We start from the raw sequence: 51,983 nt of genomic DNA on the forward strand, positions 1-51,983 counted from the left end.
GTATTGCTGAGTGGCTGTGCGACGACCGCCAACCCGAAAGACCCGTTCGAGAAGTTCAACCGGGCCATGTTCAGCTTCAACGACACGGTCGACCGCGTCGCCCTGAAGCCGGCCGCCACCGCCTACAAGAACGTCACGCCGACCTTCGTGCAAACGGGCGTGAACAATTTCTTCGGTAACTTGACCGATTTGTGGAGCTCGCTGAACAATTTTGCCCAGCTGAAAGGGCAAGACGGCTTGAACGATTTCATGCGTTTTGCCGTGAACTCCACGCTGGGTCTCGCCGGCGTGCTGGACATCGCCACCCCGGCCGGCATGCGCAAGCATAACGAGGACTTCGGCCAGACCCTCGGATATTGGGGCGTGCCGAGCGGTCCCTACTTGATGTTGCCGCTGCTGGGCCCATCTACGATCCGTGACACCGCGACCTTGCCCGCCGACTGGTGGGGCGATGCGTGGACCCACGTGAACGATGTGCCGTGGCGCACCAGTGGCATCGTCCTGCGCGCGGTCGACCAGCGTGCCAGCGTGCTGGACGCGTCGAACCTGCTGGAAGACGCCGCCCTCGACCGTTACGAATTCATCCGTGACGGCTACATGCAGCGTCGCAACAGCAAGGTGCTCGACACGGACAAGGCGCAGGAACGCGCCGACAAGGTCCACGAAAAACTGGAAAAGGTCCAGGAAAAGGTCGAATCGAAGCTGGGCGTGAAACTGGGCCCGAAACCGGTGCCCGAAGATGGCGCGGAAGAGCCCGCAGCGGCGCCCGTGTCATCCGAACCGGCCAGCAAATAGTTAACGACGGTACAGCCAGGCCGTCCGCGCAGCACGCGGGACCGCTTGGCCAGACCCAACCAAATTAAAGGAAGCGTATGAAGCCCATCGCAAAACTGATCGTGACCGCCGCCGCCGTGGCCATGTCCACCGCCGTTCTCGTCGCGCCGGCCCGCGCCGCCGTCGAGGCACCGGATGCCCTCGTGAAACGCGTCTCCACCGACGTCATCGATAGCGTCAAGGCCGACAAGGACATCCAGGCCGGCAACAGCAGGAAAATCATGGATCTGGTCAACAGCAAGATCCTGCCGTACGTCGATTCCGACAAGATGACGGCCCAGGCCGCCGGCCGCTTCTGGCGCCAGGCGACGCCGGAGCAGCAAAAGCAGCTGGCGGCCGAGTTCCGCACGCTGCTCGTGTACACCTATGCCGGTGCGCTGTCGCAGATCAAGAACGAAACCATCGAGTTCAAGCCGTTCCGCGCCGACCCGGCCGACACGGAAGTCGAGGTGAAATCGCAGGTCAACCTGACCCGCGGCGAGCCGATCACCCTGAACTACCGCCTGGCCAAGGGCCCGCAGGGCTGGAAGATCTTCGACCTGAACGTGCTGGGCGCGTGGCTGGTGGAAACCTACAAGAGCACCTTCGCGTCGGAAATCGGCAAGAACGGCATCGACGGCCTGATCAAGAAGCTGCACGACCGCAACGAGCAGCTGGCCAACAAGCCGCTGACCAAGTCCGCGCAGAAGTAAGCATGGCGGAAGCGAATCCCATGCTCTCGCTGGAAGCCCTGACGTTCGACAACGCGCAAGCGGCGTTGGCGCGGGGCTGTGCGGCCGTGTCCGCCGGCGAAACCGAGTTCGACCTCGGCGGCGTCAAGGCCGCCGACTCCTCGGCCCTGGCCCTGATGCTGGCCTGGCAGCGCCGCGCGCAGGGACTGGGGCGCAGCCTGAAGTTCATCAATGTGCCGGCCAACGTCGATGCGTTGGCAAAGTTATACGGCGTCGACGGGTTGTTGGGCCGCGCGTAACTTTGTAGACACGTGATTGATGCCCCCGGCATCAATCACGTGCCCACCCTCGAAAACGCCACGGCCCGGAACGCCGTGGCGTTTTCTTCTATAATGGCTCGTTTCACCCGCACGGTTCCGGTCCCTCGGATCCCCAACGCATGACAGCAGCCATCCAGATCGACAGCGTCGAGAAAAGCTACAAGGGCTTCAAGGCCCTCAAGGGCGTTTCACTGAACATCGAACAAGGCGAATTCTTCGGCCTCCTCGGCCCGAATGGCGCCGGCAAGACGACCCTGATTTCGACCATCGCCGGCCTCATTCGTCCGGACGTCGGCAGCGTGCGCATCCACGGCCACGACGTCGTGAAGGATTTCCGCGAGGCGCGCATGAAGCTGGGCGTCGTGCCGCAGGAACTCGTGTTCGACCCGTTCTTCACCGTGCGCGAGACCCTGCGCCTGCAATCGGGCTATTTCGGCCTGAAGAACAACGATCCATGGATCGACGAGGTCATGGAAAACCTCGACCTCACGCCCAAGGCCGACGTCAACATGCGCGCGCTGTCCGGCGGCATGAAGCGCCGCGTGCTCGTCGCCCAGGCCCTCGTCCATAAACCGCCCGTGATCGTGCTGGACGAACCGACGGCCGGTGTCGACGTCGAACTGCGCCAGACGCTGTGGAAGTTCATCGCGCGCCTGAACCGCGAGGGTCATACGGTCGTCCTGACGACGCACTACCTGGAAGAAGCGCAGGCCATGTGCCAGCGCGTGGCCATGCTCAAGACGGGCAACGTCGTCGCGCTGGACACCATGTCGCAGCTGCTGCGCCGCGTGTCCGGCTCGTCGCTTGTCGTGCACCTGAAGCACGGCGGTCTGCCGGAAGGCCTGCGCCACCTCGTCGCCCATGACGAACATAACGGCGGCAACAAATACACCCTGCGCGTCAACGAGTACAGCGAAGTGGAGGGCATCCTCGCGCGCCTGCGCGAATCGGGTGCCGAGATCGACGAGATGCAGTTGCAGCAGGCCGACCTGGAAGACATTTTTATCCAGATCATGGAAGGGAGCCCGGTACGATGAACGCGTTTTCCGTGGGTTTCCGCACCCTGTTTTATAAAGAAATCCTGCGCTTCTGGAAGGTTGCCACGCAAACCATCGCCGCGCCCGTCGTCAGCGCGATGCTGTATCTGCTGATCTTCGGCCACGTGCTCGACGGCCGCGTCGAGATGCTCGATGGCGTCAGCTACACGTCGTTCCTCGTGCCCGGCCTCGTGATGATGAGCGTGCTGCAGAACGCGTTCGCCAACTCGTCGTCGTCGCTGATCCAGTCGAAAATCACGGGCAACCTCGTGTTCATCCTGCTGCCGCCGCTGTCGCACGTGGAGATCCTGTCCGCATATGTGACGGCGTCCGTCGTGCGCGGGCTGGCCGTCGGCCTGGGCGTGTTCGTCATCACGGCGTGGTTCGCGCATCTGTCGTTCGTGGCGCCGCTGTGGATCATCGTGTTCGCGCTGCTGGGCGCCGGCATCCTGGGCACGCTGGGCGTCATCGCCGGCATCTGGGCGGAAAAATTCGACCAGCTGGCCGCTTTCCAGAACTTTTTGATCACGCCTGCAACATTTTTGGCCGGTGTGTTCTATTCCATTAAGAAACTTCCGCCGTTCTGGCTCGCAGTCTCGCATTTCAACCCGTTCTTTTATATGATTGACGGGTTCCGCTATGGTTTCTTTGGCCAGTCCGACGTGTCGCCGTGGACCAGCCTGGCAATCGTCGCCGTCTTCTTCGTGGCCTTGGCCGCTATCGCAATCAATCTGCTTCGCCGCGGCTACAAGCTGCGTCACTGAAAAAACATGGTTACTACACCCGAACTCATCCACGGCTACATCCAAAAAGGCCTGGAATGCACCCACCTGGAAGTGGAGGGCGATGGCCAGCATTTCAGCGCCGTCATCGTCTCGCCTGCATTCGCCGGCAAGAGCCGCATCCAGCGCCACCAGATCGTCTATGCCGCCCTGGGCGACCGCATGCGTGAAGAAATCCACGCGCTGTCGATGAAGACGCTGACCCCGGACGAGTATCAAGGATAATCAATGGACAAGCTCCAGATCGTCGGCGGCAAGCGCCTGAACGGTGACATCCCCATCTCGGGCGCCAAGAACGCGGCGCTCCCGATCCTGTGCGCGGGCCTGCTGACGGCCGGCGACCTTGCCCTGTCGAACGTGCCGCGCCTGCACGACGTGCGCACGATGCTGCGCCTGCTCGAACAGACCGGCCTGAAGGTCACGCAGGACGACGAGAACGTCGTGCTGAACGGTTCCGCCATCAACACCCTCGTCGCACCGTACGAGCTGGTGAAGACGATGCGCGCATCGATCCTCGTGCTGGGCCCGATGCTGGCGCGCTTCGGCGAAGCCAAGGTGTCGCTGCCGGGCGGCTGCGCGATCGGTTCGCGTCCCGTCGACCAGCACATCAAGGGCCTGCGCCAGATGGGCGCCGACATCACGATCGAGGGCGGCTACATCTACGCGAAGGCATCGCGCCTGAAGGGCGCCCGCATCCACACGGACATGATCACCGTGACGGGCACCGAGAACCTGCTGATGGCCGCCACGCTGGCCGACGGCGAGACGATCCTGGAAAACGCCGCGCGCGAACCGGAAGTGACGGACCTCGCGAACATGCTCGTGGCGATGGGCGCGAAGATCGATGGCATCGGCACCGACCGCCTCGTGATCCAGGGCGTCGACAGCCTGCACGGCACCGAACATGGCGTCATCTCCGACCGCATCGAAGCGGCCACGTTCCTGTGCGCCGTCGCGGCGACGGGCGGCGACATCCGCATCACCCGCACCCGCACCGACATCTTCGACGTGGCCATCGACAAGCTGCGCGAGATGGGCGTCCAGCTGACCGTGGAAGGCGACAGCATCCGCGCGCGCATGGACGGCCGTCCGCAGCCGGTGTCGTTCCGTACCACGGAATACCCGGGCTTCCCGACCGACATGCAGGCCCAGTTCATGGCCGTGAACACGATCGCGAACGGCTCGAGCCGTGTCACCGAAACCATCTTCGAAAACCGCTTCATGCACGTGCAGGAAATGAACCGCCTGGGCGCGCAGATCTCCACCGAGGGCAACATGGCCTTCATCAAGGGCGTCGACCGCCTCGTCGGCGCGCCCGTGATGGCGACCGACCTGCGCGCATCGGCGTCCCTCGTGATCGCCGGCCTGGCCGCCGAGGGCACGACCCTCGTCGACCGCATCTATCACCTCGATCGCGGGTATGACCGGATGGAGGCGAAGTTGTCGGCGGTGGGCGCGGATATCGTACGGATCAAATAAAGACAAAGCGTCATTCCCGCGCAGGCGGGAATCCATGCTGAGCTTCCGATGGAAGCCAACGAAGATTTACCGAATCAGCTGCCGGAGCTTCAGTATGGGTTCCCGCTTTCGCGGGAACGACGGCACAAACCAAAACTAGTCACATGAACGACACCACTCGGGACAGCTCGCAGCTGATCCTCGCCCTCTCGAAGGGCCGCATCTTCGAAGATACGCTGCCGCTGCTGTCCGCGGCCGGCATCGAGGTACTGGAAAATCCGGAAACCTCGCGCAAGCTGATCCTCGCCACCAACGATCCCGGCATCCGTGTGCTGATCGTGCGCGCCAGCGACGTGCCGACCTATGTCCAGCATGGCGCCGCCGACTTTGGCGTGGCCGGCAAGGACGTGCTGCTCGAGCATGGCGGCGAAGGGCTGTATCAACCGATCGACCTGCGCATCGCCTGCTGCCGCATGTCCGTGGCCGCCAACGCCGGCTTCGACTACGACAACGCCGTGCGCCAGGGCGCGCGCCTGCGCGTGGCCACCAAGTTCGTGCACACGGCGCGCGAGCACTTCGCGAAGAAGGGCGTGCACGTCGACCTGATCAAACTGTATGGCTCGATGGAGCTGGCGCCGCTGGTCGGCCTGTCCGACGCCATCGTCGACGTCGTGTCGACGGGCGGCACGCTGCGCGCCAACAACCTGGTCGAAGTGGAAAAGATCATGGAGATCTCGTCGCGCCTCGTCGTCAACCAGGCCGCGCTGAAACTCAAGCGCGAGCGCCTGCAACCGATCATCGACGCGTTCGAACGCGCGTCCAAGCAGCAGCAATGCTAACGACCATGTCCATCACGATCCGCAAACTCGATTCCACCGCCGCCGATTTCCAGCAGACCCTGAACACGCTGCTCGCGTTCGAAGCGGAGACCGACGACGCCATCGAAACCGCCGTGGCGAACATCCTCGCCGACGTGAAGGCGCGCGGCGATGCCGCCGTGCTGGAATACACGAACAAGTTCGACCGGCTCCCGAACGGCGGCGCCACCAGCATGACCGCGCTCGACGTCACGCAGGAAGAGCTGCAGGAAGCGTTGAATGCGCTGCCGGAAGCCCAGCGCGCCGCGTTGCGCACGGCGGCAGAGCGCATCCGCGTCTTCCACGAGCGCCAGAAGCAGGAACTGAACGGCTTTACGTACACGGAGCCGGACGGCACGGTGCTGGGCCAGCGCGTCACGCCGCTGGACCGCGTGGGCATCTACGTCCCGGGCGGCAAGGCCGCGTATCCGTCGTCCGTGCTGATGAACGCGATCCCGGCGCAGGTCGCGGGCGTGAAGGAAATCGTGATGGTCGTGCCGACGCCGGACGGCGTCAAGAACCGCATGGTGCTGGCCGCCGCGGCGATCGCCGGCGTCACGCGCGTGATCACGATCGGCGGCGCACAGGCCGTCGGCGCGCTCGCGTACGGCACGGCGACCATCCCGCCGGTCGATAAAATCGTCGGCCCGGGCAATGCCTATGTCGCCGCCGCCAAGCGCCGCGTGTTCGGCACGGTGGGCATCGACATGATCGCGGGCCCGTCGGAAATCCTCGTGCTGTGCGACGGCACCACGGATCCGGACTGGGTCGCGATGGACCTGTTCTCGCAGGCCGAGCACGACGAGCTGGCGCAGGCGATCCTGCTGTGCCCCGACGCGGACTATATCGCCAAAGTGGAAGCGAGCATCCACAAGCTGCTGCCGACGATGCCGCGCAAGGACACCATCGCCACGTCGATGACGGACCGCGGCGCGCTGATCCGCGTGCGCGACATGGATGAAGCGTGCGCCATCGCGAACGCCATCGCGGCCGAGCACCTGGAGATCTCCGCCGAGGAGCCGCAGCAGTGGGCCGATAAAATCCGTCACGCGGGCGCGATGTTCCTGGGCCGCTTCTCGTCCGAATCGCTGGGCGACTATTGCTGCGGCCCGAACCACGTGCTGCCGACGTCGCGCACGGCGCGCTTCTCGTCGCCGCTGGGCGTGTACGATTTCCAGAAGCGCTCGTCGATCCTGTTCGTGTCGCAGGCCGGCGCGCAAACGCTGGGCAAGGTCGCGGCCGAACTCGCGTACGGCGAGGGCCTGCAGGCGCACGCGCGCAGCGCAGAATTACGGATCGAATCGGGATCATGACGGCCTGGCTCGATCAGGTCTTCTGCGAGGATGCGCTCGAAGGCATGGCGCGCATTCCCGATCGCAGCATCGACCTGATCCTGACGGACCCGCCGTACAATCTCGGCAAGGATTACGGCAACGGCTCGGACCAGCAGAGCGTGGAGGATTACCTCGCGTGGACCGAGCGCTGGATCGATTGTGCGCTGCCGAAATTGAAAGACAACGGCAGCCTGTACATCTTTCTCACGTGGCGCTTCGCGCCCGAGATCTTCGTCATGCTCAAGCGGCGCATGACGATGATGAACGAGATCATCTGGGACCGCCGCGTCCCCTCGATGGGGGGCAGCACCAGGAGCTTTTCCTCGGTGCACGACACCATCGGCTTCTTCGTGAAGCGCAAGGATTATTATTTCGACTTGGACTCCGTGCGTATCCCGTACGACGCCGAGACGAAGAAGGCGCGATCGCGCTCGATCTTCGTGGGCGCCAAGTGGCTGGAAGTGGGTTACAACCCGAAGGACCTGTGGAGCGTGTCGCGCCTGCATCGCGAACATGCGGAACGGGTCGACCATCCGACCCAGAAACCGCTCGAGATCATCGAGCGCATGGTCAAGGCGTCGTGCCCGCCGGGCGGCGTCGTGCTCGACCCGTTCATGGGCAGCGGCACGACGGCTCTGGCTGCAAAACGCCTCGGCCGGCATTTCACCGGTTTCGAGCTGAACCCCGCCTACTGCGCGACCATCGCGGAACGTTTGTCCGCTCCCGCGCAGCCGGCCACCAAGAAACGCAAGGGCGTCCGCGTGGACGCCGCCACCGAAGGAGTAGACCAAGCATGACCAGCATCGACAAGCTCATCGCCAACACGATCCGCGAGGACGTCCGTGCCGGCCATATCTACAACGTGCCGGATTCGAGCGGCTACATCAAGCTGGACGCGATGGAAAACCCGTACCAGCTGCCGGATGCGCTGCGTGCCGAGCTGGCCCAGCGCCTGGCGGACGCCGTCCTGAACCGCTATCCGGTGCCGTCGTATTCCGGCATCAAGGAACGCATCCGCGCCAAGCTGGGCGTGCCGGCCGGGTTCGACGTCATCCTCGGCAACGGCTCCGACGAGATCATCTCGATCCTGTGCACCGCCACCGCGCGTCAAGACAAACGCGCGGTCGTGCTGGCCCCGATCCCCGCGTTCGTGATGTTCCAGCGCTCCGCCCAGTTTGCGGGCATGGACTTCGTCGGCGTGCCGTTGAAAGCCGACTTCTCGCTGGACCGCGCCGCCATGCTGGCCGCGATCGCCGAGCACAAGCCGAGCCTCGTGTTCCTCGCCTACCCGAACAACCCGACCGGCAACCTGTACGACGAGGCCGACATGGTCGCCATCATCGAAGCGCTGGGCGAGAATGGCATCGTCGTGGCCGACGAGGCGTATCACCCGTTCGCCCGCACGAGCTTCATGGACAAGCTGCCGCAGTATCCGAACCTCGTCGTGATGCGCACGCTGTCGAAGCTGGGCCTGGCCGGCATCCGCCTGGGCTACCTCGCTGCCGCACCGGCGCTGCTGGAACAGTTCGACAAGGTGCGGCCGCCGTACAATGTCAACGTATTGACGCAGGTGGTGGCCGAATTCGCGCTCGACCACGTCGAGGTGCTGGACGAGCAGGCCGCCCGTTTGAACGAGGCGCGCACGGAACTGGCCGCCGCCATGGCCGCGCTGCCGGGCGTGACGGTGTTCCCGTCGAGTGCCAATTTCATCACCTTGCGCGTGCCGGACGCAGAAAAGACCTGCGCTAAACTGTTCGCAGAACGGGTACTGATTAAAAATTTGAGTAGAATGCATGAATTGCTGGCCAATTGCATCCGTGTTACGGTCAGCACCCCGGAAGAAAACTCCGTATTCCTGAATGCCCTGAAGGCTTCGCTGCAAGCCTGAACACCGCCGAGCACCTAGCAATGACCCGCACCGCAGAAATCACGCGCAACACGAGCGAAACGCAGATCCGCGTCGCGCTCAACCTGGACGGCACCGGCCGCCAGAAACTCAATACCGGGGTGCCGTTCCTCGACCACATGCTGGACCAGATCGCGCGCCACGGCCTGATCGACCTGGAAGTCGAGGCCGTCGGCGACCTGCACATCGACGACCACCACACCGTCGAGGACACGGGCATCACGCTGGGCATGGCGGTCGCCATGGCCATCGGCGACAAGAAGGGCATCCGCCGCTACGGCCATGCCTACGTCCCGCTGGACGAGGCGCTGTCGCGCGTCGTGATCGACTTTTCCGGCCGCCCGGGCCTGGAATGGCACGTGCCGTTCACCCGCGCGACCATCGGCCGCTTCGACGTCGATCTGACCATCGAGTTCTTCCGCGGCTTCGTCAACCACGCCGGCGTGACGCTGCACGTGGATAACCTGCGCGGCGTGAACGCGCACCACCAGTGCGAGACCGTCTTCAAAGCGTTCGGCCGCGCGCTGCGCATGGCGTCCGAGCTGGATGCGCGCGCCGCGGGCACGATCCCGTCCACCAAGGGCAGCCTGTAAAGAGAATCATGAACAAGATTGTTGTTGTCGACTACGGCATGGGCAACCTGCGTTCGGTTGCGCAGGCCCTGCGCGCCGTCGCGCCCGAAGCCGACGTCCAGATTTCCGGCGACGCGGCCGCCATCGACGCGGCCGATCGCATCGTCCTGCCTGGCCAGGGCGCCATGCGCGACTGCATGCGCAGCCTGCGTGAATCCGGCGTCGAGGACGCCCTGCTGCGCGCAGCGAAAACCCGGCCGATGATGGGCGTGTGCGTGGGCGAGCAGATGCTGTTCGATTCGAGCGACGAGAACGGCGGCGTGCCCGGCCTGGGCCTGCTGCCCGGTAAAGTCGTGCGCTTCGAACTCGATGGCAAGCTGCAGGCCGACGGCTCGCGCTTCAAGGTGCCGCAGATGGGCTGGAACCGCGTGCACCAGAAGCGCGCCCACCCGCTGTGGGAAGGCGTCGCCCCGGACAGCTATTTCTATTTCGTGCACAGCTATTACGCGAAGCCCGCCGAGGCGCAGGACGCCATCGGCGAGACCGACTACGGCGGACAATTCTGCTGCGCGGTCGCGCGCGACAACATCGTCGCCACCCAGTTCCACCCCGAGAAAAGCGCGGCCGCCGGCCTGCGCCTGTATCGCAATTTCGTCCACTGGAATCCCTGAGTTACCTAATCAACCGACTACGACCATGCTGCTGATCCCCGCCATCGACCTGAAAGACGGTCACTGCGTTCGCCTGAAACAGGGCGACATGGACCTCGCCACCGTGTTCTCCGAAGATCCCGCCGAGATGGCGCTGCACTGGCTCAAGAAGGGTGCGCGCCGTCTGCACCTGGTCGACCTGAACGGTGCGTTCGCGGGCAAACCGAAGAACGAAGAGGCGATCAAATCGATCCTGCAAGTCGTGCAGGAGTACGCCGAAGACAACGACCTGGACGAGATCCCGGTCCAACTGGGTGGCGGCATCCGCGACCTGGACACCATCGAGCGCTACCTGGACGACGGCATCACCTACATCATCGTGGGCACCGCGGCCGTCAAGAACCCGGGCTTCCTGCACGATGCCTGCGGCGCCTTCCCGGGCAGCATCATCGTCGGCCTGGACGCCAAGGACGGCAAGGTCGCGACCGACGGCTGGAGCAAGATGTCCGGCCACGAAGTCATCGACCTGGCCCAGAAATTCGAAGGCTACGGCGTGGAATCGATCATCTACACCGACATCGGCCGCGACGGCATGATGGGCGGCGTGAACATCGAAGCGACCGTGCGCCTGGCGCAGGCCGTCAAGATCCCGATCATCGCTTCGGGCGGCCTGCACAACCTGGCCGACGTGGAAGCCCTGTGCGCCGTGCAGGACGAGGGCATCGAAGGCGTGATCTGCGGCCGCTCGATCTACGAAGGCACGCTCGACCTGACCAGCGCGCAGGAGCGCGCGGATGAACTCACCGAGGGCGCGCAGGCGTAATTCGCCCCTCAACCCGTCGTTCCCGCGAAAGCGGGAACCCATGCCGAGTGCGATAACGCCACGTCAGCATGGATCCCCGCCTGCGCGGGGAGTCGGTTCCGGCAATGCCGGGACCGACGAATGAATACCACTAGATAAATTTTATGCTCGCAAAACGCATCATCCCCTGCCTGGACGTCACCGGCGGCCGCGTCGTCAAGGGCGTCAACTTCACCGAACTGCGCGATGCCGGCGACCCCGTCGAGATCGCGCGCCGTTACAACGAGCAGGGCGCCGACGAGATCACCTTCCTCGACATCACCGCCTCGAGCGACGGCCGCGACCTGATCCTGCCGATCATCGAAGCGGTCGCGTCGTCCGTGTTCATTCCGCTGACCGTGGGCGGCGGCGTGCGCAAGGTCGAGGACGTGCGCCGCCTGCTGAACGCCGGCGCGGACAAGGTGTCGATGAACACCTCGGCCGTGACCAACCCGCAACTCGTGTACGACGCGTCGCAAAAACACGGCGCCCAGTGCATCGTCGTCGCCATCGACGCCAAGCAGGTCGCGCCCGGCAAGTGGGAAGTCTTTACCCACGGCGGCCGCAACGCGACCGGCATCGATGCCATCGAATGGGCCCGCAAGATGGAAAGCCTGGGCGCCGGTGAACTGTTGCTGACCAGCATGGACCGCGACGGCACCAAGTCCGGCTTCGACCTGGGCCTGACGCGCGCCGTGTCGGACGCCGTCGGCATCCCCGTGATCGCCTCGGGCGGCGTGGGCGGCCTGAAGGATCTCGCCGATGGCGTGCAGGAAGGGCATGCCGACGCCGTGCTGGCCGCGAGCATCTTCCACTACGGGCAGCACACGGTCGGCGAAGCGAAGCGCTTCATGGCGGACCGTGGCATCCCGATGCGCCTCGACTGATTGATGGAACCGACGACCATGGTGACCCCGCCCACCCCCCCGACGATCCCGGCCCAGCCCTGGCTCAAGAAAGTCCAATGGGACGAGCACGGCCTCGTGCCGGTGATCGCCCAGGAAGCCGCCACCGGCGACATCCTGATGTTCGCCTGGATGAACCGCGAAGCCCTGGCCAAGACCGTGGAGCTTGGCGAGGCCGTGTACTGGAGCCGCTCGCGCAAGAAACTGTGGCACAAGGGCGAAGAGTCCGGCCACGTGCAGAAAGTGCTGGAAATCCGCCTCGACTGCGACGAAGACGTGGTGCTGCTGAAGGTCGAGCAGGCCGGCGGCATCGCCTGCCACACCGGCCGCCATTCCTGCTTCTTCCAGAAGTTCGAGGACGGCGACTGGAACAGCGTCGAGCCCGTGCTGCAGGACCCGGATACCATCTACACCAACCAGAAGAAGAAATAGCGCACACATGAGCACGCAACTGGAACGCCTCGCGGCCGTCATCGAATCCCGCAAGCCGGCCAACGGCGGCGACCCGACGGCCTCGTACGTCGCGAAACTGTTCGCCAAGGGCGACGACGCCATCCTGAAAAAGATCGGCGAGGAAGCCGTCGAGACCGTGATGGCCGCGAAGGACGTGCGCGCCGGCGCGGATGTGTCGAAGCTGCTGTACGAGACGGCCGACCTGTGGTTCCATTCGATCGTCCTGCTGGCGCAGTTCGGCCTCACGCCGCAGCAGGTGCTGGACGAACTGGCGCGGCGCGAAGGCATTTCCGGCATCGAGGAAAAAGCGTCGCGTCCGAAAGACTGAGCCCGGCTGTCACGCCGGCGTCATCCCGTATCCGTAGAATGTGAGACAACATGGACAACTGCATCTTTTGCAAGATCATCGCCAAGCAGATCCCGGCCAGCGTGGTGTACGAGGACGACGAGCTGCTCGCGTTCAAGGACATCAACCCGGCCGCGCCCGTCCACCTGCTGGTGATCCCGAAGCAGCACGTGGCCAGCCTGTCCGACTGCACCGATGCGCACGCGCCCGTGCTGGGCAAGATGCTGGCGCTGGCGCCGAAGCTGGCGGCCGAACACGGCATCGCAGTGAAGACCGGTCCGGACGGCGAACGCAGCGGCGGCTACAAGACGCTGTTCAATGTCGGTCCGGACGGCGGGCAGGAGGTGTATCACCTGCACCTGCACGTGTACGGCGGCCCGCGTCCGTGGCGTGGCCTGGGAACGTAATTCCCTAAGGAAAAAGGGCATTCCGGCCCTAAACCGCTTATACTGGCGTAGCTTTAGCTTACGCTGATCGGGTTATCGCCCGGCAAGGAGAAAACAATGGGTTCGATGAGTCTCTGGCACTGGTTGATCGTGCTGGTCGTGGTGGTGGTGGTGTTCGGTACGGGCAAGCTGCGCAATGCGGGCTCGGACCTGGGCAAGGCCGTCAAGGGTTTCAAGGATGGCATGAAGGGTGATGAAGACGGCAAGACGCCCGCCAGCCAGACGGCGCAACAGACCGCGCAACAGGTGGCCGACAAGTCGACCATCGACGTCGACGCGCGCGAAAAGACCCGTCATTAAGCCGGTGCTTGACCCCGCATGATCGATCTCGGTCTTACCAAACTCGCCATCATCGGCGCGGTGGCGCTGGTCGTGATTGGCCCCGAGAAACTGCCTAAGGTGGCGCGCATGGCCGGCACCCTGTACGGCCGCGCCCAGCGCTACCTGCACGACGTGAAGTCGGAGGTCTCGCGCGAGATCGAAATGGAAGAATTGCGCAATCTGCACAAGGATATCCAGGACAGCGCGCAAAGCTTCAAGTCCGAGGTCGAGACGTTCAAGTCCGAGGTCGAGAACACCGTCTCGACCCACATGGACGAGGTCGAGTCCGCCTGGCGCGGCGACACGGCCGTGATGCCCACGACGGCCTCGACGGACGACATCGAGCGCAAGGCGCGCGACTTCCGCCGCAAGAAGCTGGCGAAGACGTCGAGCATGCCGGCCTGGTACAAGAACCGCCAGGGCACGCGCCAGCATGTGCTGTCCGGCGCCGCCCGCGTGCGCAAGTTCCGTCCCGGCGCCACTTCCAACACCAAATTTTTCTGATGACGGCCGCCGTTGGGCGCCGCCTCCTAGCGCCAGATGACTGAAGAAACCGCGGGCGAAGAAACCTTCATCTCCCACCTGGTCGAGCTGCGCGACCGCCTGATCAAGGCAACGTACGGCATCGTCCTCGCGTGCATCGTGCTGATGCTGTGGCCGGGCCCGGCGCGCATCTACGATTTCCTCGCCGCCCCGATGCTGGCCTCGCTGCCGGTCGGCGCCAAGATGATCGCCACGGGCGTCGTCGCGCCGTTCCTCGTGCCGATGAAGGTGACCCTGCTGATCGCCTTCATCCTCGCGCTGCCGTGGGTGTTCTACCAGGTGTGGGCGTTCGTCGCGCCCGGGCTGTACGCGCACGAAAAGCGGCTCGTGCTGCCGCTTGTGATCTCGTCGTCGTTCCTGTTCATCGCGGGCGTCGCGTTCTGCTATTTCTTCGTGTTCGGCCGCGTGTTCCACTTCATCAGCAACTTCTCGCCGAATTCCATCGCCGTGATGCCGGACATCGAGAACTACCTCGACTTCGTGATGTCCATGTGCCTCGCGTTCGGCGCCACGTTCGAGGTGCCGGTCGTCGTCGTGATCCTCGTCCGGATGGGCATCGTCAGCGTCGAGAAGCTGCGCTCGATCCGTCCGTACGCCATCGTCGGGGCGTTCGTCATCGCCGCCATCGTCACGCCGCCGGACGCCGTCAGCCAGCTGGCGCTGGCCATTCCGATGTGCCTGCTGTTCGAGCTCGGGCTGCTGATGGCGCCGATCTTCGTCAAGGCGACGCAGGCGCCGCAGGAACAGTCCTGATCCGAACAAACGGCGCCCGCGAGGCGCCGTTTTCGTCATGACCAAGCGCGAATTTCTTCGTGGCCCGTCGTCCCGTGATAGCAAATCGATGCGCAAGAAACTGCTGGCCATCGGCGGGGCGATCGTAATGTCGTGGCTTGCGCTCGTCGTGAATGCCGTTACGTCACCGGTCGTCTTCCTGCATTACTCCGCCGACGCCGTCGCGCCCGTGACCTACTTTTTTAACGAAGACAACGACATCGTCAAGGATCACCTGGGGCCGGGCGCAAGCATCGAGTTCCGTACCGCGCGCCGTCTTCGAATAAGCGCTTATTCCACCGTGATCGGCAGGTCGCGCCCCTCCAGCGCCACCTGTCCCGCGAAATCCGCCGCGTAGATCCGCAGCACGTAATCGCCCGGCTCCAGGCCATCCACCTTCCACGTGCCGGGCAGCGCCACGCCATCGTGCAGCGTGTTGTTGACGGCGTAGGCGAACACGGTGGCCTTGCTGCCGTAGACCGTGATGCCGCTATTTTCCGCATACAGCAGCTTCACCGCTTCGCGCTCGCGCGGCAGGCGGTTGTAGACCTGCGTGATGCGCGGCGTCTCGAATCCGGCGACGGGGCTGCCGTCCGCATGGAGCAGCTGGTAGCCCAGCTTGTACAGTCCGAGGCGGCGGCGCGCCAGATTGTCGTCCATCTGGTCGTAGGCGGCGGCGACGATCGTCAACGCGCCGAGCGTGCGCGCCACGTGCAGGCGCTGGCCCTTCTTGCGCGGGAGGCGCTGGCCGCCCGCATCGTACAGCGCGATGCTCTGGATGCGGGGCGGCACCGTGTCGCGCAGGCCGGTGAACGGCAGGGCCAGCGCGTTGACGGCGACGCCGCCGGGGTAGTACTCCATGTGCACGTGCGCCATCGGATTGATGGTGCCGAGCGGGTCGCCGACGGCGAACCGCGTGCCGCGCCGCACGCGCACGCGTGCCGGCTTGCCGTTCGGGCCGGCCAGCACCTGGAAGCGCGGATCGAGCGGCTTGCCCGAGGCGTCGCGGCCCACGCGCATGTGGATGTACGACAGCGGCCCGATGCTCATGCCTTCGCCCAGCTGGCCGAACGTCCAGTTGGGATACGGATCGCTCACCGTTGCCGGCAGCACCGCCAGCACGCGCGCGCCGACGTCGGCCCGGATGTCGAGGCCCGCGTGGAAGTGGTCGCGGTTTTCGCCGTCGTAGCTGCCGCGCACCTCGCCCAGCACGCCGACGACTTCGTGCGGTTCCGTTTGCGGGCCCACGGGCCAGGGCATCGATGCCACCGCGGGCAGTACCTGCGGCCGCGCCTGCGGGGGCGGCGTGCCGGGTTGGGGCGGGGCCAGCACGAACATCTGCTGCGCCTGGCCATCGGCCACCACCAGCGCACCGTCGCGTTTCACGGCGATGCCGCGCGGCGCATACAGCCGCACGCTGCCGTCGCTGGCATAGCTCGCGCCTTCGGGACGGTCGGCGTCCGGCAGGGCGTGATACTGCCCGCTCGGGTCGAACTGGAGGATGCGTCCACCCGCGCCGCTCGCGTACAGGTAGCCGTCATGCGTCAGCGCCAGCGCGACGGGGCGGCGCAGCAGCGGACGCCGCTCGTCCTCGGGTGCGCGCGCGAGCGTCGTCACTGCGCCATTCCTGTCGATGCGCCGGATCGCGTTGTTGCCCGTGTCGGCGACGAACAGCACGCCGTGCTTGTCGACGGCGAGGGCGCTCGGCGTATCGAAGGCGGCCGCGGTGCCCGTGCCGTCGAGGTAATCGGGCGTGCCGCTGCCGGCCACCGTCGTCACCGCGCCATCCTTGCCGATGCGGCCAATGCGGTCGTTGTAGGTGTCGGCCACATACACGTTGCCGTCGCGGTCGACGGCCACGCCGACCGGCCCATCGAAGCCGGCGGCGCTGCCCGCCAGCGTGCTCACGCCGCCGTCGGGCGCCACCTTGCGGATCGCGTTGTTGTGCGTGTCGGCGACGTACAGGTTGCCGAGGCGGTCGATCGCCAGCGCCGACGGCGTGTCGAATGCCGCGGCGGCGCCGACACCGTCCGCGTAGCCCGCGTGCCCACCGGCGAAGATGGTCACTTGTCCGTCGGGTGCGATGCGGCGGATGCAGCTGCAGTCGCCGCCGTCCGCGACGAACACGTTGCCGTGGCCATCGACGACGGTCCCGAACGGATCGCCGAAGCGGTCCGGCAGCGGCGTCACGCGTGCGGACCATGCAGGTCTGGTCGGCGCGTCGGCGGGACGCCAGAACGCGCGTCCCGGCGTCGCGTCCTGGCGCGCGTTGAAGACGTACAGGGCCGCGCCGCCAGCCAGCACGGCGACGCCCGCGAGCGCCGCGACGATCGTGATGCGCTTCACGCGTTACTGCATCAGCTGGCCGATGATCTTCACCGGCGCATTTCCGTAACCGAGGAACTGGTCGTGGAATTGCTTGAGGTTGAAGCGCTCGCCCAGCTGTTCCTTGCGGCGCTCGCGCAGTTCCATGATGTCGCTGTAGCCGCTGAAATAACTGGAGAGCTGCACGGACGACAGCTGCGCGCGTTTCCACTTCTCGGCCGCTTCCTGCGGGGTCTGGAACGCCTGGCGCACGAGCAGGTCGATCGCCTGTTCGCGCGTCATGCCCAGCACGTGCACGCTGTAGTCGAGGATCGTGTTGGAGACGCTGCGCAAATTCCACTTGCACCACATCAGCCACAGCTCCGGCGCATTGTCGCCATAGCCCGATTCCAGCATCATGCGCTCGCCGTACACGGCCCAGCCTTCGACCATCGCGCCGTTGCCGAACAACGCCTTCACGAGCGACGGCGAACGGTTCGCGTTCATCAGCTGTGTGTAGTGGCCGGGGATCGCCTCGTGGATGTTCAGGATTTGCAGCATCCAGTTGTTGTACTCGCGCAGGCTGCTTTCGGCCTGCTCGGGCGTGAGGCCATCCAGCGGCGTCACGTTGTAATAGGTTTTATCCTTCGGACGGTACGGCCCCGGCGCGTCGATGCTGGCGCCGGCCACGCCGCGCTGGTACAGCGGCGTCTCGCGCACGACGAGCGGCTTGCTCGGATCGATCGTCACGAGGTTGTTCTTGATGACGTACTCCTGCAGCTGCGGGATCTGGCGGCGGATCTCGGGCAGGAAATCGGCGGCCGTCGTGTGCTGCAGCGAGAGCTTGTCGATCACCATGCCGATTTTTTGATAACGGTCCGCCGGCTTGGCAGCGGCGCCCATCGTCTTGTCCCACAGCTGGTCGGCGAGGCCGTCCATGCGCGTGAGGAGTTCGTCGCGCGCGGCCAGGGCTTTGCGGTAGGTCTGCTCGCCCGTGCTGGCGGACTGGATCTCGAACGCGAATTTTTGCTCGTACAGGTCCTTACCGATGCGGAACGAGCGCGCGCGCTGCATCTGCGCCTGCGACTTGTCGAGGTCCGTCAGGAAGTCGACCCACGCCACCACCGCCGTGCCGGCGTTCGCGATGCGCTGCGCGAAGATCGCCTTCTCCTGCGGCGTCAGGATCGATTCCTGCGCGGCCTTGCCGAGGTCCGCCAGCACGACGAGCGTGCCCGGCGCCTGCTGGATCGCGAGCTGCGTGTGTTCGTGCGTCGGGTTGACGATGGACGCTTGCGCGGCCTGGTAGTACGCCGGCACGTCGGCCAGGCGTTTCAGGATCGTGCGCAGGCGCTGGGCCTTCGCGGCGTATTCCGTCGTCAGGATCAGGTCGAACGTCTGCGCGACGTTGTACTCGGCCGGGTTCCATTCGAACTCGCGGAACGTGGTCAGCTGCCAGCGCTCGTATTTCAGCTTGTTGAGGAGGACGGCGAGGTCGGTGCGCTGGTTCGGCGACAGTTTGTCGGCGTTCAGCTTGCCGAACTTGTCGAGCCACTCGTCGATGAACGCGAGCTTTTTCGCGCGCGTGGCGGCGTCGGGAATCGTCAGCTTCGCGGCGGCGTCGAACTTGCCGACGTAGATGCCGTCTTCCGGATCGATGCGCCACAGCGCGGTCACGAATTGCATGGACAGCGAGTCCATGTAGCGGTCGTTGCGGTTCTGCGGCGTGGCGGCGGCGACGTGCGCGGCGGCCTTCTGTACCGGCTGGGCGGCGGCCTTGGCCTTCGGCTTGCTCTTGGCTTTGGCCGTGCTGGCCGCCTTGTGATGCGTCTTGGGACGCGCACTCGCCGGCGCCAGTGCGACACTGGTCAGCAGGACGGCCAGTGCGATTTTCGATTTCATCATGTTCTATCTGCCTGGTTTATGGATGGGCCAGATGGGGGGCGCCAGATTAGCATCATTTGGCGCTTTTGCGGGCATCTGAAACAATACGTCACGCACGCGTCGTGACGTGATCCGCCGCCAACGCGCCCGCAACGGCATGCATCCTCACCCGGTTTGCCACTCTTCGACGGACGCCGGACGCGGGCCCGACGACCCGGCGAGCCCCGCCTGCAGCATGGCCAGCATGTCCGCCGGCGACAGGCGCGCGGCGACGTCCGTCCCTTCCAGCAGGCTGTCGGCGAGGTCGCGCTTGTGGCGGTGCAGGTCGACGATGCCTTCCTCGATCGTGTGGCGCGCAACGAGCCGGTAGATCGTGACGGGCCGCTGCTGGCCCATGCGGTGCGCGCGGTCGCTGGCCTGGTCTTCCACGGCCGGATTCCACCACGGGTCCATGTGGATCACGTAGTCGGCCGCCGTCAGGTTGATGCCGACGCCGCCCGCCTTCAGCGAGATCAGGAACAGGTCGCCGTCGCCCGCCTGGAACGCGTCCACGCGGCGCTTCCGCTCCTGCATGGGCGTCGATCCGTCGAGGTACTGGTAGCGGATGCCGCGTTCGTCGAGATGCTTGCGGATCAAGGTGAGGTGGTCGACGAACTGGCTGAACACGAGCGCCTTGTGGCGGTTCTCCAGCAGTTCATCCGCGAGGCGCGCGAACGTCTCCAGCTTGCTGCTGCGGATGCCGCTCTCCGGCGCGACGAGGGCGGGATTGCAGCATGCGCGGCGCAGCTTCATCATCTCCGCGAGGATCTGGATCTGTTTTTGCGACTGCGGTGCCTCCAGCGCGGCGATGCGTTCCAGCGCTTCACGGCGCAGCGATTCGTACAGCGCCGTCTCTTCTTCCGACAGCTGCACCGGTAGCACGATCTCCGTGCGCGGCGGCAGTTCGGACAGCACCTGCGCTTTTGTCCTGCGCAGGATGAACGGCTGCGTGAGGCGGCGCAGGCGCGTGCGCGCCGCCAGTTCCGCGCGTTTGTCGGAGGCCTTTTCGATCGGTCCCGCGAAGCGCAATTGGAACTGGTCGCTCGTCCCGAGCAGCCCCGGATTGATGAAGCGGAACAGGTTCCACAACTCGCCCAGGTGATTTTCCAGCGGCGTGCCGGTGGCCACCATTTTGAAATCGCCCGTCAGCGCCATCACGGCGGCCGAGCGGCGCGTGTACGCGTTCTTGATGGCCTGCGCCTCGTCCAGCACGATGGTGTGCCAGCGGATGCCGTCGAACAGCGCGGACTCCAGCTGCAGCAGGCCGTAGCTGGCGACGATCACGTCGAACGGTCCGGCATCCTTCAGCATCGCGGCGCGGTCGCCGGGCCCGAACAGCTTCACGTTCAGCGTGGGCGCGAAGCGCTCCGCTTCCGCCAGCCAGTTGGTCGCGACGGACGTCGGCGCCACGACGAGCGTCGGCCCGCCCGGTGCGCGCGACAGGATCAGCGCGAGCGCCTGCAAGGTCTTGCCGAGTCCCATGTCGTCCGCGAGGCAGGCGCCGACGCCCCAGTGCGCGAGGCGCGCCAGCCACTCGAAGCCCTCGACCTGGTAATCGCGCAGCTCCGCCTGCAGGGTGTTCGGCAACTGCGGCCGGTATTCCGCATTCGCCTGCATGTGCTTCAGGTGCGCGCGCCACGCCTTATCGGCATCGACGCCGCCCGCTTCCAGCGCCATCTCTTCCAGCGCGAAGCTGGCGAGCGGGTGGAAGCGCAGCGCTTCCTGGTCCGCGTCGCTGTAGGCGGAGAGGTCCATCAGGCGGCGGTGCAGCTCGTGCGTCAGTGCCAAAAACTGGTTGTCGCCGAGCGCGATGAAGCGGTCTTCGCGCACGCGCGCGAGCAGTTCGCGCAAGTCCATCACCTTGTTCTCGTCGACCTGCACTTCGCCGTTCGCCGCGAACCAGTCCTTGTCGCGCCGGATCTGCAGGCGCACGGACTTCGACGTGATCTTCTTCGATACGCGGAACGATTCGCCCTCCGGCCACGCGACGACGACCTTCGCCGCATCCAGGTCCTGCAGCTGGACGACGAGTTCCAGGCAGTGGATCGGCGCCGCGAGCAGCCATTCGCCATGTTCGTCTTCCGCGTGCTCCAGCGCCGGCAGGTCGGCCAGCAGCTGGCGCTCGGCCTCGCGCTCCGCATTCAGGTCGCGGCGCGCTTCCGTACGCACGCCGCCCACGTCCGCGATGACACTTTCCGTGCCGTCGCCCGGGCGGAAGTAGGGACCGGCATCTGGCAACGGCCGCACCATCACCTGGATGCGCAGGCCCTGCTGGTAAGGCAGCAGGTTGATGTGGAGGCGCGGGTCGGCCGTCACTTGCTCGATGTCCGCCGCGCTGCCGCCGATGTCCGACTGCACGGTGACGATGGACGAGATGGCGCTGATCGCCTGCAGCACGCGCTTTTCCGCTTCGAGCGGCACGTCGAGCCCGTCGCCGACGATGGCGCCGATGCGCCGGTGCTCGTCTTTTACCCGCACGATGCGCAATCGCGTCGGCGTCTCCTTCGTGACGACGACTTCGCCCTGCTGCTCGCGCAGGGGCGGCACCAGCGTGATCATGACCTTGCCGCCACCGGCGCGCACGACCAGTTGCGGCTCGCCCGGCAGCAGTTCGACGCGCGTGCCCGGCGCATCCATCCAGAACAGCAGCGGATGGCCGGCCAGCGCGGCCACGGCCTTGTCCAGGTCGAATTCGTAGCGCGTGCCGGTGCCGCTGTAGTAGCGGTAGGCGCCGATGCTGCTTGCGACCTGCACGTCCTGCGCGGTCAGGAAGTCCAGCTCCGCCGCCTCTTCCGCGAGACGCTTGAGGCCCAGCGGACGGCCGCGCGTCCAGCCGCCCTGCACGTCGCGCTTCTGTTCCCTCGGTTCGATGGCGCGGATGCCGAGGTGCGCGTCCCAGCTCACGAGCCACGCGAGACGCGATTCCTTCACCACCTCCACGTTCACGGCGGGCTGCAGGTTGATGAGGGCATTCAGCTGGCGTTCCCACGGCTGCTCGCGCTCGAACCACAGCGCGAGGTCGACGAAGCGGTGCTGCTGGCGCAGCGCGATCGCCTGCTGGTCGATGCCGACCATGCCCAGCTGCCCCAGCACCGAGGCGATCTGCGCCGCGATGAAGTCGAACCCGGCTTCCCGCGCGACGTCGAACTGCTGCTCCAGCATGGCGCGCTTGTCCGCCAGCTGCGGCATGCCGAGCCACCAGTGCAGCAGTGCGCGGAACATCACCGGCTGCAGGCTCGTCTCCCAGTTGCGCGACGGGAGCACCTCCGCATCGACCGTGCCGCCGCGGATCTGGCGCAGCATCGACAGTTGCTGGTACACCGCCGTATCGTGGCTTTGCACGGCGCGCGTGGCGCTGTCCAGGTAGGACTCCACGGCCTTCGCATGTTTCGGGTCGGCGCTCCTCAGCAGCGCCGTCACGTACAGGTGGCCGCCGATCCCTTCGAAGATGGCTTTTCTCTTGCCCGTCTCGCGCCGCAGCGCTTTCAACGCCTTGTCGAAGCCGGCCAGCGCTTGCTCCGTGTCGCCGCGCAGCAGTTGCAGCACGCTGCGGTAATGGAGTGTCGCCGATTCGTCGAGGTCGACGAGCAGGTCGGCCGCCGCATCGAGGCGACCGCACAGGATCAGGTGTTCCGCCAGCGCCGTGCGCAGCGCCATCGATGCGCCGCCCTGTGCCACGTGCTCTTCCGCATACGCGCGGATCGCGGGCGCGCTGGCCGGTTCGCGCTGCACGTGGTTGACGAGCACCGCGAGCACGTCGTCGCGTACGAGCCCGTTGATGCGCTCCATCAGGTCGGGCTCGAACGGGCGCGCGCAGATGTCGACGAGCGGATGCAGATAGGCCGCTTCGTGGCAGCGCAGGCACGCGGCCAGCAGCGGCGCGATGGCTTTCGGGCCTTCGCCGGCGAGCAGCGCGAAACGCAGCAGCGCGACACCCTGGCGGTAGCTGCGCAGCATGGGCGTGCCCTGCCAGTCGACGCGCAGCGGCGTCACCTGCTGGTAGACCTCGCGCAGCTCGTTGAGGCGGCGCGCACGCAGCGCCCACTGGATGGCGGGCCAGGCGACATCGGCGGCGATCGTGTAGCCGCGCGACGGCAGCTCGCCGACCAGGCCATCGGCGCGCAACCGCTCCAACGGCTCGGCCAGGTCTTCCTCGTTGCTGCTCGCTTCCAGCGGCGCCAGATGGTCGTGGATGCGCCGCCGTCCCATCGGCTCGCCGGCCAGCGCGAGCAAGGCCAGGATCAGCTTGCGGCGCTCGTCGCAGGCTTCCACGACCGCATGCAACACCTCATCGCTCATGCGGCAAGGTTCTCGATATCGATGGGCGGCAGGCTTTCGGGCACGGGGATGCCGAACACGCGCAGGTAGAAATACAGCTCGGCTTCCAGCGTGCGCACGATGCTGTCCGCCTTGCGGAAGCCGTGGCCTTCGCCGGCCAGCGTGATGTAGGCGACGGGCACGCCGCGCGCGCGCAGCGCGGACACCATCACTTCCGATTGCGGCGGCGGCACGACCTTGTCGTCGAGACCCTGGAAGAAGATCATCGGCCGGTGCAGTTTATCGGTGTGGTTGATGGGCGAGCGCTCGGCGTAGACCCGGTCGGCGCTTTCCTTCGGCGCGATCAGGTATTCGTTGTAGTGAGATTCGAATTTGTGCGAGTCCGCGTCCAGGCCCTTCAGGTCGGACACGCCGTAATAACTGGCGCCGGCCTTGAACACGTCGTGGAAGGCGAGGGCGCACAGCGTCGTCAGGCCGCCGGCGCTGCCGCCGCGGATCACGAGGCGTTCGCGGTCGACGAGATCGTTGTCGACGAGGTACTGGGCGCCCGCGACGCAATCCTCGACGTCGACCACGCCCCATTGACCCTTCAGCAGGTCGCGGTAGGCGCGGCCGAAGCCCGTGCTGCCGCCATAGTTCACGTCCAGCACGGCGATGCCGCGGCTCGTCCAGAACTGCGTCGCCAGTTTCAGGGTGCTGGCCGCCATGCTCGTCGGGCCGCCGTGGCCGATCACCATCAGCGGCGGCAGCTCGCCCGGCTGCGGCGCGAAATCGCGGTTCGTGGGCGGGTAATAGAAGGCGTACGCGGTCCGGTCCGCGGTTTTCTCACCCTTGCTCGGGTAGCGGATGCTTTGCGGGACCGACAGATAGCTCACGTCGGGCAGCTGCTCGATCGAGCGCGCCAGCACGTCGCGCTGCCCGGTCGCGAGATCGATGCACGCGATTTCCGCCGCCAGCGTGGGCGCGCCGCCCAGCAGCGCGACCGTGTCGCCTTCGACCCGCAGTTCGCTGATCTGTTCGTACGGCGTGGCGATGGGTGTCAGGTGGCCGTTGCGCACGTCGAGCCGTGCGAGCTGGCTCACGCCATCCTCGATGTACGTGCAGATGATTTCCTGCGCCGAGCGGAAGCCGTACATGCTGCTCCCGAAGACCCAGTGCGGGCCGCCGAATTCCGCCGCGCGCGGGCACACTTGGTGCACGACGCCGTGCTCGTAGCGGTACAGGTTCCACCAGCCGCTGCGGTCGGACACGAAGTACAGCGTGCCGTCCGGCGACCATTCCGGCTGCACGATCGCTTCGTCTGCCCCGCCCGCGATCAGGCGGCCGTCCAGCAGCGTGCCGTCTTCGCCGATCTCGGCCAGCCACAGTTCGGTGCCTTGCCACGGCATGCGCGGATGGTCCCAGCTCAGCCACGCGAGGTGGGTGCCGTCCGGGGAGATGCGCGGCGACGAATAAAAATCGTTGCCGTCGACGAGCACCGTGACCGTGCCGTCCGCGCCGAGCGCACTCAATGTGTTGTCCGGGTAGGTGCCGCCGGCAGAGTGATCTTCGCGCACGCCGATCAGGCGCCGGTGCGCGCGGTCCAGCACGAAGTCGGCCCAGCGCTCGTCGCCGCCCGCGCTGACGGGAACGGGTTCGCCGCTGCCGGCGCGGTCGAGGCGGTAGACGCGGTTGTCGGCGAAGTTCGAGAACCAGATGTGGCTGTCCGCGACGAGCGTGGCGCCGCCGCCGTACTCGTGCACGCGGGTGCGGGCGTTGAACGGGGCCGGCGTCAGTTCGTCGACCCGGCCGCCGCGGTTGCGCAGCAGCGTGTTGCGGCCGCCTTCGCTGGCGCGGCCGGCCAGCCAGAACACGTCGCCGCCGTCGAGCAGTACCTGCGACAGCGGCGTGGCGCCGGCCGCGACGACGGCGGCGGTGATCGGGGAAGTCCAGGTGCCGCAGGGCGCGGCCTGTTTGCGGGTGGTGTCGGTCATGGTCGGTTCTGGGACGGGCAGCGGGAAGAGAGGCATTATAAGTCTCTGCCGCGCGAGCGTATGTCCACGTGGATGCGGTGCGCGGGGCCCGGGGATGCGATAATAGAGGTTTGCCCACCCAACCCGCGAACGGATTGTCAGCCATGCCACAATTTGCCCCGCTCCAGAACGACACCTTCCTGCGTGCGCTGCTGCGCCAGCCGACGGACTACACGCCGGTGTGGCTGATGCGCCAGGCGGGGCGCTACCTGCCGGAATACCGCGCCACGCGTTCGAAAGCCGGTTCGTTCCTGGGCCTGGCCAAGAATCCGGATTTCGCGACCGAAGTCACCCTGCAGCCGATCGACCGCTATCCGCTGGACGCGTCGATCCTGTTCTCCGACATCCTGACCGTGCCGGACGCAATGGGCCTGGGCCTGTATTTCGAGGATGGCGAAGGCCCGAAATTCGAGCGCACCGTGCGCACGGAAAGCGATGTCGCCGCCCTGCGCGTGCCCGACATGGCCTCGCTGCAGTACGTGTTCGACGCCGTGACGTCGATCCGCACGGCGCTGAACGGCCGCGTGCCGCTGATCGGCTTTTCCGGCAGCCCGTGGACGCTGGCCTGCTATATGGTGGAAGGCGGCGGCTCGCGCGAATTCCACACGATCAAGAAGATGCTGTATTCGCGTCCGGACCTGATGCACCGCATCCTGGAGATCAACGCGGAAGCCGTCGCGCAATACCTGAACGCCCAGATCGACGCGGGCGCGCAGGCCGTCATGATCTTCGACTCCTGGGGCGGCGCGCTGGCCGACGGGGCTTATCAACAGTTTTCGCTCGCGTACATGGAGAAGGTCGTCGCGAAGCTGCAGCGTGAAAAGGACGGCGTGCGTATTCCGGCCATCGTGTTCACGAAGGGCGGCGGCCTGTGGCTGGACGCCATGGCCGATATCGGCGCCGACGCGCTGGGCCTGGACTGGACCGTCAACCTGGGCCGCGCCCGCGCGCAGGTGGGCGACCGCGTCGCCCTGCAGGGCAACCTCGATCCGGCCATCCTGTTCGCCGGCCCGGACCAGATCCGCACCGAAGTGGAAAAGGCGCTGGCCAGCTACGGCATGCCGTCCGCAGGCCACGGCCACGTGTTCAACCTGGGCCACGGCATCTCGCAATTCACCCCGCCGGAATCCGTGACGGCGATGGTCGACGCGGTCCACGACTTCAGCCGCCGCCAGCGCGCCGCCTGATCGTTCCACAGCGGCCGTGCTGCATTTTGTGCAGCACGGTGAGCAGGCAATCACACTTATTCACAAAAAATCGGATTCGATCAGCGTGGACTGTAGAAATGTACAGTGCCCGTCAAAATATGGTAAGTGATTGATTTGATTGGATTTAATGCTGGGCCAAAGGCGGCCTGGCGAGGTGCTCCCAGAGGAGTGACCGGTTATCCACCGAAGCTTTCAGCCTATTGTTCACAAAGTTATGCACAGGTTCTGTGAATAATCCGGAAAAGTGCTTGGTTTACCGTGGTTTACGGATTTTCTTCAAGTGTTGTATCAAGATTATGCTGCACTGCGCTGAAGTTTTTCACTGGAAAGGCACAGTTATGCACAGAAGCGCGCAAGCGATGGGATATTTCACCCGCTCAAAGTAGAAAATCGTAAGTCATTGAATTTATACGGAAAATTTCGGCATTTATGTAGAGAATTTCCTAACGTTTTGATCTAGCGTAAACCTTCTCCACGGTCAACTTTTCCATTTTCCACAAAGTTTTCCACAGTTTTCCACAGCTTCTCGACAAGGTACCGGATTGTCCCACTGCATCCTGCAAATCGCGCTCGACACGCCGCTCGACAGCCTGTTCGACTACCGCTGGGCATGCGAACCCGGCAGCGAGCCGGAAGTCGGGCAACTGGCGCTCGTGAACTTCGGGCGGCGCGAGGCGGTCGGGCTGATCGTCGCCGTCAAGCACGAGACGGACGTCCCGGCCGACAAGCTGAAGGATGCGCTCGCCGTGCGCGGCCAGTTGTCGCCGCTGCCGGCGCGGTGGATCGCGCTGGCGCGCTTCGCCGCCGCGTATTACCACCGGCCGCTGGGCGAGGTGGCGATGCCGGGCCTGCCGAAGAATGTGCGGCTGTCGACGACGGTGGCGCTGGACCGGGCGCTGAAAAAACTGGCCAAGCTGCCGGATGCGCACGATCCCACGCCGGCCGATATGCCTGTCCTGAACGCGGCCCAGCAGCAGGCAGCGGATGCGATCGGCGGCGCGCAAGGATTCAGTCCGCTGCTGCTGTACGGCGTCACGGGCAGCGGCAAGACCGAGGTCTACCTGCAGGCCTGCGCGCAAGTCCTGCAGCGCGATGCCGATGCGCAGATCCTGATCCTGGTCCCCGAGATCAACCTGACGCCGCAACTGGAAGCGAACATCCGCGCGCGCTTCCCGGGCGTGATGCTGGCCACGCTGCACAGCAGCCTCTCGGAAGGCGAGCGCATGCTGCACTGGCTGGCCGCGCACACGGGCCGCGCGCGCATCGTGCTGGGCACGCGGCTGGCGATCCTCGCGTCGCTGCCGAACCTGAAGATGATCGTCATCGACGAGGAGCACGATCCGTCGTACAAGCAGCAGGAAGGCCTGCGCTATTCGGCGCGCGACCTGGCCGTGTGGCGCGCGCGCCAGCTCGGCATCCCCATCGTGCTGGGCTCCGCGACGCCGTCGCTGGAAAGCTGGCACCACGCGCAGACGGGCCGCTACCGCAGGCTCGAACTGCGCGAGCGCGCCGTGCGCGACGCCGTGCTCCCGCGCGTGAAGCTGGTCGACATGGAACGCGACAAGCCGAAGGAAGGCCTCACGTCGACGCTGATGCAGGCGCTGCGCCTGCGCATGGAACGGGGAGAGCAATCGCTGCTGTTCCTGAACCGGCGCGGCTATGCGCCCGTGCTGTGCTGCGAGGCGTGCGGCTGGATCAGCAACTGCACGCGCTGCACCGCGTTCATGGTCCTGCACCGGCCGGAGCGGCGGCTCCGATGCCACCACTGCTCGCTCGAGCTGCGCATCCCGCATGCGTGCCCGACGTGCGGCAACATCGATTTGCAGCCGCTGGGCCGCGGCACGCAGCGCGTCGAGGAAGGTCTGCAGGCGCTGTTCCCGGACGCGCGCATCCTGCGCATCGACGCCGACTCCACGCGCCGCAAGGGCAGCGCGCAGGAGGCGTTCGACACGGTGCACCGGGGCGACGTCGACATCCTGATCGGCACGCAGATGGTCGCCAAGGGCCACGATTTCAAAAGGCTGACGCTCGTCGGCGTGCTGAATCCCGACACGGCGCTGTTCTCGCAGGACTACCGCGCCAGCGAGCGGCTGTTCGCGCAGCTGATGCAGGTGGCGGGCCGCGCCGGCCGCGCGGGCTTGGAGTCGGAAGTGCTGATCCAGTCGCGCTACTGCCAGCATCCGCTGTACGGCGCCGTGATGCGGCACGACTACGACCGCTTTGCCGGCAGCCTGCTGGAAGAGCGCCACCAGGCCGCGCTGCCGCCGTACATGTACCAGGCGCTGCTGCGTGCCGAGGCGCCCGAGCTGGCGACGGCGATCGAATTCCTCGAGGCGGCGCGCGATGCGGTGCCGTCGGACACGGTCGTCATCAACGAGCCGATCCCGATGACGATGACCCGCGTGCACAACGTCGATCGCGCGCAGCTGCTCGTCGAATCGAATTCGCGGCCGGCGCTGCAGGCATTCTTGACCGAGTGGGTCGACGTGCTGCGGGCGATGAAGTCGCGGGTGCGGTGGTCGCTCGAGGTGGATCCGCTCGACATCTGAAATTACTCACGTCCAAGCCGAGTTCTTGAAAACAGCGTATCGTCACGCTCGTGAACTTCCCGGAGGTCAGATGAAAAAACTGAAGGTCGATGTCGCCGTGATCGGCGCCGGCACCGCCGGCCTCGTCGCCTACCGCGCCGCGAAGGCGCAGGGTGCGCGGACGGTGCTGATCGAGCGCGGCGTGTACGGCACCACGTGCGCGCGCGTGGGCTGCATGCCCAGCAAACTCCTGATCGCGGCCGCCGAGGCCGCCCACATGCTGCAGCTTGCGCCCCAGTTCGGCGTCCATCCGGGGACGACCCGCATCGACGGCGTCGCCGTGATGGCGCGCGTGCGGCGCGAGCGTGACCGCTTCGTCGGCTTCGTGGTCGAAGGCGTCGACGCGATGCCGGATGAAGACAAGGTGCGCGGCCATGCCCGCTTCGTCGATCCGCACACGCTGCAGGTCGACGACCACACGGAGATCGACGCCCGCCGCATCGTCATCGCCACCGGTTCGAGCCCCACGCGCCTGCCGACGCTGGAGAACGTGGGCCCCGGCGTGATCACGAGCGACGACGTGTTTTACTGGAACGACCTGCCGCGCTCGGTGGCCGTGATCGGCACGGGCGTCATCGGCCTGGAACTCGGCCAGGCCCTCGCGCGGCTGGGCGTGCGCACGCGCGTGTACGCGCGCGGCGGCAGCGTGGCGCAGTTGTCCGATCCGGTCGTGCTCAAGACGGCATCGCGCGTGCTGTGCGAAGAACTCGACATCCACTTCCAGTCGCGCATCCTGAAAGCGGAACAGGACGGCGACGACGTCGTGCTGACGACGGGCCGCCACGACGAAGCCATCACCGAACGGTTTCAATACGTGCTGCAGGCGGCCGGCCGCACGCCGAACGTGCATGGCCTGGGCCTGGAACACGCGGGCATCGCCCTGGACGACAGCGGCGTGCCGGTCTTCGATCCGCGCACCATGCAATGCGGGAACAGCCACATCTTCATCGCGGGCGACGCCAACCAGGAACGCCCCGTGCTGCCGGAAGCGGCCGACCACGGCAAGATCGCGGGCGACAATGCCGGCCGCTTCCCGGACATCCGCCCCGGCCTGCGCCGCGCGCCGCTGACGGCCGCGTTCACGGAACCGAACATCGTCACCTTGGGCGCCAGCTACAAGGCGCTGTGCGCACCGGGCAAATCGAAGTTCGCGGTGGGACAGGTGTCGTTCGAGAACCAGGGCCGCAGCCGCGTCATGTTGCAGAACAAGGGCATGCTGCGCGTGTACGGCGAATACCGCACGGGACGCTTCCTCGGCGCCGAGATGATCGCGCCGCGCGGCGAACACATCGGCCACCTGCTCGCCTGGGCCGTGCAGTCGCGCCTGACGGTGGACCAGATGCTGGAGATGCCGTTCTACCACCCCGTGATCGAAGAGGGCGTGCGCACGGCGCTGCGCGATCTCGCCGCCAATCTCGCCAAGGGAGAAAGCGACATCGATCCCGACTCGGTCGAGCCGGGAACGTGATCAGTTGAGCAGCGAGGCGTCCAGCTTCCCTTCGGACGCCAGCTGCCGCACGATCTTGATCGTATCGATGTCGGCTTCCTGGTAGGCCGACTTCTTGAAATCCTCGTACATGCGGCCCGTCTCGTCGGTCGCCGACGGATTGCCGTCGTCGTACAGGAAACGCACCCACATCACGCCCTCGGACGGCGCCTCGATGGTCATCGTCAGCAGCGACTGGGCAATATCTCCCTGCGCCGGCACTTCGTAGCGGACTTCGCGCAGCGGGTGCAGGACCACCTTGTCGTCGATGACCAGGTCGCCATAGCGCAGGCGGCGCATGAAGCTGCCGCTTTCGCGCTCGCTGATCGTGCATTCGTCCAGGTGCGGCACGAACATCTTCGGATCTTCCGCGCGCAGCACGAGGCCGCGCCACAGTTGTTCGCGTGTCATGGTGTCCGCCAGCGGATTCAGCGGGTCGTTAATCTCGATCAGGTGCTCAAATTTCATGTTGTATCCCTCGTTGGCTGCTGCCCGGTCATGTTAGCGCATGCTTGGCGGGACTGATGCAAAACGCACATGTGGAGGCGGCTTGCGGTTTACTCAAGCGGCGTCGTGGATTCGACACGAACGTTACGCACGAGCTTCCAGCTTCGCTACAATGCTGGGCTGTCCTCTCCAATATTTCCAATGTCCAACACCCCGAATTTCGGCCTGAACGGTCCGCAAAGCGAAGCCGTGCTCTATCTCGACGGTCCGTGCCTGGTGCTGGCCGGCGCCGGGTCGGGCAAGACGCGCGTCATTACGCAAAAGATCGCCTACATGATCGAGCACCGCGGCTACGATCCGCGCACGATCGCCGCCCTCACGTTCACGAACAAGGCCGCGCTCGAGATGCAGGAGCGTATCGCCAAGCTGCTCAAGCAACCCAAGCAGGCCAAGCAGCTGACGGTGTCCACGTTCCACTCGCTGGGCGTGAAAATCCTGCGCCAGGAAGCGGCCGGCGTTGGCCTGAAGGACAAGTTTTCCATCATGGACAGCGACGACTGCTACACCGTCGTCTCCGACCTGGCCGTCACCACCGACAAGCAGGAAATCCGCCGCATCCAGAACGCGATCTCGCTGTGGAAGAACGGCCTCGTCGACCCCGAGGACGCGATCAGGGACGCACGCGACGAGGACGAGGCCCAGGCCGGCCGCATCTACCGCAGTTATGTCGCGACCCTGCAGGCCTACCAGGCCGTCGACTTCGACGATCTCATTCGCCTGCCGGTGGAATTGTTCCGCAATAACGAGCCGATCCGCGACCGCTGGCAGCGCCGCCTGCGCTACCTGCTGATGGACGAGTACCAGGACACCAACACCTGCCAGTACGAACTGGTCAAATTGATGGTGACGGGCCTGGGCAAGAAGCCGATGTTCACGGCCGTGGGCGACGACGACCAGGCGATCTATGCATGGCGCGGCGCGTCGGTGGAAAACCTGCGCACCCTGCAGACGGACTTCCCCGACCTGAACGTGATCAAGCTGGAGCAGAACTACCGCTCCACGACGCGCATCCTGCAGGCGGCCAACGCCGTCATCGGCAACAACCCGAAACTGTTCGAAAAGTCGCTGTGGTCCGAGCACGGGCTGGGCGAGCCCATCAAGGTTCTCGGCATGCCGAACGACGAGACGGAAGCGGACCAGATCGCCATCATGATCTCGGCCGACCATTTCCAGCGCAAGAACAAATGGTCCGACTTCGCGATCCTGTACCGCGGCAACCACCAGGCCCGCGTGATCGAGCAGGCGCTGCGCAAGGAGCGCATCCCGTACACGATCTCGGGCGGCCAGAGCTTCTTCGACAAGGCCGAGATCAAGGACATCATCGCCTATCTGCGCCTGATCGCGAACCAGGACGACGACCCGGCCTTCATCCGCGCCATCACCACGCCCAAGCGCGGGGTCGGCATGACCACGCTGGAAAAGCTGGGCGAATTTTCCGGGCAATGGAACTGCTCGCTGTTCGAGGCGGCACTGAAGGGCGGCATCGAAGCGCTGCTGCAGGAGCGCCAGCTGTATCCGCTGCGCGAGTTCTGCCACTGGATCAACGAGCTGGAATCGCGCGCCACGCGTCCGGGGCCGTCCGGCAGTGGCGACCATGCCGCCGAGCTGATCGACGACATGATGAAGGAAATGAATTACGAGCACTACCTGTACGAGAACTTCGACGACAAGGCGGCGCAGGGCAAGTGGCAGAACGTGCTCGAGTTCCTGAACTGGCTGAAGGAGCGGGGCCGCGGCGGACGCGACCGTGACGGCGAAGAAAAGAACTTGCTGGAATTGACGCAGATGGTGGCGCTGATGTCCATGCTCGAGGGGCAGGACGAGGAACAGGATGCCGTCCGCATGTCGACCCTGCACGCCTCGAAGGGCCTCGAGTACCCGCACGTCTACCTCGTCGGTTGCGAGGAGGGCATCCTGCCGCACAAGGGCGATCCGGACGACCCCGTCGAGAAGATCGCCGCCCGCATCCAGGAAGAACGCCGGCTGATGTACGTGGGCATCACGCGCGCCCAGCGCAGCCTGCACGTCACGTGGTGCAAGAAGCGCAAGCGGGCAGGCGAGCTCGTGCATTGCGACCCGTCGCGCTTCATCAAGGAAATGGCACTCGACGTGGGCGATGCGCCGCCGAAGGAAAACGAAATCCTCACGCCCAAGGAACGTCTTGCCAGCCTGAAGGCGTTGCTGGCCACGCCGAAAGTGTGACGTTCAGGCCCAAGGGTGCGCACGATTGAAATTCTTATTTGACTTCAACTGTTGCGCGGGAAATACTTTCATGAATCAATTTTCACGCAGCAAGCATCGTTAATTTCATGGCTACCGTATCTGACATCACGACCACGCCCCTGTCCGGCTTGAACTACATCGATGCCCTGCTCGATACCGGCCCGGACTGGAATTATTTGACGGACTCCGCGGGAACACCCGTCTATACGCTCACTTATACGTTTTCCGTCGCGTTCGGTAACGAAGATCCGGCGGACGCACAACAGAATTTCACGGGCACGCAGCAGGCGTTCACGACCACGCAGCAGCAGGCTGTTCGCGCCGCGCTCGACTATCTCACGCAAGTCACGGGCATCAAGTTTGCCGAGACGACCAACGGCAACGCGGCGCAGATCCACCTGTCGTACGTCAACCTGATCGGCTCGAGCGTGACCGGCCTGTGCAGCTGGCACAGCACGTACTTCAAGTATGCCAGTGGCCAGCTGGTGAGTTACGACGCGGACGCCTATGTCTACCTCGACAACGACGCGATCTGGGGCGCGCAGAATGCGAACCTGAGCAAAGGCGGCGACGGCTACGAGACGCTGCTGCACGAACTGGGCCATGCGCTCGGCCTCAAGCACCCGTTCTACGAAGCGGACTATACGGGCGACAACAAAGCCGTGCTGCCGGACGCGCAGGACAACACGGCCTATACCTTGATGTCCTACGACGCCAATGGCGGCCCGTACGCGGCGTACCGCGACTACGACCTCGCCGCATTGCACTGGCTGTACGGGGACGATGGCCTTGGTGGCGCGCAGGGCATGAACTCGACCGGCGGCGGGCGCTACATCATGGGAACCAGCGGTACGGACACCCTCACCGGAACGAGCGCCGATGACAAGCTTGCTGGAAATGGAGGAAACAACATGATCGACGGAGGAGCAGGAAACGATACCGCCGTATTCAGCGGCGCGCGCATCGATTACACGTTCACGAAGCTTGCCAACGGCGACTTGCAGGCCGTCGACAAGACCGGCACCACGACATTGCATTCGATCGAACTGATCCAGTTCGGCAGCAGCCAGGCCGTCAGTGCCAGCACGGTCCTCAGCAGCGACACGACGCCGCCCGGCGCGCCCGTGATGGCGGTCACCCGCAACGGCGCCGGCTATGCGCAGGGCAGCCAGCCGTACGTGAGCGGCACCGCGGAAGCCAATGCCGTCGTCAAGATCTACACGGCCAACAACGTGCAGGTCGGAACCGCCCAGGCCGATGCGAAAGGCGTGTGGAGCACGAACCTGAGCCCGTTCGCCGACGGGGTCGGCTACACGATCTACGCGACCGCCACGGATACCGCCGGCAATATTTCGACGCACAGCGGCACGGCGACGTTCAACGTCGACGCGACCCCGCCCGTCATCCCGACCTTTGGTCTGCAATACGCGTCGGGCGACAACATCGCCACGTTCAGCGGCACCGGCGAAGCCGGCACGCTGATCCAGGTGGTGCGCGCGGGCGCGACCGTCGACGACTATATCGACATCGCCACCACCACCGTCCGCCTGGACGGCTCGTGGTCGGTGACCACGTCGCCGCTGCCCAATGCCGGCTACCAGGTCAACGTCGTCTCGTCCGACAAGGCGGGCAACGCCACCGCCAGCTTCAACAGCGCAACGTTTACGGTGGCGAACAGCGCCTTCCAGGGCGGTACGGCCAAGGACGACGTGATCAAGGTGACGGCCGCGAACGGCGGTCATGCGATCGACGGCGGCGCGGGCCGCGACACGGCGGTTATTGCGGGCAAGTTTGCCGATTACACGGTGGGCAAGGAAACGTGGGGCTACGGGGTCACGGACAAGCTGGGCAGCGGCGGACACGATTCGCTCATCAACGTCGAGCGTCTGCAATTCAACGACGTCAATGTCGCGCTGGACATCGATGGTCCCGCGGGCCAGGTCTACCGACTGTACAAGGCCGCGTTCGACCGTGAACCCGATCCCCAGATCAATTACTGGATCGATCGGGTCGACCATGGCCTGCAACTGGAAGACATGGCGAAGGAGTTCATGACCAACCAGCCCGAGTGGGACAAGATGTATGGCAAGACCCCGTCCAACGCCGACTTCCTGACGAACCTGTATGCCCACGTCCTGCACCGCGGGCCGGACGGCGAAGGTTACGCATTCTGGCTGAATGCGCTGGACACCAAGATCGCCACGCGCGAACACCTGCTCGCCTTCTTCAGCGAAAGCCCGGAAAACCAGTTGCAGGTGATCGGCTCGATCGAGAACGGCTTTACCTATACGCCTTTCGGCGCCTGACGCCGACGCACGCAGACGGCCGCCGCGACTGGCGGCCTTTTTTTCGCCCACGTATCATGCAGCTTTTACTTCACCGGACATCCACGTGAGCGACGAAAACCGTTTCATCGACATCGAAATCAAGCTGGCCGACCAGGAAAACCTCGTCGATACCCTCAACCGCACGATCTACGAGCAGGGCCGCCGCATCGACCAGCTGGAAGCCATGGTGGCCAAGCTGGCCGACCACGTGCGCGCGCTGCGTGACGCGGGGCAGGGCCCGCTCAACGAGCGGCCGCCGCATTATTGACGCATCACCAGCAGTCCATATCGATTTTTACAAGATGTCACCCGCGGTCCTTGCCTAATCTGTGATTTTTTTGGCGGGGGCTGACATGATAGCCATACGGAGTCTCGGGACGAGTCCGCTCGCGCTGCCTGCGCCATGGGGCACGCGTCCCCGCGCGGCGCGCTGCCCCGACAGGTTCGAGCTGAACGTTGCGACCGCCTATCACGACCGTCCGGACATCCTTGCGGCGTGGCACCGGATGCTGGCCGCGGCGGCCGGTCCGGAAACGCTGTACCAGTCGCCCCAATTCTTCAACCACCTGATCGACATGGATCGAGGGCGGGACGCGAACCACGAATTGTTCATCGTCCGCCGCAGTGTCGATTACGCGATCGTCGGCTTCGTTCCCGTGCGCACCCTGCCGTGCCGGATCGCGTTCCATGCCGGCCCCGTGCCGTTGTTCGGGCGGACATTGCGCGCCTGCCAGGTCCTCGGCAGCGTTCCGTTGCTGGACCCGGCGGAACCGGGCCTCGCCGAATTCATCGCGCAGCAGCTGCTCGACCGATTTGCGCACTGCCACGTGCTGTACCTGCAGGCCGTGCCGCAAGACGGCTGGAAAAGCATCGCGGGCGTGGCGGCGTACGTGCTGAACGGCTGGCGCGCATGCCATACGCAGCCGCTGCCGGACAGCGTCGACGCCTATTTGAAGCATTTCAGCGCCAAGAAGCGCTACAACCTGTCGCGCCAGGTCCGCCTGCTGACGGAAGCGGCCGGCCCGTTGCACGTGCTGCGCATCGTCCGGCCCGGCCAGGTCGGGGCCATGCTGGACGCCATGGTCGCCACCGACGCCTCCCGCGCCGCCGGGCGTGCCGGCGAGCAGGCGCGCCTGGAAAGCCTGGCGCGCCACGGCCTGCTGCTGTCCTACGTGATCCGCTGCGGCGAGAACGACGTCGCCGTCGTGTACGGCATGCGCTCGGCGTCCGTCTGGCATGTCTATAAAATTCTGTGCCGGCAGGATTACCTGCACCTGTCGGCCGGCACCAGCGCGATCCACCTGGCCGTGCAGGACGTGCTGGCCCATTTCACGTTCGACCACATCGACTTCGGTTACGGCACGCCGCACGCGGAATTCCGCTCCACGCATGTGCTGCAGACCCGCGGCCTGGTCCTGATGCACCGCGCGCGCAGCGGGACGGCCTGGCTGTTGAACGTCCACGGCCGGTACGATGCGCTGAACGGCGCGCTGATCCGCCAGGTGAAGCGGTTCCGGAAATGACTGTTATAGTGGCGGCACCTTTACCTCAATCCACGATGACTCATGAGTGACAACGCCCCCAGCCCGGAATTCTTCGACCGCGCCAACGCCCTCATCAACCTGGCGAACGACCAGTGTACGTCGACCCATCCGAGCGAAGTCAGCGCATCGACGCTGTACGCCTCGGCGCGCTTCAACGCCTTCATCGTCGCGGCAACGACCGGCAGCGCCGAGACCATGACCTCGGAAAAGGCGCGGGCCCTGGAGTATTTCACCGACCAGTTCCGCAAGATGATGGAAGCGAATCTCGACGATTTCATCGAGAACTTCGACACCTACATGAAGCGGGCGGAGAAGTAAGCGCCTGCGCTCCACACATGGCCGCCGCGTGCGGCCATTTTTTTATGCAGGGAAATGGCGTTCAAGCGGTACGCCCGTGGCGGCGGTTATCATGATGTCATTGTGAACTGAAGAGGTATCGATGATGCAATTCGAATTCAGGCCGCAGTGGAAAGAGGAACTGCTTTGCTCTTGTGCCCTTGGTTCATTCACGTTGGACATGCCGATGGGCGTCACGTCCGTGTACCTGCCAATCAAGGCGTGTTGGCATGAGACTGCGCCACCATGGGCATTGGAACTTTGGGACACGTTGCACCAGCAATTGCGAGCGTGGTGTGAAGAGAGAAATATTCCCCTTTATTTTTGTTAGTGCCACAACAATTACCTGTCAACCACAAGGACGTCGTATGAAACCTGCCGAATCGGTAACAGCATTCCAGGACTTCACTGCATCGAAAGGCATTGATTTGAATGCGTCAACGCCACGAGAAGGTATCGAAGCAATGCTTGAGTTTCGTGCCCAGGCCGCATGTGTTGCATGTTCCGACGATATGTTGCTGTACCAGTGGGGAAGCTACGACTGGGGAAACGGAAAATACTTCGAACTTGACATCACGCGTCAATTCATTGAAGCAGAGCTCGAGGATGACGACGCGATCAGCCAGCTGAGCCTTACATACAAGTACCAGCCAAGCGCTGAGCTGGATGCGCTCGGAACGAGTAACTGCTGGGAGGATGCAACACCGGACTTTCGCCGGTTCATCCTTACGTCCGCCCCATTTATTTCGGTTGCAGACGCAAAAGCGGATCAGATCGATCTCCGCCATTCTTACGTATAACGTTCACGAGAAAAGAGATGGGCAAAACTCGACTGGAAGCCTTCAGCGACGGCGTCATTGCCATCATCATCACCATCATGGTGCTGGAACTCAAAGTCCCGCACGGCGCCACGTTCGACGTGCTGCTGCCCCTATGGCCCGTCTTCATGAGCTATGTGCTCAGTTTCATCTACGTGGGCATCTACTGGAACAACCACCATCACATGCTGCACGCCGTGAAGGAAGTCAGCGGCGGCGTCCTGTGGGCCAATCTGCACCTGCTGTTCTGGTTGTCGCTGATCCCGTTCGTTACCGCGTGGATGGGCGAGAACCATTTCGAGAGCGGACCGACCGCGGCGTACGGCTTCGTCCTGTTCATGTGCTCCGTCGCCTATCTGATCCTGGTGCAGGTGTTGACGGCGAATCATCCGAAGAACGCGGCGCTGGCCGAGGCGATCGGCAAGGATCGCAAGGGCAAGCTGTCGTGCGTGCTGTATCTCTGCGGCGTCGCCCTGTCGTGGTTTGGCGCCTGGCTCGGGTTTCTCGTGTATGCCGCCGTCGCCATCGTGTGGCTGATTCCGGACCGGCGCATCGAGGATAAAGTGGCACAGGAAGAGCAATCGGAGCGGGGCTGAGTCCCCCGCAAAGCCTTTTTTTAGGCCGTAAATATGTAACTTACGGCAATATCCCTGCTATCCTTAGGGCGCACTTCACCGCCGGGTTCGTCCCGGCGGTTTCCATTATGGAGTGCACGAGCAAGAAGAGATCGGTCCGTGGCACAAGCACGGTCGGATCCGACAACCCTCCGGAGAGCCCAAAGAATGAACCGTTCGCACATCCTGGCCGTCGCTGTTACCGCAGCCGTCGCCAACCTGGCCCATGCCGCCCCCGCTTCGCTGCTGCCCGCGTCCAACCCGTTCGCCAAGCCGAGCACCCTGCAGTTCCAGTACCCGGCCTTCGACAAGATCAAGAACGAGGACTTCGCGCCGGCGTTCGAAGAAGGCATGCGCTTGCAGTCGCTGGAAATCGAGGCGATCGCCGCTAGCCGTGCAGCGCCGACCTTCGACAACACGATCGTCGCGATGGAGCGTTCGGGACTGCTGCTGAACCGCGTCTCGACCATCTTCTACAGCCTCGTCGGCGCCAATACCAATCCCACGCTCGACGCGCTCGACAAGGATCTCGCGCCGAAACTGGCCGCCCACAGCGACAAGATCCGCCTGAACGACAAGCTGTTCAAGCGCATCCAGACGCTGTACGACAAGCGCGCCAAGCTGCACCTCGATCCGGAATCGGCCTACCTGCTCGAGCGTTATCACACCGACTTCGTACGTGCTGGCGCGAAACTGTCCGCTGCCGACAAGGAAACACTGAAAGCCTATAACGGCAAGATCGCCGCCCTGCAGACCCAATTCAGCCAGAACGTGCTGAAGGAAGCGAATGCGTCGGCGCTCGTCGTCGACAAGCGCGAAGAACTCGCCGGCATGTCCGACAAGGCCATCGACGCCGCCGCCGCGCTGGCGAAGAAGGATGGTCTCGACGGCAAGTTCAAGGTGCCGGTCGTGAACACGACGCAGCAGGCGCCGCTGTCCGTGCTGACCAACCGCGCGACGCGCGAAAAACTGCTGGCCCTGTCGCTGGCCCGCGGCAGCCACGGCGGCGATTACGACAACCGCCAGGTCGTGCTGGACCTGGCCAAGGCACGCGCCGAACGCGCGAAGCTGCTTGGCTATCCGAACCACGCCGCGTACATGCTGGAAGACCAGACCGCCAAGACGACGGACGCCGTCAACAACCTGCTGGCCGAGTTCGCCAAGCCGGCCGTGCGCAATGCGAAGAAGGAAGCGGCCGAGATCCAGAAGGTCATCGATGCCGACGGGGGCAAGTTCCAGGCGACCGCCTACGACTGGAATTACTACACGGACAAGGTACGCCAGGCACGCTACGCGTTCGACGAAAACCAGCTGCGTCCCTATTTTGAGTTCAACAACGTGCTCGTGAACGGCGTGTTCTTCGCCGCCACCAAGGAATACGGCATCACGTTCAAGGAACGCCACGACCTGCCGGTGTACAACCCGGACGTGCGCGTGTTCGACGTGTTCGATGCCGACGGCAAGCAACTGGCGATCTTCCTGCACGACCCGTATGCCCGCTCGAACAAGCGCGGCGGCGCGTGGATGAATGCGTATGTCGGCCAGAACAAGCTCCTGGGCACGCACCCGGTCATCGCGAACCACCTGAATATCCCGAAACCGGCCGCGGGCGAGCCGACCCTGCTGACGTACGACGAAGTGCGCACGATGTTCCACGAATTCGGCCACGCGCTGCACGGCATGTTCTCGAACGTGAAATACCCGCGCTTCTCCGGCACCCGCGTGCCGCGCGACTACGTCGAGTTCCCGTCGCAGGTCAACGAGATGTGGATGGCGTGGCCGGAAGTGCTGGCGAATTATGCCAAGCACTACCAGACGGGCGCGCCCATGCCGAAAGAGTTGCTGGATAAAGTCCAGGCCTCGTCCAAGTTCAACGAGGGTTATCGCACGACCGAGTACCTGGCCGCGGCTATCCTCGACCAGAAATGGCATCAACTGGGCGCCGGGCAGATCCCGGCCGACGTGCTGGGCTTCGAGGCGACGGCGCTGCACGACGCCGGCGTCGACTTCCCGCTCGTCCCGCCGCGCTACCGCACGACGTACTTCTCGCACGTGTTCTCGGGCGGCTATTCGGCCGGCTACTACGGCTACCTGTGGGCCGAGAAGCTGGACGCCGACACCGTCGAATGGTTCAAGGAACACGGCGGCCTGACGCGCGCGAACGGCGACCGCTTCCGCCAGATGCTGCTGTCGCGCGGCGGCACGATGGATGCGATGGACATGTACCGCAACTTCCGCGGCCGTGATGCGAAGATCGAGCCGCTGCTGGAGCGCCGTGGCCTGACGGGCGAGTAATCCCGACGACAAGGGCGGCGCGCCAGGCCGCCCTTATCGGGTGTAGACTTCTCACAACATCATGACGTGAGAAAGCCATGCTGCCTGAAAACGAAAATACCCTGAAAGCGCACCTCAAGACGCTGCACCGCAGCCTCGAGGAAACCGGCGAAGTCGATGACGAACTGGAAATGCTGCTGCGCCAGCTCGACGGCGATATCAAGCACGTGCTCGACAAGCGCTCCCAGGATCCGGACGCGAACACGTACGGCCTGGCCTCGCGCACGCAGGAGCTGACAGCCCGCTTCGCCATCCGCCATCCGCACCTGGAACCGGCCCTCCGTGAGCTCGGCAACATCCTCGCGAGCATGGGAATTTAACGACAAGCCATTGAAAATTAAGCCATTTTTCGAGGGGTCCGCAGCTTAAACAGGCGTTTTCCGGTAAAATGCCGGCCAATGAACTCCCCTGCCAATCTTTTCGCGAACGTCGCCAAGCGTTCCAGCCGCGCCCCTGCGGCCCCGTTCCTGCCCATGTCCCGTGCCGAGATGGACAAGCTGGGCTGGGATTCGTGCGACATCATCCTGATCACGGGCGACGCCTACATCGACCATCCGAGTTTCGGCATGGCCCTCGTCGGCCGCCTGCTGGAGGCGCAGGGGTACCGCGTCGGCATCATCAGCCAGCCGGACTGGACCTCCGTGGAACCGTTCCGCGCGCTGGGCAAGCCGAACCTGTACTGGGGCATCACGGCCGGCAACATGGATTCGATGGTCAACCGCTACACGGCCGACCGCAAGATCCGCTCGGACGACGCCTACACGCCGAACGCCGAGCCCAATAAACGTCCGGACCGCGCCGTGACCGTCTACTGCCAGCGGGCGCGCGAAGCGTTCCCGGGCGTGCCCGTCATCGCCGGTTCGATCGAAGCGTCGCTGCGCCGCATCGCGCACTACGATTACTGGTCGGACAAGGTGCGCCGCTCGGTGCTGTTCGAATCGAAGGCCGACCTCGTCATCTTCGGCAACGCCGAACGCGCGCTCGTCGACGTCACCCGCCGCATCGCGGCCGGCGAGAACATCAAATCCATCCGCGACCTGCGCGGCACGGCCTTCCTCGTGCCGCACGGCTGGCTGCCGGATGAAGAGTGGACGGTGCACAATTCCACCCGCGTGGACGTGCCGGGCCGCATCGACGCGCAGCCGAACCCGTACGCGATGGCACTGGAAGATCCGAAGCAGTGCGCGCTGGACAATGCGCAGCCGGAACCGGAAGTCAAACCGATCGTCATCATGACGCGCGAACAGCGCCAGGCCGCCGCGCGCGAAAAGGCGCATAAGACCGTTGTCCGCCTGCCGTCGTTCGAGACCGTCAGCGAGGATCCGGTGATGTACGCGCACGCGTCGCGCGTGTTCCACCTTGAATCGAACCCGGGCAATGCGCGCGCGCTCGTGCAGCAGCACGGCGACCGCGACGTCTGGCTGAACCCGCCGCCGCTGCCGCTCGCGATGGACGAGATGGACGGCGTCTACGACCTGCAGTACGCGCGCGCGCCGCACCCGAGCTACGGCAAGGCGCACATCCCGGCCTGGGAAATGATCCGCTATTCCGTGAACATCATGCGCGGCTGTTTCGGCGGCTGCACGTTCTGCTCGATCACGGAACACGAGGGCCGCATCATCCAGAGCCGGTCGGAACCGTCGATCCTGCGCGAGATCGAGCTGATCCGCGACACGACGAAGAATTTCGCCGGCACCATCACGGACCTGGGCGGCCCGACCGCGAACATGTACCGCCTCGCGTGCAAGGACAAGAAGATCGAGGAAACGTGCCGCCGCCTGTCGTGCGTGTACCCGACCATCTGCAGCAACCTGGGCACGGACCACAGCAAGCTGATCTCGCTGTACCGCAAGGCGCGCGCGATCCCGGGCATCAAGAAGATCCTGATCGGCTCGGGCCTGCGCTACGACCTGGCCGTGCGTTCGCCGGAATACGTCAAGGAACTGGTCACCCACCACGTCGGCGGCCTGCTCAAAATTGCACCGGAGCACACGGAAGAGGGCACGCTCTCGAAGATGATGAAGCCGGGCATCGGTGCCTATGACGAGTTCAAGGCGCTGTTCGACAAGTACTCGCGCGAAGCGGGCAAGAAGCAATACCTGATCCCGTACTTCATCGCCGCGCACCCGGGCTCGACGGACGAGGACATGCTGAACCTGGCCCTCTGGCTGAAGAAGAACAATTTCCACCTCGACCAGGTGCAAACGTTCACGCCGACGCCGATGGCTATGGCGACGACGATGTATCACTCGGGTAAAAATCCGCTGCACAAGGTTACCGAGGATTCGGAAGAGGTCCTCACCGCGAAAAGCGGCAAGACGCGCAAGCTGCACAAGGCGTTCCTGCGCTACTACGATCCGGAAAACTGGCCGGTGCTGCGCGAAGGCCTGAAGCGCATGGGCCGCGGCGACCTGATCGGCAATGGCGAGCGTCACCTGGTGCCGCTGGCCGGGTCGGAACAGGAAGTTGCGCCGCAGCGTGGCGAGCGCCGTCCGCCGGTCGCGCAGCGCAGCGAGGCGCCGAAAGGCCGCGTGATCGAGGTCGCGACGCGGCGTAATGGACGCGGCGGCGAGCGTCGCGGCGAGCCGGCACCGTTCATGGCGCCGCCGTCGAAGGCGAAGGCGGGCATCCTGTCGACCATCAAGTCGAAGCCCAAGGCCGGCCGCAAATAACACCGGGGTCAGAGCCCGTTTTTTGGCAAAAGCTCAAAAGCTATTGCCAATATTCGGGCTCTGACCCCGGTTTCAAACACTCAAATCCGCGCTGGCCTGCTTGTCCCTCAACCTGCGCGCATACCGATGCCTTGCCCTGAGCCGCGGATTGGTCATGAGCCGTCCCATGGTCTCTCCAACGACCATCACGACCCCCAGCAGCGGCAGCACGAGCATCAACCCGGCCACGCCCGACAGCGCCCCGCCGATAAAGATCATCAGCACCGTCACCAGCGGGTGGATATGCAGGCTGCGCCCCAAGGTCAGCGGCATGAACACGAAGTCGTCCAGCAGCCTCGCGAGGATGAACACGACGATGGCGCCGTACGCGATCAGCGGATTGTTCGGCGCGTCCGTGGCCGCAACGACCACGACCATCATGCAGCCCACGACCGACCCGACGAACGGCACCCACGCCAGCAGCGCCGAAATAAAACCCAGCAGCAGCGGTGACGAGACGCCGATCACCCACAGGCCGAAGCCGAGCACGATGGTGTCCAGCACGGTCAGCTTCAACAAACCCTCGAAGTAACGGCGCGCGGTCTGGTCGACCTGGTGCAGCAGGAATAACGTCCGTTCGAAATAGGCGTTCGGCACGGCGCGGGCGAGGAATTTCTTGAAGCGCAGGCCGTCGCGCAGGAAGAAGAAGGCGAGGAACGGGGCCAGCAGCAGCGACGGCAGCCAGCCTGCGGCGCCCAGCAGGATGGTCGTCAGGTGGCGCTGCGCGAAATTGTCCGTGTAGGCCTTGAAGCGCTTGTTGACGATGGACGTCAAATGCATCTCGGCCAGGATCGGGAACTTGGCTTCCAGCAGCGTCATCGTATTGCGCACGAAGGCGACGCCGCCGTCCAGGTACAGGGCGCCCGTCTCGTGCCAACTGTCCGTATCGCCGGGCGTGCTGGTCCAGGTCATCGCCGCCATCACCAGCAGGACGGTGGCGCCGTAGAACACGATGCAGACGAGCGTGGCCGAGACGTTGCGGGTGAAACCCGCGCGCAGCAGGCGTTGCATCGGGCCCAGCAGGATGTAGTACATGACGGTGCCGAGGATGAAGGGCAGCACCAGCCACAGCATGTGCTCGAGCAGCACCAGCAGCAGGCATGTCACGCCGATGATGCCGGTCCAGACGAAGGGACCGCTGCGCTCGTCGCGGAGGGCGCCGTGGATCACAGCGCCTCCACCTGGGCGTTGCCGTCGAGCCAGCCGCGCAGGCGCTGGCCGATGTGGCGCGCCAGGGCGAGCGAGATCTTGTAGCCGATCACGGCATCCGTTTCCATCAGGGCGAGAAAGTCGTCGCGGAAGAAGACGGCCAGTTCGCACGCGTCGAGGGCGCGGACCTGGGCGCTGCGCGGGGAATTGTCCAGCAGGGCGAGGTCGCCGAAGAAACTGCCGGCGCTCAGTTCGCCCACGATCTGGCGGCCCCGGCTGTGGCTGCGGCTGATTTGCACGCGGCCGCTCATCACGAGATACAGCGCCTGGCCTTCCTCGCCTTCGTCGAACACGATCTCGTCGGGCAGGTAGCGGCGCTCATGCATGAGGCCGTCGACAAACTTGATTTCCAACGGTTTGAGGGAACGGAACAGCGGCGTGTTCTGCAGCCGAAGCTGGCGAGGGGACAGCGTGGACGATTTCAGGAAACCAAAAATCACGAAAGCTCCAGGACGATGCAACCGAGTGGCTGCTTTGTCAATTATGAACGATTCATTTGTGCTTGCGCAGCAACGAATGCTCAGTTAATTGGACGCGACACAACACCCTCTAGCCGCCGTGCATACCGCTCGACCATTGGTGCAAATCGTGCGTGCACCCAATTGGAAAACGTGTAATATAATTCCTTTGGGAAATATTAATTACATTCATGGCATCATCTCACCACGTCCTGCCAGGAGGAACCGAGTGATCGATATCCAGACCTTCATGCTGGCGCTTGGCGTCGGCAACACAGCGTTTGCGTTGCTGATGGCGGGTTACATGCGCGGTGCGGCACCCAATCCGGGGCTGCGCACCTGGATGTGGGCGCGGCTATCGTCGGGTCTGGCACAGATCTGCTGCTGGGTGGCGCCGCATGTCGGCCTGCCCATCGCGGAGGAGCTGGCCGCGTTCGGCTGGGTGGGCGGTGTCGCGCTGGAACTGGCCTCGTACTGCGTGTTCTTCGGGTTCCGCAACTGGCGCCGGATTCTCGCACCGGCCACCGTCGCGGCGCTGATCATCGTCGCGGCTGCGGCGCTGGCGCAGGCGTCGCGCGAGCAGATGACGCAAGTGGTGGCCGTCATCGTCGCCCTGTTCGCTTCCGGTGCCGCCGCGATCCTGCTGCGGCCGCAGGCCGATGCGCCGCTGCTGCAGCGTGTCATCGGCGTCAACGATGCCTTGTTCGCCATCGCGATCTGGATCTGGATGGCGGTGGCCAATGGCGGCGTGGGCATGTTCAATACGAATCCGGTGTATGGCTTCGCCTACCTGGCCAGCTATCTGCTGATGATCGTCAATGGCTTCGGCTTCCTGTTGCTGTGCAAGCTGAAGGACGACCAGCGCATGCAGCGCCTGGCCACGATCGACGGCCTGACGGACATGCTGAACCGCCGCGCCTTCTTCGAGCGTGCCGAGAGCGCCCTGCAGACGGCGGTCCGCCTGCGCAAGCCGATCGCGCTGATGATGCTCGATCTCGATCATTTCAAGCAGCTCAACGACGGCTTCGGCCATGCCTGCGGCGACGAGGCCTTGCGGTTGTTTGCCGACACGGCGCGCGCCACCTTGCGCGAGAACGATGTGATTGGCCGGCTGGGCGGAGAAGAGTTCGCGCTGGCGATGCCGGGTACGTCGCTGGCAGGCGCGCAGTATGCGGCCGAACGCCTGCGCATCGCCGTCGCCGAAGCGCCGGCGCTCACCTGCGCCGCGACCTATCGCATGACGGTCAGCATCGGCCTTGTGATGATCGATCCGAACGAGGAATTGACGGCCGCGCTGGCGCGCGCCGACCACGCCCTGTATGCGGCCAAGACCGGTGGCCGTAACCGCGTCGAGATCGGCGCGCCCCTCCTCAGGCGGGCCTGAACGGCCGGCGTTCAGAGCACGCCCGGTTGCGTGTCGAGGTCGAGCGTGACCGTCGGCGCGATGCGCAGGTCCAGGTGGCTCGTCAGCACGGTGCAGCTCGTGCCCGCGCGCGTGCGCCGCGCGAGGACTTCTTCCAGCACGCCGACCGCGTCGACGTCCAGGCCGTTGAACGGTTCGTCCACCAGCAGCAGGCGCGCGGGCAGTGCGAGCGCGAACGCCAGCTGCAGCTTTTTATATTGTCCCAGCGACAGGCCCGTGACCGGCTGCGCGCCGATGTCGGCGACGTGGAACGCGTCCAGGTGGCGGTCCAGCACGGCGCGGTCGGCATCCAGGTAGAGCGCGAGATGCAGTTCGAGCCATTCGCGCGCCGTCAGCCAGTCCAGGGCCGGCGCTTCGCCGCCGCAATAAAAGCTCAGGCGGCGGTAGGCGAGCGCATCCGTTGCGCTGTCCAGGCCGTCCAGGCGGATGTGGCCGCGGCTCGGCGCCAGCGCGCCGCCCAGCAGTTTCAGCAAGGTCGTCTTGCCGCGGCCGTTGCGGCCGCGCAGCCACGTCAGGCCTGGGCCGAGTTGCAGGTTCAGGCCGTAGAAGACGCTGCGCGTCGCGAAGTGAAACGCCAGATCCTTGATGTCGACGGCGGGATTCAATTCCATAGTTGGCTTCCGGTAGCGCACAGCAGCATGATGGCGAGCGCGACGAGCGCCATGCGGCCGCGTGCCGTGAAGGGAGGCGTCAGCACGAGCAGCGGCGGCACGCTCCAGGCAAGTAGTAGATAAAAGCGGCCGGCCGTGCCATGCCAGGCGCCGGCCAGCGCACCCGTCGCGGTGACGGCGGCGGGCGCGAGCGCGATGCCCAGCAGCACCAGCGCGCGGGCATGCCAGGCCAGCGCGGCGACGTCGACCGGCCAGCCGGCCGCGAGCCCGCGCACGCGCGCGAGCTGGCGCCGCAGTGCCTGGTCGGCCTCGTGCGCGAGCAGCACCAGCAGGATGCTCGTCACGATCGCGCCGGCCACGCGCGGCAGCGCCTGCGGCCCCAGCATCCACAACACACCGGCACCGATGGCGGCAGCCAGCAGTGCGCCCTGGCGCGCGCCGGCGGTAGCGCCGCGCCACAGGGGCAGCCAGAACAATTGACGCCACAGGTAGAACCAACCCGCGCGCGGTATGGGTGGCCGGGTCGCGGCGGCGGCGTCCGCCGGCGCCTGCTGCGATCGTTGCGGCAGGGCCGCACCGCGCACGAGCAGGCCGGTGGCGCAGGCCAGCGTCAGCAGGAAGGAGAACACGGTGCCGCCGACGGCGCGCAGCGGCGCCATCCAGCCGGGATCCTGCACCAGCCAGATCGCCAGCGATGCCGCATAGGCCAGTGCCAGCGGTGCGGTCAGCAAGGCGGCGACGGCGGCGGCGGCGCGCAGCAACCTGGCGGGCGGTACGGGCAACGGACGCAACCAGGCGGCCACGTCCGCGGGCACGACCCGGGGCCGCAGCAGCACGATGGGCAGGCTCATCGCGACGCCGTGCAGGCACAACAGGGGCAGCGCGAACGGCAGCGGTTCGGCCGCCGCGAGCATGGCGGGCAGGGCGGCGAAGGCGAGCAGGCCGAGTGTCATCGGACCCAGCACGAGCATGGCGATCTCGGCGGAGCTGCGCAGGCGCGACGCCAGTTGCGCCACGGCGTGGCGGGCAAGGCGGATCCGGAACCGGGTATAGGGATGAACCATCGATAGAGTGCAGGGTCTGAAACGAAAAAAGGTCCGACGAATCGGACCTTTTCTCTTGATACTGGCGGAGCGGACGGGGCTCGAACCCGCGACCCCCGGCGTGACAGGCCGGTATTCTAACCAACTGAACTACCGCTCCATTTACTCTGATCGGTTCTTCACTTCGCAAGATCTCTGAAACTGACTGGTGGGCGCTGAGAGGCTCGAACTCCCGACCTAATCCTTGTAAGGGATCCGCTCTACCAACTGAGCTAAGCGCCCGCTTCAGGGTTTTTCCTGCCGACGTTTGTCATCACGTCCGAAGAGGCCCGAATCATAGCGTATCCCTTCGAAAACCTGCAAGGGTTTTTCAGAAAAAAGTGAACAGGGATGTGACACACCACGTTCTCATATACAACAAACTGTTGTATGGATGTGTAAGCCGATTCGTATTCCTTGCATAAGGATATACACATAATCGACAATTGCCGGTTTACATGCCGGCAATATTTAGACATCAACAATCAGGTGCGGGTTTGCCGAGGCAGGAGAGACAGGCGGAGACAACGCGGCAGTTTTTTTACTCTTCCCAGCTAGGAAAAACTCAATGATCAAGATGTCCAAGATGCACAAGCGCGTCATCGCCGCGCATGGCGCAATGCTGGCGCTCGCAGCCGTACCCGGCGGCGCGGCTCTGGCCCAGACTGCGCAGGCGACCGAACTGCAGACGGTGACCGTGACCGCACAACGCCGTACCGAAAACATCAAGGAAGTGCCGGTGTCCGTCACCGCCATCAAGGGCGAGAAGCTGGACGTGCTCGTGTCCGGCGGCGCAGACATCCGCCTGCTGGCCGGCAAGACCCCCAGCCTGAACGTTGAGTCCTCGAACGGCCGCACGTTCCCGCGTTTCTACATCCGCGGCTACGGCAATACGGACTTCTCGACCTTCGCATCGCAGCCGGTGTCGCTGATCTATGACGACATCGTCCAGGAAAACCCGATCCTGAAGGGCTACCCGATCTTCGACCTGGCCGGCGTGGAAGTGCTGCGCGGCCCGCAGGGCACGCTGTTCGGTCGCAACACCCCGGCCGGTGTCGTGAAATTCGAATCCGAGAAGCCGAATCTCAAGAAGACCGAGGGTTACTACAACCTGTCGTACGGCACCCACGGCACGGCCAACGTCGAAGGCGCGATCAACGTGCCGCTGTCGGACAAGTGGGCGATGCGCGTGTCGACCCTGCGCCAGCACCGCGACGACTTCGTCGACAACTACAGCGACGTCGCCAAGACGAACAAGACCGGCGAACTGGACGGCTACAACGAACACGCCGAGCGCGTGCAATTCCTGTACAAGCCGGATACCACGTTCAGCGCCCTGTTCAACGTGCACCAGCGCACGACCAACGGCAGCGCCCGTCTGTTCCGCGCGAACCTGATCAAGAAGGGCACGAACGATATCGCCGACGGCTACGACCTCGACAGCATCGTGACGAACGCCCAGAACTTCCAGAGCCTCAAGACGAACGGCGCCAATGCCCGCATCACGTGGGACCTGGGTCCGGTCATCTTCCACTCGATCACCGGTTACGAGTCGGTCGGCAGCTACTACAGCCGCGGCGACATCGACGGCGGCACGCCGCAAGGTCCGGGCTTCATTCCGTTCCAGTCCGAGACGGGCGGTTTCATCGACGACCTGAAGCAGTATTCGCAGGAATTCCGCGTCGAATCGAAGAGCACGGGCCCGCTGAACTGGCAGGCCGGCGTCTACTACTTCAAGGAAGACGTGACGGGCGGCAGCGACGGCTACAACAGCGCCACCGGCGCCCGCACCTCGCGCCAGGCCAGCGAGCAGAACAACAAGGCCTGGGCCGCGTTCGGTTCCGTGACGTACAACATCAACGACGCCCTGTCGGTGCGCGGCGGTATCCGCTACACGGACGACAAGAAGGACTTCCGCACCGTCACCGCGATCGGCTTCACGCCGGTGGGTCCGAACAGTGTCGGCGAAAGCAAGGACAAGATCAGCTGGGACCTGTCGAGCACGTACAAGCTGAATCGTGACGTGAACCTGTACGCGCGCATCGCGACCGGCTTCCGCGCCCCGAGCATCGCGCCGGCCTCGACCTTCGCACCGGTGGGCATCACCGTCGCCGACGCCGAGACGATCACGTCGTACGAAGGCGGCATCAAGGCCGACCTGTTCGAACGCCGTGCCCGCGTCGCGTTCTCGCTGTACGACTACGAGATCAAGAACCAGCAGCTGACCGTGGTCGGCGGCAACACCAACGTTACCAAGCTGATCAACGCGAAGAAGACGGCTGGCCGCGGCGCCGAGTTCGACCTGGAAGGCCTCGTGACGCCGGACCTGCGCATCGGCGCCAGCGCGTCGTACAACTTCACGGAAATCCGCGACCCGAGCCTGTCGCTGACGAAGTGCGCAGCCTGCACGATCACCGATCCGCTGAACGCCGCCGGCAACGTCCTCATCGATGGCAACCCGCTGCCGCAGGCACCGAAGTGGATCGTCAACCTGAACGCCCGCTACAGCATGCCGGTCGCCAATGGCGAGTTCTACGTCTACACCGACTGGTCGTACCGTTCGAAGATCAATTTCTTCCTGTACGAAGCGAAAGAGTTCACGGGCAAGCCGCTGACGGAAGGCGGCCTGCGCCTGGGCTATATCTGGGCCGACGGCAAGTATGAAGTGGCCGCCTTCGGCCGCAACATCCTCGACCAGCGCCGCATCTCGGGTGCCATCGACTTCAACAACCTGACGGGCTTCACCAACGAGCCGCGCACCTACGGTGTCCAGTTCAAAGGCAATTTCTAAGCTTTAAAAAGAAGTCGTCAGACAGAAAGGCCGCGAGCGATCGCGGCCTTTTTTAATTCGGGGTCAGAGTGAGATGCACCGGTTTGGTGGACAGGTTAAATCAGGTACACCTGTGCATTTTTTCGACTTCGGCCGGCGTACGGTAGCCGAGC

Annotated in this window: 46 protein-coding genes and 2 tRNA genes (1 of these 48 only partly in view); 37 read left to right on the top strand and 11 right to left on the bottom strand. The window is 64.8% G+C overall.

Going from position 1 to position 51,983, the window contains the following annotated elements:
* The 22 genes from ASD28_RS07980 to ASD28_RS31700 all read left to right on the top strand — a co-directional run.
* Nucleotides 1–795, top strand: the 3' portion of a protein-coding gene (locus ASD28_RS07980) for a VacJ family lipoprotein (protein ID WP_082577524.1). 69 nt of this gene lie to the left of the window's left edge; 795 of the gene's 864 nt are visible here — the last part of the coding sequence; its start codon lies beyond the left edge, outside the window; its stop codon occupies nucleotides 793–795.
* 77 nt (nucleotides 796–872) lie between these two features.
* The gene (locus tag ASD28_RS07985; protein ID WP_056126118.1) at nucleotides 873–1,526 is read left to right on the top strand and encodes a phospholipid-binding protein MlaC; all 654 of its coding nucleotides are present in this window, start codon (nucleotides 873–875) and stop codon (nucleotides 1,524–1,526) included.
* Nucleotides 1,527–1,528: 2 nt separating this feature from the next.
* Nucleotides 1,529–1,804 carry a lipid asymmetry maintenance protein MlaB gene (locus ASD28_RS07990; RefSeq protein ID WP_056126120.1) on the top strand — a complete coding sequence of 92 codons (276 nt, stop codon included), beginning with the start codon at nucleotides 1,529–1,531 and terminating at the stop codon, nucleotides 1,802–1,804.
* 140 nt (nucleotides 1,805–1,944) lie between these two features.
* Nucleotides 1,945–2,862: an ABC transporter ATP-binding protein gene (locus ASD28_RS07995; RefSeq protein WP_056126122.1), complete on the top strand. Its 918-nt coding sequence runs from the start codon at nucleotides 1,945–1,947 to the stop codon at nucleotides 2,860–2,862.
* Nucleotides 2,859–3,626: an ABC transporter permease gene (locus tag ASD28_RS08000; protein WP_056126124.1), complete on the top strand. Its 768-nt coding sequence runs from the start codon at nucleotides 2,859–2,861 to the stop codon at nucleotides 3,624–3,626. Before ASD28_RS07995 ends, ASD28_RS08000 begins: the two co-directional genes overlap by 4 nt.
* A gap of 6 nt (nucleotides 3,627–3,632) precedes the next feature.
* A complete protein-coding gene (locus ASD28_RS08005) occupies nucleotides 3,633–3,869 on the top strand; it encodes a BolA family protein (protein ID WP_056126126.1) in 237 nt (78 codons plus the stop codon).
* Between the two features lie 3 nt (nucleotides 3,870–3,872).
* Nucleotides 3,873–5,123 (top strand): UDP-N-acetylglucosamine 1-carboxyvinyltransferase, encoded by a 1,251-nt coding sequence (murA, locus tag ASD28_RS08010; RefSeq protein WP_056126127.1) that lies wholly within the window; start codon nucleotides 3,873–3,875, stop codon nucleotides 5,121–5,123.
* 143 nt (nucleotides 5,124–5,266) lie between these two features.
* Entirely contained in the window at nucleotides 5,267–5,941 is a 675-nt protein-coding gene (hisG, locus tag ASD28_RS08015) for an ATP phosphoribosyltransferase (protein WP_056126129.1), read from the top strand.
* Nucleotides 5,942–5,946: 5 nt separating this feature from the next.
* The gene (gene hisD, locus ASD28_RS08020) at nucleotides 5,947–7,272 is read left to right on the top strand and encodes a histidinol dehydrogenase (protein ID WP_056126131.1); all 1,326 of its coding nucleotides are present in this window, start codon (nucleotides 5,947–5,949) and stop codon (nucleotides 7,270–7,272) included.
* Nucleotides 7,269–8,090, top strand: a complete 822-nt coding sequence (locus ASD28_RS08025; RefSeq protein WP_056126133.1) for a site-specific DNA-methyltransferase — start codon at nucleotides 7,269–7,271, stop codon at nucleotides 8,088–8,090. The genes hisD and ASD28_RS08025 overlap by 4 nt, the downstream gene beginning before the upstream one ends.
* The gene (hisC, locus tag ASD28_RS08030; RefSeq protein ID WP_056126135.1) at nucleotides 8,087–9,181 is read left to right on the top strand and encodes a histidinol-phosphate transaminase; all 1,095 of its coding nucleotides are present in this window, start codon (nucleotides 8,087–8,089) and stop codon (nucleotides 9,179–9,181) included. The genes ASD28_RS08025 and hisC overlap by 4 nt, the downstream gene beginning before the upstream one ends.
* 20 nt (nucleotides 9,182–9,201) lie before the next feature.
* Nucleotides 9,202–9,792 carry an imidazoleglycerol-phosphate dehydratase HisB gene (gene hisB / locus ASD28_RS08035; protein WP_056126136.1) on the top strand — a complete coding sequence of 197 codons (591 nt, stop codon included), beginning with the start codon at nucleotides 9,202–9,204 and terminating at the stop codon, nucleotides 9,790–9,792.
* Between the two features lie 8 nt (nucleotides 9,793–9,800).
* On the top strand, nucleotides 9,801–10,442 hold the full coding sequence (hisH, locus tag ASD28_RS08040; RefSeq protein WP_082577525.1) for an imidazole glycerol phosphate synthase subunit HisH: 642 nt from the start codon (nucleotides 9,801–9,803) through the stop codon (nucleotides 10,440–10,442).
* Between the two features lie 25 nt (nucleotides 10,443–10,467).
* On the top strand, nucleotides 10,468–11,244 hold the full coding sequence (gene hisA / locus ASD28_RS08045; protein WP_056126140.1) for a 1-(5-phosphoribosyl)-5-[(5-phosphoribosylamino)methylideneamino]imidazole-4-carboxamide isomerase: 777 nt from the start codon (nucleotides 10,468–10,470) through the stop codon (nucleotides 11,242–11,244).
* Nucleotides 11,245–11,387: 143 nt separating this feature from the next.
* Nucleotides 11,388–12,149: an imidazole glycerol phosphate synthase subunit HisF gene (hisF, locus tag ASD28_RS08050; RefSeq protein ID WP_056126143.1), complete on the top strand. Its 762-nt coding sequence runs from the start codon at nucleotides 11,388–11,390 to the stop codon at nucleotides 12,147–12,149.
* 18 nt (nucleotides 12,150–12,167) lie between these two features.
* Nucleotides 12,168–12,599, top strand: a complete 432-nt coding sequence (gene hisI, locus ASD28_RS08055) for a phosphoribosyl-AMP cyclohydrolase (protein WP_056126210.1) — start codon at nucleotides 12,168–12,170, stop codon at nucleotides 12,597–12,599.
* 7 nt (nucleotides 12,600–12,606) lie between these two features.
* The gene (locus tag ASD28_RS08060; RefSeq protein ID WP_056126145.1) at nucleotides 12,607–12,948 is read left to right on the top strand and encodes a phosphoribosyl-ATP diphosphatase; all 342 of its coding nucleotides are present in this window, start codon (nucleotides 12,607–12,609) and stop codon (nucleotides 12,946–12,948) included.
* Nucleotides 12,949–12,998: 50 nt separating this feature from the next.
* Complete coding sequence (locus ASD28_RS08065; RefSeq protein ID WP_056126146.1) at nucleotides 12,999–13,373, top strand: histidine triad nucleotide-binding protein; 375 nt, start codon at nucleotides 12,999–13,001, stop codon at nucleotides 13,371–13,373.
* Between the two features lie 96 nt (nucleotides 13,374–13,469).
* Entirely contained in the window at nucleotides 13,470–13,712 is a 243-nt protein-coding gene (gene tatA / locus ASD28_RS08070; RefSeq protein ID WP_056126149.1) for a Sec-independent protein translocase subunit TatA, read from the top strand.
* 18 nt (nucleotides 13,713–13,730) lie between these two features.
* Entirely contained in the window at nucleotides 13,731–14,237 is a 507-nt protein-coding gene (tatB, locus tag ASD28_RS08075) for a Sec-independent protein translocase protein TatB (RefSeq protein ID WP_056126151.1), read from the top strand.
* 36 nt (nucleotides 14,238–14,273) lie between these two features.
* Nucleotides 14,274–15,029: a twin-arginine translocase subunit TatC gene (gene tatC / locus ASD28_RS08080; RefSeq protein WP_056126153.1), complete on the top strand. Its 756-nt coding sequence runs from the start codon at nucleotides 14,274–14,276 to the stop codon at nucleotides 15,027–15,029.
* Nucleotides 15,030–15,066: 37 nt separating this feature from the next.
* A complete protein-coding gene (locus ASD28_RS31700) occupies nucleotides 15,067–15,405 on the top strand; it encodes a hypothetical protein (RefSeq protein ID WP_056330025.1) in 339 nt (112 codons plus the stop codon).
* Here ASD28_RS31700 and ASD28_RS08085 read toward each other — a convergent pair.
* The 4 genes from ASD28_RS08085 to ASD28_RS08100 all read right to left on the bottom strand — a co-directional run bounded on the left by ASD28_RS08085 (nucleotide 15,339) and on the right by ASD28_RS08100 (nucleotide 25,522).
* Entirely contained in the window at nucleotides 15,339–17,393 is a 2,055-nt protein-coding gene (locus ASD28_RS08085; protein ID WP_056126156.1) for a gluconolaconase, read from the bottom strand. The genes ASD28_RS31700 and ASD28_RS08085 overlap by 67 nt on opposite strands.
* A 3-nt stretch (nucleotides 17,394–17,396) precedes the next feature.
* Nucleotides 17,397–19,253 (bottom strand): DUF885 domain-containing protein, encoded by a 1,857-nt coding sequence (locus ASD28_RS08090; protein WP_056126158.1) that lies wholly within the window; start codon nucleotides 19,251–19,253, stop codon nucleotides 17,397–17,399.
* Nucleotides 19,254–19,397: 144 nt separating this feature from the next.
* Nucleotides 19,398–23,570, bottom strand: a complete 4,173-nt coding sequence (locus tag ASD28_RS08095; protein ID WP_056126159.1) for a DEAD/DEAH box helicase — start codon at nucleotides 23,568–23,570, stop codon at nucleotides 19,398–19,400.
* The gene (locus tag ASD28_RS08100; protein WP_056126161.1) at nucleotides 23,567–25,522 is read right to left on the bottom strand and encodes a prolyl oligopeptidase family serine peptidase; all 1,956 of its coding nucleotides are present in this window, start codon (nucleotides 25,520–25,522) and stop codon (nucleotides 23,567–23,569) included. Before ASD28_RS08100 ends, ASD28_RS08095 begins: the two co-directional genes overlap by 4 nt.
* A gap of 143 nt (nucleotides 25,523–25,665) precedes the next feature.
* On the opposite strand from ASD28_RS08100, the gene hemE reads away from it, so the two are divergent.
* From hemE to ASD28_RS08115, 3 genes are all read left to right on the top strand, one after another.
* Complete coding sequence (gene hemE, locus ASD28_RS08105) at nucleotides 25,666–26,748, top strand: uroporphyrinogen decarboxylase (RefSeq protein ID WP_056126163.1); 1,083 nt, start codon at nucleotides 25,666–25,668, stop codon at nucleotides 26,746–26,748.
* A 563-nt stretch (nucleotides 26,749–27,311) separates the two neighbouring features.
* Nucleotides 27,312–29,318 (top strand): primosomal protein N', encoded by a 2,007-nt coding sequence (locus tag ASD28_RS08110; protein WP_056126165.1) that lies wholly within the window; start codon nucleotides 27,312–27,314, stop codon nucleotides 29,316–29,318.
* A gap of 70 nt (nucleotides 29,319–29,388) precedes the next feature.
* Nucleotides 29,389–30,825 carry a dihydrolipoyl dehydrogenase gene (locus ASD28_RS08115; protein WP_056126168.1) on the top strand — a complete coding sequence of 479 codons (1,437 nt, stop codon included), beginning with the start codon at nucleotides 29,389–29,391 and terminating at the stop codon, nucleotides 30,823–30,825.
* On the opposite strand, the gene ASD28_RS08120 is transcribed toward ASD28_RS08115, so the two are convergent.
* Nucleotides 30,826–31,311 carry an SRPBCC family protein gene (locus ASD28_RS08120; RefSeq protein ID WP_056126170.1) on the bottom strand — a complete coding sequence of 162 codons (486 nt, stop codon included), beginning with the start codon at nucleotides 31,309–31,311 and terminating at the stop codon, nucleotides 30,826–30,828.
* Nucleotides 31,312–31,491: 180 nt separating this feature from the next.
* Here ASD28_RS08120 and ASD28_RS08125 point away from each other — a divergent pair, with 180 nt between their 5' ends.
* The 10 genes from ASD28_RS08125 (at nucleotide 31,492) to ASD28_RS08170 (ending at nucleotide 44,218) form a co-directional block, all read left to right on the top strand.
* Nucleotides 31,492–33,552: a UvrD-helicase domain-containing protein gene (locus ASD28_RS08125; RefSeq protein ID WP_056126171.1), complete on the top strand. Its 2,061-nt coding sequence runs from the start codon at nucleotides 31,492–31,494 to the stop codon at nucleotides 33,550–33,552.
* Nucleotides 33,553–33,659: 107 nt separating this feature from the next.
* Complete coding sequence (locus tag ASD28_RS08130) at nucleotides 33,660–35,879, top strand: DUF4214 domain-containing protein (protein ID WP_056126173.1); 2,220 nt, start codon at nucleotides 33,660–33,662, stop codon at nucleotides 35,877–35,879.
* A gap of 85 nt (nucleotides 35,880–35,964) precedes the next feature.
* Nucleotides 35,965–36,168 (top strand): SlyX family protein, encoded by a 204-nt coding sequence (locus ASD28_RS08135; RefSeq protein ID WP_056126175.1) that lies wholly within the window; start codon nucleotides 35,965–35,967, stop codon nucleotides 36,166–36,168.
* An 85-nt stretch (nucleotides 36,169–36,253) separates the two neighbouring features.
* Complete coding sequence (locus ASD28_RS08140; protein ID WP_082577526.1) at nucleotides 36,254–37,423, top strand: GNAT family N-acetyltransferase; 1,170 nt, start codon at nucleotides 36,254–36,256, stop codon at nucleotides 37,421–37,423.
* Nucleotides 37,424–37,465: 42 nt separating this feature from the next.
* Complete coding sequence (locus ASD28_RS08145; RefSeq protein ID WP_056126179.1) at nucleotides 37,466–37,762, top strand: DUF3144 domain-containing protein; 297 nt, start codon at nucleotides 37,466–37,468, stop codon at nucleotides 37,760–37,762.
* Between the two features lie 386 nt (nucleotides 37,763–38,148).
* The gene (locus ASD28_RS08150) at nucleotides 38,149–38,580 is read left to right on the top strand and encodes a hypothetical protein (protein WP_156403921.1); all 432 of its coding nucleotides are present in this window, start codon (nucleotides 38,149–38,151) and stop codon (nucleotides 38,578–38,580) included.
* A gap of 17 nt (nucleotides 38,581–38,597) precedes the next feature.
* On the top strand, nucleotides 38,598–39,194 hold the full coding sequence (locus ASD28_RS08155) for a TMEM175 family protein (RefSeq protein WP_056126182.1): 597 nt from the start codon (nucleotides 38,598–38,600) through the stop codon (nucleotides 39,192–39,194).
* 186 nt (nucleotides 39,195–39,380) lie between these two features.
* Nucleotides 39,381–41,507, top strand: a complete 2,127-nt coding sequence (locus tag ASD28_RS08160) for a M3 family metallopeptidase (RefSeq protein ID WP_056126185.1) — start codon at nucleotides 39,381–39,383, stop codon at nucleotides 41,505–41,507.
* Between the two features lie 77 nt (nucleotides 41,508–41,584).
* Nucleotides 41,585–41,866 (top strand): DUF4404 family protein, encoded by a 282-nt coding sequence (locus tag ASD28_RS08165; RefSeq protein ID WP_056126187.1) that lies wholly within the window; start codon nucleotides 41,585–41,587, stop codon nucleotides 41,864–41,866.
* Between the two features lie 78 nt (nucleotides 41,867–41,944).
* Nucleotides 41,945–44,218: a YgiQ family radical SAM protein gene (locus ASD28_RS08170; protein WP_082577527.1), complete on the top strand. Its 2,274-nt coding sequence runs from the start codon at nucleotides 41,945–41,947 to the stop codon at nucleotides 44,216–44,218.
* Nucleotides 44,219–44,290: 72 nt separating this feature from the next.
* Here ASD28_RS08170 and ASD28_RS08175 read toward each other — a convergent pair whose 3' ends face one another.
* Nucleotides 44,291–45,427 carry an AI-2E family transporter gene (locus ASD28_RS08175; protein ID WP_229412236.1) on the bottom strand — a complete coding sequence of 379 codons (1,137 nt, stop codon included), beginning with the start codon at nucleotides 45,425–45,427 and terminating at the stop codon, nucleotides 44,291–44,293.
* The gene (locus ASD28_RS08180) at nucleotides 45,424–45,906 is read right to left on the bottom strand and encodes a cyclic nucleotide-binding domain-containing protein (RefSeq protein ID WP_056126189.1); all 483 of its coding nucleotides are present in this window, start codon (nucleotides 45,904–45,906) and stop codon (nucleotides 45,424–45,426) included. The genes ASD28_RS08175 and ASD28_RS08180 overlap by 4 nt, the downstream gene beginning before the upstream one ends.
* 247 nt (nucleotides 45,907–46,153) lie before the next feature.
* Between ASD28_RS08180 and ASD28_RS08185 the strand changes: the two genes are divergently transcribed.
* Nucleotides 46,154–47,308 (top strand): diguanylate cyclase, encoded by a 1,155-nt coding sequence (locus ASD28_RS08185; RefSeq protein ID WP_056126191.1) that lies wholly within the window; start codon nucleotides 46,154–46,156, stop codon nucleotides 47,306–47,308.
* 11 nt (nucleotides 47,309–47,319) lie between these two features.
* Here the strand turns inward: ASD28_RS08185 and ASD28_RS08190 are convergent, their stop codons facing one another.
* The 4 genes from ASD28_RS08190 to ASD28_RS08205 all read right to left on the bottom strand — a co-directional run bounded on the left by ASD28_RS08190 (nucleotide 47,320) and on the right by ASD28_RS08205 (nucleotide 49,283).
* Nucleotides 47,320–47,958: an ATP-binding cassette domain-containing protein gene (locus tag ASD28_RS08190; RefSeq protein ID WP_056126192.1), complete on the bottom strand. Its 639-nt coding sequence runs from the start codon at nucleotides 47,956–47,958 to the stop codon at nucleotides 47,320–47,322.
* Nucleotides 47,949–49,022, bottom strand: a complete 1,074-nt coding sequence (locus ASD28_RS08195; RefSeq protein WP_156650892.1) for a hypothetical protein — start codon at nucleotides 49,020–49,022, stop codon at nucleotides 47,949–47,951. Before ASD28_RS08195 ends, ASD28_RS08190 begins: the two co-directional genes overlap by 10 nt.
* 62 nt (nucleotides 49,023–49,084) lie before the next feature.
* Nucleotides 49,085–49,161: transfer RNA gene (locus ASD28_RS08200), tRNA-Asp, on the bottom strand.
* A 46-nt stretch (nucleotides 49,162–49,207) separates the two neighbouring features.
* A tRNA-Val gene (locus ASD28_RS08205) sits at nucleotides 49,208–49,283 on the bottom strand.
* A 325-nt stretch (nucleotides 49,284–49,608) separates the two neighbouring features.
* On the opposite strand from ASD28_RS08205, the gene ASD28_RS08210 reads away from it, so the two are divergent.
* Nucleotides 49,609–51,831 carry a TonB-dependent receptor gene (locus ASD28_RS08210; RefSeq protein ID WP_056126196.1) on the top strand — a complete coding sequence of 741 codons (2,223 nt, stop codon included), beginning with the start codon at nucleotides 49,609–49,611 and terminating at the stop codon, nucleotides 51,829–51,831.
* Nucleotides 51,832–51,983 lie beyond the last annotated feature (152 nt).

The organism is Massilia sp. Root133 (genome assembly GCF_001426525.1).
Classification (GTDB): domain Bacteria; phylum Pseudomonadota; class Gammaproteobacteria; order Burkholderiales; family Burkholderiaceae_D; genus Telluria; species Telluria orientalis.

Bases quoted from the DNA above. Each gene is read 5' to 3' on its own strand.
- ASD28_RS08100 (WP_056126161.1), bottom strand. From the start codon at position 25,522: ATGACCGACACCACCCGCAAACAGGCCGCGCCCTGCGGCACCTGGACT.
- tatB (WP_056126151.1), top strand. From the start codon at position 13,731: ATGATCGATCTCGGTCTTACCAAACTCGCCATCATCGGCGCGGTGGCG.
- murA (WP_056126127.1), top strand. From the start codon at position 3,873: ATGGACAAGCTCCAGATCGTCGGCGGCAAGCGCCTGAACGGTGACATC.
- tatC (WP_056126153.1), top strand. From the start codon at position 14,274: ATGACTGAAGAAACCGCGGGCGAAGAAACCTTCATCTCCCACCTGGTC.
- ASD28_RS07985 (WP_056126118.1), top strand. From the start codon at position 873: ATGAAGCCCATCGCAAAACTGATCGTGACCGCCGCCGCCGTGGCCATG.
- ASD28_RS08025 (WP_056126133.1), top strand. From the start codon at position 7,269: ATGACGGCCTGGCTCGATCAGGTCTTCTGCGAGGATGCGCTCGAAGGC.
- ASD28_RS08140 (WP_082577526.1), top strand. From the start codon at position 36,254: ATGATAGCCATACGGAGTCTCGGGACGAGTCCGCTCGCGCTGCCTGCG.
- hemE (WP_056126163.1), top strand. From the start codon at position 25,666: ATGCCACAATTTGCCCCGCTCCAGAACGACACCTTCCTGCGTGCGCTG.
- ASD28_RS08150 (WP_156403921.1), top strand. From the start codon at position 38,149: ATGAAACCTGCCGAATCGGTAACAGCATTCCAGGACTTCACTGCATCG.
- hisH (WP_082577525.1), top strand. From the start codon at position 9,801: ATGAACAAGATTGTTGTTGTCGACTACGGCATGGGCAACCTGCGTTCG.
- hisB (WP_056126136.1), top strand. From the start codon at position 9,202: ATGACCCGCACCGCAGAAATCACGCGCAACACGAGCGAAACGCAGATC.
- ASD28_RS08170 (WP_082577527.1), top strand. From the start codon at position 41,945: ATGAACTCCCCTGCCAATCTTTTCGCGAACGTCGCCAAGCGTTCCAGC.
- hisC (WP_056126135.1), top strand. From the start codon at position 8,087: ATGACCAGCATCGACAAGCTCATCGCCAACACGATCCGCGAGGACGTC.
- ASD28_RS31700 (WP_056330025.1), top strand. From the start codon at position 15,067: ATGACCAAGCGCGAATTTCTTCGTGGCCCGTCGTCCCGTGATAGCAAA.
- hisA (WP_056126140.1), top strand. From the start codon at position 10,468: ATGCTGCTGATCCCCGCCATCGACCTGAAAGACGGTCACTGCGTTCGC.
- tatA (WP_056126149.1), top strand. From the start codon at position 13,470: ATGGGTTCGATGAGTCTCTGGCACTGGTTGATCGTGCTGGTCGTGGTG.
- ASD28_RS08120 (WP_056126170.1), bottom strand. From the start codon at position 31,311: ATGAAATTTGAGCACCTGATCGAGATTAACGACCCGCTGAATCCGCTG.
- ASD28_RS08115 (WP_056126168.1), top strand. From the start codon at position 29,389: ATGAAAAAACTGAAGGTCGATGTCGCCGTGATCGGCGCCGGCACCGCC.
- ASD28_RS08095 (WP_056126159.1), bottom strand. From the start codon at position 23,570: ATGAGCGATGAGGTGTTGCATGCGGTCGTGGAAGCCTGCGACGAGCGC.
- ASD28_RS08145 (WP_056126179.1), top strand. From the start codon at position 37,466: ATGAGTGACAACGCCCCCAGCCCGGAATTCTTCGACCGCGCCAACGCC.
- ASD28_RS08130 (WP_056126173.1), top strand. From the start codon at position 33,660: ATGGCTACCGTATCTGACATCACGACCACGCCCCTGTCCGGCTTGAAC.
- ASD28_RS08190 (WP_056126192.1), bottom strand. From the start codon at position 47,958: ATGGAATTGAATCCCGCCGTCGACATCAAGGATCTGGCGTTTCACTTC.
- hisF (WP_056126143.1), top strand. From the start codon at position 11,388: ATGCTCGCAAAACGCATCATCCCCTGCCTGGACGTCACCGGCGGCCGC.
- ASD28_RS08000 (WP_056126124.1), top strand. From the start codon at position 2,859: ATGAACGCGTTTTCCGTGGGTTTCCGCACCCTGTTTTATAAAGAAATC.
- ASD28_RS07995 (WP_056126122.1), top strand. From the start codon at position 1,945: ATGACAGCAGCCATCCAGATCGACAGCGTCGAGAAAAGCTACAAGGGC.
- ASD28_RS08125 (WP_056126171.1), top strand. From the start codon at position 31,492: ATGTCCAACACCCCGAATTTCGGCCTGAACGGTCCGCAAAGCGAAGCC.
- hisG (WP_056126129.1), top strand. From the start codon at position 5,267: ATGAACGACACCACTCGGGACAGCTCGCAGCTGATCCTCGCCCTCTCG.
- ASD28_RS08155 (WP_056126182.1), top strand. From the start codon at position 38,598: ATGGGCAAAACTCGACTGGAAGCCTTCAGCGACGGCGTCATTGCCATC.
- ASD28_RS08060 (WP_056126145.1), top strand. From the start codon at position 12,607: ATGAGCACGCAACTGGAACGCCTCGCGGCCGTCATCGAATCCCGCAAG.
- ASD28_RS08165 (WP_056126187.1), top strand. From the start codon at position 41,585: ATGCTGCCTGAAAACGAAAATACCCTGAAAGCGCACCTCAAGACGCTG.
- ASD28_RS08090 (WP_056126158.1), bottom strand. From the start codon at position 19,253: ATGATGAAATCGAAAATCGCACTGGCCGTCCTGCTGACCAGTGTCGCA.
- ASD28_RS08005 (WP_056126126.1), top strand. From the start codon at position 3,633: ATGGTTACTACACCCGAACTCATCCACGGCTACATCCAAAAAGGCCTG.
- hisD (WP_056126131.1), top strand. From the start codon at position 5,947: ATGTCCATCACGATCCGCAAACTCGATTCCACCGCCGCCGATTTCCAG.
- ASD28_RS08210 (WP_056126196.1), top strand. From the start codon at position 49,609: ATGATCAAGATGTCCAAGATGCACAAGCGCGTCATCGCCGCGCATGGC.
- ASD28_RS08195 (WP_156650892.1), bottom strand. From the start codon at position 49,022: ATGGTTCATCCCTATACCCGGTTCCGGATCCGCCTTGCCCGCCACGCC.
- ASD28_RS08160 (WP_056126185.1), top strand. From the start codon at position 39,381: ATGAACCGTTCGCACATCCTGGCCGTCGCTGTTACCGCAGCCGTCGCC.
- ASD28_RS08065 (WP_056126146.1), top strand. From the start codon at position 12,999: ATGGACAACTGCATCTTTTGCAAGATCATCGCCAAGCAGATCCCGGCC.
- hisI (WP_056126210.1), top strand. From the start codon at position 12,168: ATGGTGACCCCGCCCACCCCCCCGACGATCCCGGCCCAGCCCTGGCTC.
- ASD28_RS07990 (WP_056126120.1), top strand. From the start codon at position 1,529: ATGGCGGAAGCGAATCCCATGCTCTCGCTGGAAGCCCTGACGTTCGAC.